The organism is Curtobacterium sp. VKM Ac-1376, assembly GCF_015351025.1.
Taxonomy (GTDB): Bacteria; Actinomycetota; Actinomycetes; order Actinomycetales; family Microbacteriaceae; genus Curtobacterium.
In genome coordinates, this window is sequence record NZ_JADKRV010000019.1 from 1 (window position 1) to 51,978 (window position 51,978).

At 70.6% G+C, this 51,978-nt stretch carries 42 protein-coding genes; 29 read left to right on the forward strand and 13 right to left on the reverse strand.

What is annotated here, in order from left to right; translation table 11 throughout:
- Positions 1–366 precede the first annotated feature (366 nt).
- Positions 367–2,310 (forward strand): FAD-binding monooxygenase, encoded by a 1,944-nt coding sequence (locus tag ITJ56_RS15710; RefSeq protein ID WP_194631568.1) that lies wholly within the window; start codon positions 367–369, stop codon positions 2,308–2,310.
- 141 nt (positions 2,311–2,451) lie between these two features.
- Complete coding sequence (locus tag ITJ56_RS15715; RefSeq protein ID WP_194631569.1) at positions 2,452–3,546, forward strand: LacI family DNA-binding transcriptional regulator; 1,095 nt, start codon at positions 2,452–2,454, stop codon at positions 3,544–3,546.
- A 37-nt stretch (positions 3,547–3,583) separates the two neighbouring features.
- Here ITJ56_RS15715 and ITJ56_RS15720 read toward each other — a convergent pair whose 3' ends face one another.
- Both ITJ56_RS15720 and ITJ56_RS15725 read right to left on the reverse strand, forming a co-directional pair.
- Positions 3,584–5,056 carry an APC family permease gene (locus tag ITJ56_RS15720; RefSeq protein WP_194631570.1) on the reverse strand — a complete coding sequence of 491 codons (1,473 nt, stop codon included), beginning with the start codon at positions 5,054–5,056 and terminating at the stop codon, positions 3,584–3,586.
- A gap of 60 nt (positions 5,057–5,116) precedes the next feature.
- Positions 5,117–6,151 (reverse strand): SIS domain-containing protein, encoded by a 1,035-nt coding sequence (locus ITJ56_RS15725; RefSeq protein ID WP_194631571.1) that lies wholly within the window; start codon positions 6,149–6,151, stop codon positions 5,117–5,119.
- Positions 6,152–6,260: 109 nt separating this feature from the next.
- Here ITJ56_RS15725 and ITJ56_RS15730 point away from each other — a divergent pair, with 109 nt between their 5' ends.
- Positions 6,261–7,223, forward strand: coding sequence for an ROK family protein (locus tag ITJ56_RS15730; RefSeq protein WP_194631572.1), 963 nt, complete (start codon positions 6,261–6,263; stop codon positions 7,221–7,223).
- The gene (locus tag ITJ56_RS15735) at positions 7,220–7,975 is read left to right on the forward strand and encodes a DeoR/GlpR family DNA-binding transcription regulator (RefSeq protein ID WP_194631573.1); all 756 of its coding nucleotides are present in this window, start codon (positions 7,220–7,222) and stop codon (positions 7,973–7,975) included. Before ITJ56_RS15730 ends, ITJ56_RS15735 begins: the two co-directional genes overlap by 4 nt.
- Here the strand turns inward: ITJ56_RS15735 and ITJ56_RS15740 are convergent.
- Positions 7,965–8,615, reverse strand: a complete 651-nt coding sequence (locus tag ITJ56_RS15740) for an HAD family hydrolase (protein WP_194631574.1) — start codon at positions 8,613–8,615, stop codon at positions 7,965–7,967. The two genes, ITJ56_RS15735 and ITJ56_RS15740, sit on opposite strands and share 11 nt — an antisense overlap.
- A gap of 102 nt (positions 8,616–8,717) precedes the next feature.
- On the opposite strand from ITJ56_RS15740, the gene ITJ56_RS15745 reads away from it, so the two are divergent.
- Both ITJ56_RS15745 and ITJ56_RS15750 read left to right on the forward strand, forming a co-directional pair.
- Positions 8,718–10,769 (forward strand): primary-amine oxidase, encoded by a 2,052-nt coding sequence (locus ITJ56_RS15745; protein WP_194631575.1) that lies wholly within the window; start codon positions 8,718–8,720, stop codon positions 10,767–10,769.
- A gap of 299 nt (positions 10,770–11,068) precedes the next feature.
- Entirely contained in the window at positions 11,069–11,314 is a 246-nt protein-coding gene (locus ITJ56_RS15750) for a hypothetical protein (protein ID WP_194631576.1), read from the forward strand.
- Here the strand turns inward: ITJ56_RS15750 and ITJ56_RS15755 are convergent.
- Positions 11,286–11,903, reverse strand: a complete 618-nt coding sequence (locus ITJ56_RS15755; RefSeq protein ID WP_194631577.1) for a TetR/AcrR family transcriptional regulator — start codon at positions 11,901–11,903, stop codon at positions 11,286–11,288. The two genes, ITJ56_RS15750 and ITJ56_RS15755, sit on opposite strands and share 29 nt — an antisense overlap.
- 484 nt (positions 11,904–12,387) lie before the next feature.
- Positions 12,388–13,566, reverse strand: a complete 1,179-nt coding sequence (locus ITJ56_RS15760) for an ROK family protein (protein ID WP_194631578.1) — start codon at positions 13,564–13,566, stop codon at positions 12,388–12,390.
- Positions 13,567–13,647: 81 nt separating this feature from the next.
- Here ITJ56_RS15760 and ITJ56_RS15765 point away from each other — a divergent pair, with 81 nt between their 5' ends.
- The 3 genes from ITJ56_RS15765 to ITJ56_RS15775 are packed head-to-tail and all read left to right on the forward strand — an operon-like array spanning position 13,648 to position 16,622.
- Complete coding sequence (locus ITJ56_RS15765; protein WP_194631579.1) at positions 13,648–14,688, forward strand: SIS domain-containing protein; 1,041 nt, start codon at positions 13,648–13,650, stop codon at positions 14,686–14,688.
- The gene (locus ITJ56_RS15770; RefSeq protein WP_194631580.1) at positions 14,685–15,626 is read left to right on the forward strand and encodes an N-acetylglucosamine kinase; all 942 of its coding nucleotides are present in this window, start codon (positions 14,685–14,687) and stop codon (positions 15,624–15,626) included. Before ITJ56_RS15765 ends, ITJ56_RS15770 begins: the two co-directional genes overlap by 4 nt.
- A 48-nt stretch (positions 15,627–15,674) precedes the next feature.
- On the forward strand, positions 15,675–16,622 hold the full coding sequence (locus ITJ56_RS15775) for a helix-turn-helix domain-containing protein (protein WP_323749843.1): 948 nt from the start codon (positions 15,675–15,677) through the stop codon (positions 16,620–16,622).
- On the opposite strand, the gene ITJ56_RS15780 is transcribed toward ITJ56_RS15775, so the two are convergent.
- Entirely contained in the window at positions 16,580–18,205 is a 1,626-nt protein-coding gene (locus ITJ56_RS15780) for an APC family permease (RefSeq protein WP_228518051.1), read from the reverse strand. The two genes, ITJ56_RS15775 and ITJ56_RS15780, sit on opposite strands and share 43 nt — an antisense overlap.
- A gap of 177 nt (positions 18,206–18,382) precedes the next feature.
- Between ITJ56_RS15780 and ITJ56_RS15785 the strand changes: the two genes are divergently transcribed.
- Positions 18,383–19,795, forward strand: coding sequence for an aldehyde dehydrogenase family protein (locus ITJ56_RS15785; protein ID WP_194631581.1), 1,413 nt, complete (start codon positions 18,383–18,385; stop codon positions 19,793–19,795).
- Between the two features lie 63 nt (positions 19,796–19,858).
- On the opposite strand, the gene ITJ56_RS15790 is transcribed toward ITJ56_RS15785, so the two are convergent.
- A complete protein-coding gene (locus tag ITJ56_RS15790) occupies positions 19,859–21,298 on the reverse strand; it encodes a helix-turn-helix domain-containing protein (protein WP_323749844.1) in 1,440 nt (479 codons plus the stop codon).
- Positions 21,299–21,426: 128 nt separating this feature from the next.
- On the opposite strand from ITJ56_RS15790, the gene ITJ56_RS15795 reads away from it, so the two are divergent.
- From ITJ56_RS15795 to ITJ56_RS15805, 3 genes are all read left to right on the forward strand, one after another.
- Positions 21,427–23,391, forward strand: coding sequence for a phosphoenolpyruvate carboxykinase (GTP) (locus ITJ56_RS15795; RefSeq protein ID WP_194631582.1), 1,965 nt, complete (start codon positions 21,427–21,429; stop codon positions 23,389–23,391).
- A gap of 38 nt (positions 23,392–23,429) precedes the next feature.
- Positions 23,430–24,101 (forward strand): IclR family transcriptional regulator, encoded by a 672-nt coding sequence (locus tag ITJ56_RS15800; RefSeq protein ID WP_194631583.1) that lies wholly within the window; start codon positions 23,430–23,432, stop codon positions 24,099–24,101.
- Positions 24,102–24,194: 93 nt separating this feature from the next.
- The gene (locus ITJ56_RS15805) at positions 24,195–25,553 is read left to right on the forward strand and encodes an MFS transporter (protein ID WP_194631608.1); all 1,359 of its coding nucleotides are present in this window, start codon (positions 24,195–24,197) and stop codon (positions 25,551–25,553) included.
- 16 nt (positions 25,554–25,569) lie between these two features.
- Here the strand turns inward: ITJ56_RS15805 and ITJ56_RS15810 are convergent, their stop codons facing one another.
- The gene (locus tag ITJ56_RS15810) at positions 25,570–26,226 is read right to left on the reverse strand and encodes a GntR family transcriptional regulator (protein ID WP_194631584.1); all 657 of its coding nucleotides are present in this window, start codon (positions 26,224–26,226) and stop codon (positions 25,570–25,572) included.
- Positions 26,227–26,327: 101 nt separating this feature from the next.
- Here ITJ56_RS15810 and ITJ56_RS15815 point away from each other — a divergent pair, with 101 nt between their 5' ends.
- The 9 genes from ITJ56_RS15815 to ITJ56_RS15855 all read left to right on the forward strand — a co-directional run bounded on the left by ITJ56_RS15815 (position 26,328) and on the right by ITJ56_RS15855 (position 38,010).
- Positions 26,328–27,854 (forward strand): fumarylacetoacetate hydrolase family protein, encoded by a 1,527-nt coding sequence (locus ITJ56_RS15815; protein WP_194631585.1) that lies wholly within the window; start codon positions 26,328–26,330, stop codon positions 27,852–27,854.
- 25 nt (positions 27,855–27,879) lie between these two features.
- On the forward strand, positions 27,880–28,851 hold the full coding sequence (dapA, locus tag ITJ56_RS15820) for a 4-hydroxy-tetrahydrodipicolinate synthase (protein ID WP_194631586.1): 972 nt from the start codon (positions 27,880–27,882) through the stop codon (positions 28,849–28,851).
- Position 28,852: 1 nt separating this feature from the next.
- Positions 28,853–30,397 carry a 5-carboxymethyl-2-hydroxymuconate semialdehyde dehydrogenase gene (hpaE, locus tag ITJ56_RS15825; RefSeq protein WP_194631587.1) on the forward strand — a complete coding sequence of 515 codons (1,545 nt, stop codon included), beginning with the start codon at positions 28,853–28,855 and terminating at the stop codon, positions 30,395–30,397.
- A 28-nt stretch (positions 30,398–30,425) separates the two neighbouring features.
- On the forward strand, positions 30,426–31,490 hold the full coding sequence (gene hpaD / locus ITJ56_RS15830; protein ID WP_194631588.1) for a 3,4-dihydroxyphenylacetate 2,3-dioxygenase: 1,065 nt from the start codon (positions 30,426–30,428) through the stop codon (positions 31,488–31,490).
- A 5-nt stretch (positions 31,491–31,495) separates the two neighbouring features.
- Positions 31,496–32,968 carry an NAD-dependent succinate-semialdehyde dehydrogenase gene (locus ITJ56_RS15835; protein WP_194631609.1) on the forward strand — a complete coding sequence of 491 codons (1,473 nt, stop codon included), beginning with the start codon at positions 31,496–31,498 and terminating at the stop codon, positions 32,966–32,968.
- Positions 32,969–33,133: 165 nt separating this feature from the next.
- A complete protein-coding gene (locus ITJ56_RS15840) occupies positions 33,134–34,147 on the forward strand; it encodes an SIS domain-containing protein (RefSeq protein WP_194631589.1) in 1,014 nt (337 codons plus the stop codon).
- Positions 34,148–34,184: 37 nt separating this feature from the next.
- Complete coding sequence (locus ITJ56_RS15845; protein WP_194631590.1) at positions 34,185–35,039, forward strand: PfkB family carbohydrate kinase; 855 nt, start codon at positions 34,185–34,187, stop codon at positions 35,037–35,039.
- Positions 35,040–35,056: 17 nt separating this feature from the next.
- On the forward strand, positions 35,057–36,508 hold the full coding sequence (locus ITJ56_RS15850) for a Na+/H+ antiporter NhaC family protein (RefSeq protein WP_228518052.1): 1,452 nt from the start codon (positions 35,057–35,059) through the stop codon (positions 36,506–36,508).
- The gene (locus ITJ56_RS15855) at positions 36,505–38,010 is read left to right on the forward strand and encodes an amidohydrolase family protein (protein WP_194631592.1); all 1,506 of its coding nucleotides are present in this window, start codon (positions 36,505–36,507) and stop codon (positions 38,008–38,010) included. The genes ITJ56_RS15850 and ITJ56_RS15855 overlap by 4 nt, the downstream gene beginning before the upstream one ends.
- A gap of 61 nt (positions 38,011–38,071) precedes the next feature.
- Here the strand turns inward: ITJ56_RS15855 and ITJ56_RS15860 are convergent, their stop codons facing one another.
- Positions 38,072–39,622 (reverse strand): APC family permease, encoded by a 1,551-nt coding sequence (locus ITJ56_RS15860; RefSeq protein ID WP_194631593.1) that lies wholly within the window; start codon positions 39,620–39,622, stop codon positions 38,072–38,074.
- Positions 39,623–39,855: 233 nt separating this feature from the next.
- On the opposite strand from ITJ56_RS15860, the gene ITJ56_RS15865 reads away from it, so the two are divergent.
- From ITJ56_RS15865 to ITJ56_RS15880, 4 genes are read left to right on the forward strand one after another with little or no spacing between them, the layout of a single operon-like run.
- Entirely contained in the window at positions 39,856–40,191 is a 336-nt protein-coding gene (locus ITJ56_RS15865) for a cupin domain-containing protein (protein ID WP_194631594.1), read from the forward strand.
- Positions 40,188–41,159 (forward strand): helix-turn-helix domain-containing protein, encoded by a 972-nt coding sequence (locus ITJ56_RS15870; RefSeq protein ID WP_194631595.1) that lies wholly within the window; start codon positions 40,188–40,190, stop codon positions 41,157–41,159. The genes ITJ56_RS15865 and ITJ56_RS15870 overlap by 4 nt, the downstream gene beginning before the upstream one ends.
- A 23-nt stretch (positions 41,160–41,182) precedes the next feature.
- Positions 41,183–42,370, forward strand: coding sequence for an FAD-dependent oxidoreductase (locus ITJ56_RS15875; protein WP_194631596.1), 1,188 nt, complete (start codon positions 41,183–41,185; stop codon positions 42,368–42,370).
- Positions 42,367–43,569, forward strand: a complete 1,203-nt coding sequence (locus ITJ56_RS15880; RefSeq protein WP_194631597.1) for an MFS transporter — start codon at positions 42,367–42,369, stop codon at positions 43,567–43,569. The genes ITJ56_RS15875 and ITJ56_RS15880 overlap by 4 nt, the downstream gene beginning before the upstream one ends.
- A 115-nt stretch (positions 43,570–43,684) precedes the next feature.
- Here the strand turns inward: ITJ56_RS15880 and ITJ56_RS15885 are convergent, their stop codons facing one another.
- Complete coding sequence (locus ITJ56_RS15885) at positions 43,685–44,260, reverse strand: TetR/AcrR family transcriptional regulator (RefSeq protein ID WP_194631598.1); 576 nt, start codon at positions 44,258–44,260, stop codon at positions 43,685–43,687.
- A gap of 135 nt (positions 44,261–44,395) precedes the next feature.
- Here ITJ56_RS15885 and ITJ56_RS15890 point away from each other — a divergent pair, with 135 nt between their 5' ends.
- From ITJ56_RS15890 to ITJ56_RS15900, 3 genes are all read left to right on the forward strand, one after another.
- The gene (locus ITJ56_RS15890) at positions 44,396–45,148 is read left to right on the forward strand and encodes a glucose 1-dehydrogenase (RefSeq protein ID WP_323749845.1); all 753 of its coding nucleotides are present in this window, start codon (positions 44,396–44,398) and stop codon (positions 45,146–45,148) included.
- A 141-nt stretch (positions 45,149–45,289) separates the two neighbouring features.
- Complete coding sequence (locus ITJ56_RS15895; RefSeq protein WP_194631600.1) at positions 45,290–46,510, forward strand: Bcr/CflA family efflux MFS transporter; 1,221 nt, start codon at positions 45,290–45,292, stop codon at positions 46,508–46,510.
- Positions 46,511–46,519: 9 nt separating this feature from the next.
- The gene (locus ITJ56_RS15900) at positions 46,520–47,113 is read left to right on the forward strand and encodes a TetR/AcrR family transcriptional regulator (RefSeq protein WP_194631601.1); all 594 of its coding nucleotides are present in this window, start codon (positions 46,520–46,522) and stop codon (positions 47,111–47,113) included.
- 156 nt (positions 47,114–47,269) lie between these two features.
- Here ITJ56_RS15900 and ITJ56_RS15905 read toward each other — a convergent pair whose 3' ends face one another.
- From ITJ56_RS15905 to ITJ56_RS15915, 3 genes are all read right to left on the reverse strand, one after another.
- A complete protein-coding gene (locus ITJ56_RS15905; protein WP_194631602.1) occupies positions 47,270–48,772 on the reverse strand; it encodes a glyceraldehyde-3-phosphate dehydrogenase in 1,503 nt (500 codons plus the stop codon).
- Positions 48,769–50,136, reverse strand: coding sequence for a hypothetical protein (locus ITJ56_RS15910; protein ID WP_194631603.1), 1,368 nt, complete (start codon positions 50,134–50,136; stop codon positions 48,769–48,771). The genes ITJ56_RS15905 and ITJ56_RS15910 overlap by 4 nt, the downstream gene beginning before the upstream one ends.
- A 121-nt stretch (positions 50,137–50,257) precedes the next feature.
- Entirely contained in the window at positions 50,258–51,703 is a 1,446-nt protein-coding gene (locus tag ITJ56_RS15915; RefSeq protein ID WP_194631604.1) for a helix-turn-helix domain-containing protein, read from the reverse strand.
- Between the last annotated feature and the right edge of the window lie 275 nt (positions 51,704–51,978).

The following is a 51,978-nucleotide window of genomic DNA, read 5'->3' on the forward strand; positions in this document are numbered from 1 at the left end:
TCAGGTCGGAGAAATATCGAGTACGTCGCCACAGCACACCATCCATCAGGTGTTGCAACCACCGCAAGAACCCAAGGATCAGCTACCGGGCAGACCGCTTGATACTGCTCAGCCATCACGCAACACCGGACGAGCTTCAGGGCGGTACTCTTCGTCAGGAGTGTGAGTCGTCGAGGCCGGCGGCGGTCCACGCCTTCGAGCCGAGGATGATCGCGACATCACGCCCACAGTCCTGACAGGACGCTAGATCGCCCGAGGCCGCCCGTCCCCGCGGTTGCCTCGCCACCGGTCCTCTCGTACTGTTGCGCTCAATAGACGAACATCGTGTTCGTATAAAGAACGTCAGCACGGCGAAGTGAGGACATTGTGCAGTTTCATCACGAGGGGTACGTCTCCGGCGACCCGCGACGGCAGCCGGCGGCCGGGGCTGGGGTCGGCCGACCTGGCGAACTCCCGGACGCCGTCGATGTCCTCATCGTCGGCGCCGGTCCCGCCGGCATGATCGCCGCCGCGCAGTTGTCGCAGTTCCCGTCGGTCGTCACGCGGATCGTCGATCGGCGTCCGGGTCGTCTCGAGATCGGGCAGGCGGACGGCATCCAGGCCCGGAGCGTCGAGACCTTCCAGGCGTTCGGCTTCGCCACCCGCATCACCGAGGAGGCCTACCGGATCACCGAGATGGCCTTCTGGAAGCCGGACCCGGAGGATTCCTCCCGGATCGTACGCACCGCCCGTGTGCCCGACGATCCGCACGGGATCAGCGAGTTCCCGCACCTCATCGTGAACCAGGCGCGCGTCCTCGACTACTTCGCGGAGTACATGGAGAACGCTCCGACACGGATGCGTCCTGACCACCGGTACGAGTTCGTCGGACTCGAGGTGCACGACGACGATGAGTACCCGGTCACGGTGACACTCCGTGAGACCGAGACCGAGACCGAGACCGAAACTCCGACTTATACCGCGACCGGAACCACGACCACCCCGACCGGGGCGGAACGTGTGGTCCGCGCCAAGTACGTCCTCGGTGCGGACGGCGCCAGGAGCGGTGTCCGCGCTGCGATCGGCTGCACGCTCGCGGGGGACCAGGCGCAGCACGCCTGGGGTGTAATGGACGTACTCGCGGTCACGGACTTCCCGGACATCCGTACCAAGTGCGCGATCCAGTCGGGGTCCGGGGGTAACATCCTGCTCATCCCGCGAGAGGGCGGGCAGCTCTTCCGCATGTACGTGGACCTCGGGGACGTCGCAGCGGACGACGCGGGAGCGGTGCGTCGGACCTCGGTGGAGCAGATCGTGGCGCAGGCGAACGCGATCCTCGCGCCCTACACGCTCGACGTGAAGGACGTGGCCTGGCACAGCGTGTACGAGGTGGGACACCGCCTGACCGACCGGTTCGACGACGTCCGGCCGGAGGAGGGCAGTCGGGTGCCGCGAGTGTTCATCGCCGGCGACGCCTGTCACACGCACAGCGCCAAAGCCGGCCAGGGCATGAACGTGTCGATGCAGGACGGGTTCAACCTCGGGTGGAAGCTGGGCCACGTCCTCACCGGCCGGGCGCCCGAGTCGCTGCTGTCGACGTACTCCGCCGAGCGGCAGGTCATCGCACGCGACCTCATCCAGTTCGACAAGCAGTGGTCGTCGATGATGGCCAAGCGGCCGGAGGACTTCGACGACCCGAGTGAGCTCGAGGACTTCTACACCCGCACCGCGGAGTTCCCCGCCGGGTTCATGACGCAGTACGCGCCATCGATCATCACCGGCACGGACGAGCACCGGAGCCTGGCCGAGGGCTTCCCGATCGGCAAACGCTTCCGCTCGCCTGCAGTCGTCCGGGTCGCCGACGGCAACCCCGTCCAGCTCGGTCACCACCATCGCGCGGACGGCCGGTGGCGCATCTACGCCTTCGCGGACGCCGGTGGCACCGCGCTCCGGGAGTGGGCCGAGTGGCTGGAGCGCTCTCCGGAGTCCCCGCTGGTGCGGTACACGCCGGGGGACCATGACCCGGACAGCGTGTTCGACGTGAAGGTGGTCCTGCAGGAGGAGCACGGGGAGGTCGACCTCAGTGCCGTCCCTGAAGTGTTCCGGCCCCGCACCGGTCCGTTCGGCGTGGTCGACCACGAGAAGGTCTACGCAGCGGACCCGACGGACGACGTATTCGACGCGCGGGGGGTCGGCCGGAACGGTGCCGTCGTGGTGGTCCGACCGGACCAGTACGTCGCCCACGTGCTCCCGCTCACCGCGCGCGACGAGCTCGCCGCATTCTTCGCGCCGGTGCTGGTGCCCGTCGCGGAGCCGGTGACGAACGGCTGAGCCCGGAGCGGACCGCGACGCGTCCGTGTGCGGACGGGAGCCTCGGAGCCGGACCGGCACCGGGCCTCCCGTCCATCAGCTGGGCGCGTCTGCGCCGGTGGCGTGCCGGGGGACCGCACGGCGGTCAGTACAGTCGTCCTGATGGACAAGACGCCTGCAACTCCCGGTCGCCGCCCGACGATCTCCGAGGTGGCGAGAGCAGCCGGAGTGGCTCGCGCGACCGCTGCTCGTGCTCTCGGCGACTACGGCTACGTGAGCGACGAGGCGAAGGAGCGTGTGCTCGCAGCGGCGGCGAAGTTGTCCTACCGTCCGAACGAGCTCGCGCGCAGCGTCGCGTCGAAGCGGTCGCGCACGCTCGGGGTCATCGTTGCGGATGCTGCTGAGCCGTTCTTCGGTGAACTGGTCCGCGGCGTGTCTCAGGCGGCGCGGCTCGCCTCGTTCGACGTTGTGGTGGTGGACACGGGTGGCGATCTCGCGCTCGAGCGTTCGGGGGTGCGAGCTCTGCTCGACAAGCGCGTGGACGCGCTCGTGGTGGCGTCCGCCGAACCGCTCGACGGTCGGGCGCCGCACCTGCACGACGCGGTGCGTGACGGCGTCCCGATCGTCCTCGTCGACCGGGAGGTCCGTGGCGTGCCGGCGGACGTCATCGTCACGGACAGTCGCCGGGCGATCGCCGACGCCGTCGGGGAGCTCGCAGAGCTCGGCCATGAGCGGATCGCGCTCATCTGGGGGCCGGAACTCGCCGCGCCACCGCACACCACCGATGACCTCGTGGCGGCGATGCGCGGGGTGGTGTCGACGGGCGCGGACCGTGTGCTCGGGTACCTCGACGGTCATGCCGACCACAGCCTCCCGGTCGACCTGGACCTGGTGGCCCTGGTACCGGAGGACCGCGCTGCGGGCGAGGCCGCGATCATCGGCATGCTCGGCGGAACGCAGCGGCCGAGCGCGATCGTGGCCACCGACTCGAACGCGACCCTCGCCGCACTCGCGGCGACGAGGGCGGCGGGACTCCGCGTGCCGGGCGACATCGCGATCGTAGGGTTCGACGAGACGCCGTGGGCAGCGTTCACGGATCCGCCGCTGACGATGCTCGACCAGTCCGGCGAGACCGTCGGACGCGCTGCCATGGCGGCCGCCTTGCGCCGGATCGACGGAGACGAGGGCCCGCACTCGCGGAGCCTCGTCTCGATGACCATCGTTCGCCGAGGGTCCGTCGGCCCCCGCGAGGTGTGATTGGCTCGATCCGGTCGCGGAGCCTCGGTGGCCTGGTTCAGTCGCGTGCCGTGCTCACTTCGGCGAGCACGCGTGCCCGTTCTTCCCGCGCGACGACCCAGTACGGCGAGGCGCGGACCCGCCGGACGAGCGGACCTGCGAGGAGCGCGAACAGTACCGCGGCGGCCAGGAAGCACCCGGCGATCACCGGGAGTCGTCCGAGTGTGCCGGGTTGGAACGGGTAGACGCTCGAGAACAGCGTGTAGCCGGTCACCGCGGCACCGAGGAGGGCCACGAGGGTCGTCCCCCATTCGCGGAGCCGAGCGAACCAGACGATCGACGCCGCCGAGACGATCAGGTAGATCAGCGTCGTTCCGAACGCAGTGGTGGTCGTCACGTACGCGAACGCCGTCGCGTCGTCGAGTCCCGAGAACGCAAGCGGGACCCAGGCGACCAGGCACATCGCTGTGCCGAAGAGCACCAGCTTGGTCGGCACGTGGGTGCGGCGGCTCAGCGCGGCCCACGATCGAGGTGCGAGGCCGTCCCGGATCATCGCGAAGGCCACGCGGGCACCGCCGCCGAGGCAGGCGCTGACCGCGGCGAGGCCAGCGATCATGACCGTGCAGTTCATCAGGAAGGCGACGACGGTGCCGAAGTGCGCGGTCGCGAGCGTGAGCATCGGGACTCCCTGCGCGGCGAGCTTCTCGACGCTGCCGAAACCGACGAACTGGAACCAACTGGCGAACGTGTACGTGCAGCCTGACAGCAGCAGGGCGGTCCACATCCCACGCGGGATCACGCGTTTGTTGTTCTTCGTCTCTTCACTGAGCACGAGTCCGCCTTCGAATCCACCGAAGGACGAGAACGCCACGACGACGCCGAGGAACACCTGCGACGGCTGGTACCCGGTGAGCGAGAAGGCGGCCCAGACGTCTTGCCCGTGCATTGCCGCTGACGTCAGCACGACGACCCCGAGTGTGATGAGCGAGATGAACCCCAGCGTCTCGATGATCGCGATCACACTGGTGAACCACTTGACCGGGCCGAGAGCGAGCACCGTGGCGAGCACCGTTGCCAGGGCGGTGAACACCGGCCATGGCACGTCGACGCCGGTCAGGGTGTTGGCGGCGTTCGCCGCGAGCCCGCCGAAGTTCACTGCGATGCCCCCGCTCGAGAGCAGGAGCGTGAAGCAGTAGAGGAGTCCAACGACCACGGCGGTCCGCACGCCGGCGATCACGCCGGCCAGGAAGTAGGATCCGCCGGCCGATTCGAAGCGGCGGGCGAGGCGGACGAAGACATGGACCAGCAGCGCACCGGCCGCGATCCCGAGTGCGAAGGACACCGGGCCAGGGGTACGTGTCACGCTCGCCATGACTGCGGCCATGACGGCCGTCCCGGCGGTGGGGCCGGACACGGCGATCGGCTGTGCCAGGTTCCGGACGAAACCGATGCTGTTCGCGGCGAGTCGGAGCCCGTGCTCGTCCTGGTGCGCCGGGCTGGTGGAGGTCGGGGGTTGCGTCTTCGTCGACATGGTTCCTCGGGTCAGTGCGTACTTGGGTGGGGGGAGTGGAACGGGAGTGGGCGTCGTCCGTCAGCGCACGGTCGTGACCTGGCTGATGTGGCGGAGGCGTCCGGGTTCGATGCCGCGACGGCCGGCCGCGGCGACGCTGACGAGCTGCATCAGGGTGAACTCGAGGAGCGGCCTTGCCGCCGCCGGGACCTCGGGGAGGGTCAGGTTCTGACCGGGGCCGTCGACGTGGTCGATCCACGTCACGGCTCCGCCCCGGTCGAGGACGTCCTGGGCCAGCCGGGCGTTGAGCACACGGTCCTCGCCGATGCCGGCGAGGACGAACGTCCGCAGTGCCCCGTCGGCCAGCTCCAGGGGACCGTGTCGGAACTCGGCGCTGCCCATCGCCTCGATGGGTGTCTTCGCGGACTCCTTCACCACGAGGGCACCACCGCGAGCGGCGGTCAGCGAGGCACCGCGGGCGAGCGCGAAGAGGACGGTGCGGTCGAGATGCGCCTCGCGTAGCTCGCCCAGCAGCGCGGGCGACCGGTCAAGCAGGTCGGTCATGGCGTCGGGCGACGAGGCGAGCTCCGCTGTCACCGATCCGCCGAGCAGGGCGTCGCCGAGCCGGTGCAGGACGAGCGCGCCGTTCGCGAACCCCCCGGTCCCGGTGAACGCGGTGTTGGGCGTGCCGCACCACAGGGGCGCGACGATGTCCGCGGCCCGTGCGAGCGGTGACTGCTCGTCGTTCACGACCGCGACGAGTCGGGCACCGGTGGAGGGGACTCGCTCGAGCAGCTCGAGCACCTCGCCCGAGGCGCCCGAGTGCGAGACGACCACGAGCAGGGTGCCCGGACGGACCACCGGCCAGCCGTGCCCGAGCAGTTCGGACATCTCGAAGTGCCACGATTCGACCCCCCTCGCGGCGAAGCGCAGGTGCAGCGGCCAACCGGAGTGGTTGGATCCGCCCATCCCGGTGAGCACCACCCGGTCGATCGCGCCGAGGAGCCGCCGGGCGGCCGCGGTCGCGAACGGATCGGGGGCGTCGAGCGCATGGCGCAGCAGCGTCGGTTGGAGTCGGATTGCGTCGAGGTACGAGTCGGGGGCGTCGTGGTGCATGGTTGGAACGCTAACCGTGATGTTTGAAACGAACAAGCAGAAGCGAGTTACAAGTGTGTTTCAAACACCCACTGTTCGATCTGCACGCTCTTGTGGCACACTGCTCGGCATGACACACGGTGACTGGTGGATGGGCATCGATCTGGGCGGCACCAACCTGCGAGTCTCGGCCGTTGGGGCAGGCGGAGCCGTCCTGGCTTCCCGAGCGGAGGACGTCCTCCACCACACCGCCGACGCGGCCGGGTCGTTCGGGCAGGTGCTGGCCGCGGCAGCCAAGTGTGTCGCCGAGCTCGGCTCCGCACCTGTCGCTGCGGGCATCGGCGCGACGGGTCCTGTCGACGTCGGGGCGCGCTCGATCGACAACGACTTCACGCTGCCGCCGTCCCTCAACGGTCCGGTCGGGGCGGTGCTCGAGCGCGCACTCGGGATCGCTGTCGCCGCGATCAATGACGCCGACGCCGCGGCGCTCGCAGAGGCTTGGTGTGGGGTCGCGGCCGGCGCGCAGAGCTGCGTCTCGGTCACGCTCGGCACCGGTATCGGCGTCGGGCAGGTCCGGGATGGCCGCGTCGTCGAGGGCCGTGACCGCCGCCACGCGGAGGCCGGACACCACACCATCGACCACCGCGGACTCCGCTGCGCGTGCGGCGGGCGCGGTTGCTGGGAGCTGTCCGCGTCCGGGACGTCGATCGGGGTCGCCATGGAGCGGCTGACCGGTCGTCGTTGGCGGGGTGCGGACGTCGCCGCCGCCGCCCGCGCGGGCGATGCCGATGCGCTCGTCGTGTTCGACGAGTACGCAACCGCTGTCGCCGCCGGCCTCGGGAACGTGATCGCGTTCACCGAACCCGACGTCGTCGTGCTCGGCGGGGGCGTCACGGAGGACGCCGCGCTCTTCCTGCCGGCCGTCCGGGAGCGGCTGTCCGCGTGGTGGATCCATGACCCCGGCGCGGTCCGGATCGAGGTCGGCGCGCTCGGCTGGCGCGCCGGCTCCGTCGGTGCAGCGCGGGCGGCGATGCTCGTGTCCGGTGCGGGAGCACGCACCGCGACCGCGCTGACCGCTAGGAATGACCTGTGAAGCAGCGCGACCGGCACGAACGCATCCAGTCCGTCCTCGCCGAGCGCGGCAGCGTCCACGTCGGGGAACTCGCCGGTGATCTGGGCGTGTCCGAGATGACCGTCAGGCGCGACTTCGAGCGGCTGGAGTCGGACGGCGTCCTGCTGCGGGTGCACGGGGGAGCGGTGCCGGCGGTGTCCCGCAGCGCCGGCTCCCGGTTCGCCACGCGCCTCGGCGAGGACGAGAACGCCAAGCGGCGCATCGGTGCGGTCGCGGCGGGGCTCATCGGTGACGGCGAGACCGTTGTTCTGGACGGGGGGACGACGACGCTCCACGTCGCCCGGGCATTGGCGGCTGGCGGAGCGCGTCGCGTCATCACCACGGACCTGCACCTCGTCGAGGTACTCGCGGACAGTGCCGTCACGCTCGAGCTGCCGCCGGGGATCCTCCGGCCGCAGGAGCACGGGCTGTACGGCTCCGAGACCGAGGCGTACCTGGCGCGCTTCTACACCGACGTGTTCGTCCTCAGCGCCGCCGGCGTCGACGTCCGGGCCGGCGTCACCGAGCCCGACCCGGACGACAGTGCCGTGAAACGTGCCGCGATGCGCAACGCACGCCGGACCGTGCTGGTTGCAGACGTGTCGAAGATCGGTCGGATCGCCTACTCGACGGTATGCGCGCTCGCGGACGTGGATGTCCTCGTCACCAACGCCGAGACGGAACTGACACTCGCCGCCCGCGAGCTCGGTGTCGAGGTGCACGTCACGGCATGAACCCCGGATCGTCGAGGAGCGCTGCGACGTCCCGCAGGTCCGCGACCACTCCGTGCGCCTCCGCGAGCTGCGCCGTCGGCGTGATGCCTCCGGCATACCCGATCACGACCATCCCGGCTGCCCGCGCCGCGGCGATGCCGCTCCGACTGTCCTCGACGACGACCGTGCCGCCAGGTGGGTGGCCGACGGTCGCGGCGGCGTGCAGGTAGACGTCCGGCGCTGGTTTGCCGTGCTCGACGTCGTCGGCGCTGAAGACGTTGCCTCCGAAACGGGGGAGCAGACCGGTGAGTGCCAGGTTCCGTTCCAGGCGGGGCCGCGGTGCATTCGACGCGACCGCCACCGGCAGGGTCAGGGCATCGAGGAGCTCCTCGATGCCGTCGACGCTGCGCAGGTCGCGCTCGAACGCGGTCCGGAAGCGGTCCTCGAACTGCGTCTCCCACCCGGCGGGCAGGTGCAGTCGGGACGCGATCTCACTGCGGTAGTGCTCATCTGTCGTCCCGAGGAACCGGTCGAGGAACTCCTCGGGAGTGATGTCCCACCCGAGTTCGCGGAGGATCTGGACGTCGATGTCGACCGCGATCCGCTCACTGTCCACCAGGACGCCGTCGCAGTCGAAGACGATGAGTTCAGGGCGGCGCATACGGACCTTCCGGAGAGATGAAACACGATTGTAACGCGCCTGTATCCTTTTTCGAACAAGCGCTCAATAAAGTAGCCGCATCGACGAGGATCGGAACCGAGCATGACCATCGACACACCCGCCACTCCGACGGTGGACACCGCCCTGACGGCGCTCCACCCCCTCCGCCCCCTCGCTGCAGCGGAGATCGACGCCGCGCGCAGCGTGCTCTCCGACGCGGGGCTGGTGTCGGCATCGACACGCTTCTCCTACGTGATGCTCCGTGAACCCGACAAGCGAGACGTGCTCGCCTTCGAGGCTGCGCTCGCGAACGGCACGACGCCCGAACCGCTGGTTCGTGAGGTGGGCGCGCTGCTCACCGACCTCGACACCCTCCGTCTCACGCAGGTCGTCGTCGACCTCGCCGCCGCCGCGGTGTCCGTCCGGAAGGAGCTCGACAGCGCTGTCGACGGATTCGGGCCGACCTTGGACGAGGACTTCGTGATCGCGGATGAGATCGTCAAGTCGGACCGGGTATGGATCGAGGCGATCGGGCGGCGCGGCGTGGTCGACCTCGACACGGTGCGGACAGTGCCGCTGTCGGCCGGTGTCTTCGGGTACGAGGACGAGGTGGGCCGCCGCGTGTACCGGGTGCTCGCGTTCCAGCAGCTGTACCCGACCGACTCGGCGTGGGCACACCCGATCGACGGCGTCGTCGCACACATCGACATCGACGCGCGCAGGGTCCTGCGTGTCGTCGAGACGCCGATCGAGCACGTGCCGCAGGAATCCGGCGATTACCTCGACCCCCAGGTGAGCGGGCCGGAGCGGACGACTCTGAAGCCGATCGAGATCACCCAGCCGGACGGAGTGAGCTTCACCCTGAAGGACGGCGTTCTCGCATGGGAGGGCTGGAAGGTCCGCGTCGGCTTCAACGGCCGCGAGGGACTGACCCTGCACCAGCTCTCCGTCACTCAGGGTGAGGAGACGCGGCCCGTGATGTACCGCGGGTCGGTGTCCGAGATGGTCGTCAACTACGGCGACCCCACCCCGACGCACGCCTGGCAGAACTACTTCGACGTCGGCGAGTACCAGTTCGGGCGCCTCGCGAACTCGCTGGAACTCGGGTGCGACTGCCTGGGCGAGATCACCTACGTCGACGCGGTGGTCGTCGACGACCACGGCCAGCCGAAGACCATCCCGAACGCGATCTGCATCCACGAGGAGGACTACGGCGTCCTCTGGAAGCACCGCGACGACTTCGCCGGGACCTCCGAGACCCGGCGGCAGCGGCGACTCGTGGTGTCGTTCTTCGTCACGGTCGGCAATTACGACTACGGCTTCTACTGGTACCTGTACCTGGACGGCACGATCCAGCTCGAAGGCAAGGCGACGGGGATCGTGTTCACCTCCGGTCACGACGGGGAGAACGAGTACGCGACGCCGCTCGCCCCCGGCCTCGGTGCACCGGTGCACCAGCACCTGTTCTGCGCACGGCTGGACATGACCGTCGACGGCACGAAGAACCACGTCGACGAGATCGACGTGGCACGGGTGCCGGTCTCCGCCACCAACCCCTGGGGCAACGCGATCACCAGGACGCGTACCCGCCTCAGGACGGAACGGCAGGCCACGCGAGACGCGGATGGCGGGCTCGGTCGTGTCTGGTCCATCGAGTCGGACGAGCGCACGAACCGGGTGGGTGAGCCCACGGCGTTCGTGCTCTACCCCGAGGGCAAGCCCACGCTCCTCACCGCCGACGACTCGTCATCGCGGAAGCGCGCCGGTTTCGCCGGACACCACCTCTGGGTGACGAAGTACGACCGCGACGAACTGTGGGCAGCCGGATACACGGTCAACCAGCACCCCGGCGGCAACGGCCTTCCGGCATACGTGGCAGGCGACCGCAGTGTCGACGGCGAGGACATCGTCCTGTGGCACACCTTCGGGTTGACGCACTTCCCGCGGCTCGAGGACTGGCCGATCATGCCGGTCGACTACGCGGGTTTCACGATGAAGCCGCACGGCTTCTTCGACCGGAACCCCACGTTGGACGTTCCGGCCTCGTTGTCCTCCCACGGTTCCTGCCACGCGGACGGGCACCACGACGCGCAGGTCCAGGAGCCCGGCGGACACGGTGCGCCGACCGCTGGCCACGGCGACCACCAGCACTGATCGTGGGCGTCGAACTGGCGATGCTCGCCCCGCCGGCGCTCTCGTTCTGCTGCGCCGCCGGTGTGCGTCCATCGTGGCGCTCCGTACTACCGGCACTCGTCATGGTGCTCGCCATGGCTGCCAGTGCGGTGGCGGGCATGTCCGTCCGCTTCGGTGTGCCTCCTCGCGGCGGCGGTCACCCTGCTGTCCGCGCCGGTCGCGCTGCGCCGTCGCCAGGGGGCGGTCCACGCGATGGACCTGCACCGTGCGCTCTCCGCTGTCGTTATGGGGGCCTGCTCGTCGGTGCGAGCGGCGACCAGATGGCGGCAGTGGGCGGACACCTGGGGAGCCTCCAGACCGTCGTCGTCGCCGGCATCGCCGGCTACCTCGTCTTCTCGGCAGTGTTGGTCGTGCGGACCATCGGTCACGGTCGAAACGACCTGGAGGCACCGATCGCGTCGGGCGGATCGGCGCCGGTCCGCCGGCGGGTCTCCTCGGTGATGCTGCTCAGCGTTGTCGAAGTGACCGCGATGGCGGTCAGCGTTGCGTGGATGGCGTCGATGTGACCCTCGTTCGCCAGGGGAGGAGCACCGTGTCGACGACGGCACCGTGCTCCTCCGACGTCGTGGAACCCGCACCGAGCACCTCGGCGACCTGCTGACCGGACGTCACCGACGCCAGGAGATGCACGATCCGTTCCGTGGGGGTGGCGGGGTCGAGTTCGCCGTCCTCCACCGCCTCGTCGAGGGCGAGCCGGATGCGGTCCCACCACACGGTCTCGCCGCCCATCCGTGCGGTGAGGAGCGGGCGGGTGGCCGCCCGACCCCAGAAACCGACGATGACCGCGGCTTCGTCCCGGGTCTCCTTGTCGAACGGCAAGACCTCGTGGACGACCGCATCGAAGAGTGCGAGCCCGCGGAGGCCGCTGCTGGCACGCTCGATCCGAGCCGTGGTGTTGTCGATCGTCCTGATCGCGGCCGCCTCGACGACCCTGTCGAAGTTCCGGAAGTAGTGCCAGATCGCACCGGACGCGACGCCGAGCTCGTCCGCCAGCGCCCTCGTCGTCGCCGCCTCGTAGCCGTCACGCGCGACGATCCGCAGGAAGCCGTCGACGATCTCGGCGCGGCGCTGGTCATGGTCGACGATTTTCGGCACGTTCCGATCCTCCCAGCCCCGCGGGGGCCCGTCGCGCCCCTCGCTCGTCCCATCGAAGTCGAAACGGAGAGCTTACAGAGACCACACGTCTTCCGAACACATGCTCAACAACGTCGAGGCACCCAACAGGCGAGGAGCCGGCACATCCCACACCGCCGTCGACACCACTCCAGCGACCACCAATCAGCATTCCGCTCGCAACGGCGGCGGTGTCCCCTTCGACCACGTCGCCGCGGGTGTCATCGTGCTGCTCTTCGCCGTCGGGTCCACGGCCATGACTCACCACGTCAAGGACGCTGGTGCGTTGTGTCGTCCATCGGCGCGGCTCTGGGGAAGGCGACCGGCACCGCTGCGGCCTTGGCTGCCCGCTTCACGTACGTCGCCATCCAATCCGCAATCGCGTGTGTGCTGACCTTCCGTAACGTGGTCGCTCGGTCCGGCCACTACCGAACCCGTCTGATCAGATCGAGGCGGTGTTCGGACTTCAGCGTTCAGCCCTCGCGGTGAGCTCGGGCGAGGCGCTTCCCGCGGCACCCTCAGCTGGCCCGGTCGACGGGGACTCGGACAACGCGCGCCGTGCGGTCCGCAGCGCGAGGGTCGCCGCGCCCTCGGCGCCGGCCCGTCCTCCGACGGCCGCGGTCGCCAGGGTCGTGTACCCGTTCAGCTCGTCGAGACGCTCGGCGGCGGCGGCGAGGAACGCGTCCCGACGCCCGACGGAGCCGCCGAGGACCACGAGGCCCGGGTCGACGACGGCCGCGACGAGGGCGGCGAGGTCGCCGAGCGACGAGCCGATGCGCCGGACCGCCATCCGGGCGTCGTCGTCGACGGCGGAGGCCGCGAGCAGGTCGTCGAGGCCGAGCGGGCCGCCGTGCGCCAGGAGTCCGGCTGCCCCGAGGCGTCGCTCGAGACCGAGAGGCTCCGGGTCCGTGTCCGGGCTCCAGGGGTGCGGCGCGAAAGCGATCTCGCCCGCCGCGCCGTTGACGCCCCGGACCAGCGCACCGGCGAGCACGAGCGCGGCGCCGATGTGTCGCCCGACGTGCAGGTACGCGTACGTGTCCACGCCGGCGGCGCTCCCCGTCTCGCCCTCGGCGACGGCTGCGCAGTTGACGTCGTTCTCGATCGCCCAGGCGCCGTCAGCCGCGATCAAGGGGGTCATGCCGGCGGTCAGCCCCTCGACGTCGAACCTGTCCGGGTCAACCGGAACGCCCGGGCGCCGGGCCGTCCCGGTGGCGAACGACGGGACGGCGGCGACCACCGCGCGGAGAGGACCGTGCGCATGCAACCGGGCGACGAGGTCGCGGGCCGTCCCGATCGCCGTCAGCACCGTGGCCGGGGCATCACGACGACCGTGGTCGCGGGCGTGACGGTCGGCAGCGAGGACCGATCCCGCGAGGTCCCGTGCGACGACGGCGACATGGCCTGCCCCGACGTCGATGCCCAGCACCCAACCGGCGTCGGGTGCGACGCCGAAGATGGTCGCAGCGCGTCCGACCGTGCCGCCGACGACCCGTAGCGGCACGACCAAGCCGAGCGCCTCGAGCTCGAGGAGCGCCGTGCGGACGGAGGGGCGGGTGACCCCGGTCGCGGTGCTGAGCTCCGGACGTGTCGCCTCGACGGCGGTGAAGAGCGCGCGGAGGACGAGGCGGGCGAGCGGGGACGGCACGCGTTCATCGTGCCACCTCCGGGCTTGCGGCGAAGCCTTTGGAAAAGGTAATTTGCTTTTTCAACCTCTTGGAAGGCAAACATGATCGAGTTGCAGCCCTTCTCCCGCACGCCCTTCGCTGACGTGGTCCGCGCCGAGCCGACGATCCTCGCCGAGGTCGTCCAGACGTTCCCGGAGACGCTCCGCGCCGCGCCGCTCGACGATCTCGTCCGTGCGCGAGACGTCCTGTTCGCCGGGATCGGAGCGAGTCATGCCGCACTCGCCGCCGCGGTGCACGTGCTGCGCACCGCCGGGGTCCGGGTGCACCGGAGCACCTGTGCTGACCTCCCGGCCGGGTCAGCCCTCGCCGACGCGGTGCTCGTGGTGTCGCAGAGCGGCCGCAGCACCGAGACGCTCGCCGCGCTCAGGGCCGCGCCGGCCGGACATCGCTGGGCGCTCACCAATGCGTCGGTGTCACCGGTCGGCAACGCGGCCGACGTCGCACTGTCGCTCGGCGGGCAGCCCGACAGCCTGGTCTCGAGTGCCGGCTACACGGGGACGGTCGCAGCACTCGGGCAGCTGGTCGACCGCTGGACCACCGGGTCCGTCGCCGGCTCTTGGGGTGCCCTGCCGGAAGTCATCGTGGAAGCCGTCGACCGGTCGCGCGCGGTTGTCGAGGCGTTCGCCGACCACGTGGCATCGGTCGCCGCGGTCGACGTCGTCGCTTCGTCGGCACTCGTCGGCGCGGCGGAGAACGCCGCGCTCCTGCTGCGGGAAGGGCTCGGCATCCCCGCCACGGGCACCGAGACCCGCATGTACCTGCACGGGCCGCTCGTACCCGGTCGGAACGTGGCTCGCGTGCTCATCGGTGACGATCGCGAAGGGCGACTGGTCGGTGAGCTGCCGGACCCCGACACGTCGGTTCTCCTGTTCACCGGGCCGGCGCTCGCGGCGCGAACGCCGTTCCACGTCGTGCTCCCGGACCTCCCTCCGGCGCAGCGTTCGATCGTCGCGACCGTGGTCCTGCAGCACCTCGTCCTGGCGGTCGGGGAGCGGATCGGCCGCGGCGTCCCGACGACCCTCGACGAGTTCCCGACGACCGACGACACGAAGGTGGGCATCAACGTGGAGCTGGGACGGTGATCGGGGCACCGGTCTTGGTCGGCGTCGACCTGGGCGGGACCAAGATCACGGTCTGCGTCGAGACCGCGGCCGGTCGGACCGAGCGGTCCTGGCCCTCGTCGGGTCTCTTCGACGTAGATCTGGGCCAGCGCGGCCGACGTGTCGCCGAGCTGATCGCATCGGTGCTCGTGACCGTCGAGGCCGGCAGCTCGCCGCGCGTCGGCATCGGGGCGCACGGGTGCGACAGCGAGGAGCAGTGCGCCGCTCTGGCGGCGGGCGTGCGCGCCGGGCTCCCTGGCGCCGTCACGACGGTCGTGAACGACGCCGAACTGCTCCCGCTCAGCTCTGACGAACCGGCCGTCGGCGTCGTCTCGGGCACCGGCAGCATCGCGGTCGGACGAAGTGCGGACGGTGAGCCGATCCTCGCGGGCGGCTGGGGGTGGTTGCTCGGGGACGAGGGCGGCGCGAGCGGGATCGTCCGGGAGGCTGTGCGTGCAGTCCTCGAAGCCGTGCAGCAGGACCCGACCGATGTCGATCCGCTCATCGAAGCCGTTCGGACGGCGTTCGACGTCCCATCGGTGGCGGACCTCCCGGAGCGCGTCTCCACGATGCCGCCCGACGAGTGGGCCGATCGGTGCCGGGTGGTCTTCGCCGCCGCGGATGCCGGGTCCGTCCGGGCGCTGCGGGTCATCGACGACGCCGCTGACCACCTCCTGCACCTGGTGCAGACCCTCCGTCGACGTGGAGTCGTCTTCGGCGCGGTCGTCGCGGCCGGGAGTGTCGTGGTCCGGCAACCGCGACTCGAGCGGGCGTTCCGGGAACGGCTTAGGCTGCTGGATGCGCCGGTGCGACTCGTCGTCCTCGATCGGGCCCCGGTGCTCGGTGCGCTCCGCCTGGCGTCCCGCGGGAGATCGAGCAGTCGCTCAATATCTTTGACCGCGGTCGGTGAGGCGGGGTAGCCTCCTCTCCATCGAGCGGGACGACGGAGTCCGCCGAGTGAGGTGCACGTGAAGCAGACGACCAGGACCGCCGACGCGCACGCGGTCTCGACGACCCGAGACCCGGGTCTGTTCGCGCAGGCCGTCACAGCGGCTTTCGTCCCCCTGCGGGTCGAGCGTCCGCAGCACGGCGCGTTCTGGGGGCGGCTCCGGTCCGGGCGCGCGGCCGACCTCAGTGTGACCGAGGTCGTGGCCCAGCCGCACAGGGTGGTCCGGGAACCCGAGGGCGTGCCGAACGAAGTCGACGGCTCGTACAAACTCAGTCTGCTGCTCGCCGGCCGGGCGATCATCGCCCAGGACGGCCGTGAAGCCGTGCTCAGCCCCGGCGACCTGACCCTGTACGAGACGAACCGGCCGTACCTCCTGGAGACGGATGAACCGTTCTCGATGGTGGTCCTGATGTTCCCTCGCCGCGGGCTCGGGCTCCCGCGTCACCGCGTCGACGAGCTGACCGCGGTGCGAATGGGAGGCGAGGCCGGCGTCGCCGACCTCGTCCGTCCCTTCGTCGCCCGGTTGCCGATGCACCTCGCCGACCTGGACGGACCGGCAGGTGTCCGGATCGCCCACAGCACCGTCGAACTCGTGTCGACGCTCGTCGCCGAACGGGCCGGCCCCTCGCCGGATCCCCGTCGCGAGCTCGTCGAACGCTGCAAGCGCTGGATGGAGGACCGGCTGTCGCATCCGGACCTGGCCCCAGGTTCGGTCGCCGCGGCGCACTTCGTCTCCACACGCCAACTGCACGCGCTGTTCCACGAACAGGGGGAGACGGTGTCCGGATGGCTCCGCGGACGACGGCTCGAACGCTGCCGGGCGGACCTGCTCGACCCCGCCCTGTCAAACCAGCCGGTCGCCGCTATCGCGTCCCACTGGGGCTTCGTCGACCCGACGCACTTCAGCAGGCTCTTCCGCGCGACCTACGGCTGTCCGCCGCGGTCCCTCCGCACCCGTCCGGCCTGAGGGCGGATCGCGGCGCTGTCAGCCGTGAGGGTCGCGTCGTCGAGTCCGTCGCCGACGATCGGGACGCTCGCCGTGACACCGTGGCCGATCTGCTGGTACACATCGGGCCGTGCGCGCCGCAGCCACAGACCGTACCCGACCCCGAAGAAGGCCGGGACGACGGCGATCGCCGGCAGGAGGAACGACGCGGCGGTCGGGGGAGCCGCGGGGTCGCTGGTCAGCAACACCGTGAAGTTGACGACGATGAGCACGAAGACGGTGAACAGCGCGACCGCTGAGACGACCGGCGCGACGACCGCTTGCCAGACCCCGACAGGGTGGTCGTGTCGTCGGAAGTACCCGATCACAGCGACGCTCGTCACCGCCATGAGCAGGACCAGACCGAGGGCCCCCGCGTTCGTGAGCCACGAGAACAGCGTCAGCACCGGGAAGAGCGCGGCCGGAGCGCCCTCGGGCGGTGTCCAGGCTGTCCCGGCGATCGCGAAGGCGACGACCACGACCAATGCGAGCACCGTCTGGCAGACCGAAGCGAACCAGGGCGCTCCGCTGGTCGAACGGACCTCGGCGAGCCGGGCCGGGAGCACGCCCTCGCGTCCGAGTGAGTACCCGTAGCGGGCGACCGCGTTGTGGAAGCTGACGAGTGCTGCGAACAGACTCGTCAGGAAGAGCACGTGACCGACATCGCCGACGACCCCTCCGAGGTGTTTCGCCAGGAACGTGAAGACCAGGTCCGGCCCCTGCCTGGCGGACTCGTCGACCACGGCGCCGACGCCGGTCCCGACGATCATCGCCCACGACGACAGCGCGTAGAAGACCGCGATGATGCCGACAGCCACGAAGGTCGCGCGACCGACCGTCCGCTTCGGGTCCTTCGCCTCCTCCCCGTAGATCGCGGCGCTCTCGAAGCCCATGAAGGCCGCGATGCCGAACGCGAGGACGGCGCCGAACCCCTCGACGAAGAGGTCCTGCGGACCGAGCGGTGCGGCCGAGCGACCCTCCGGTGCGACGATAAACCCGCCGACGTCGAACGCGATGACGACGACGAACTCCGCCGCCACGAGCACGCCGAGGACCTTGGCCGACAGGTCGACGCGGTTGACGCCGAGGACGCCGACGACTCCGATGCACACGACGACGCCGACCCACCAGGGCACGTCGAGGCCGAGCCACGTCGCCAGGAGTGACGACACGGTGTACCCGAACATGCCGTAGATGCCGATCTGCATCATGTTGTACGAGATGAGCGCGGTGATCGATGCGCCGACGCCGGCCGGCCGGCCGAGGCCCTGCGCGATGTACGCGTAGAAGGCCCCGGCGTTCACGACGGTGCGGCTCATCGCGGCGTACCCGACCGCGAACAGTGCGAGCACGACGCCCAACAGGACGTAGGCCAGCGGCACGCCCAGTACCCCGGTCACCGCGAACGTCGTGGTCACGCCACCGGCCAGGACGGTCAGCGGGGCCGATGCGGCGATGATCATGAACGTGATGGCGGGGACGCCGAGCTTTCGTCGATCGAGCCCGGTGTTCGTACTCGTACTCGTACTCGTACTCGTACTCGTTGCACGTGTGATGTCGTCCATCCTGGTCCTCCTCGTCGAGTCGGGACGGTGTCCTGGTCATCCTCCCGGCGGCGACGCCGGGCACGTTCGGCTCACCGCGCACGGTCCTTGACCACGCGCGCACGCCGACCGATGCCCGCGTGACGCGTGGTGGCCAGCGACGGAAGATTGCGTCGACACTGCAACGAGGAGGTTGTCATGACGACGACGACGTCGACCATCCTGGAGTCGATCACGGTCCCCGCGGACCACGGGAGGGCGATCCCCGACGCGGCAACCCGGGAGACCATCGGGCACGCCCCGGTCCACGACCCCGCGCACCTGGACACCCTCGTCCGGCGGGCGCGCAGCGCTCAGCCTGCCTGGGCCGCGCTCGGGCACGAGGAACGCTCGCGCGTCCTGAACGCGATAGCCACGGAGATCGAGGCGAGCGCCGAGGAGCTCGCGGTGATCCTGTCCCGCGAGCAGGGCAAGCCGCTCGACGGTCCGAACGCCCGGTTCGAGATCGGTGCCGCGGCCGTGTGGACCCGGAGCGCGGCCGACATCCCGCTCGAGCCCGAGGTCGTCGTCGACGACGGTGGGCAGCGCGCCGAGGTGCACCACGACCCGCTCGGGGTCGTCGCTGCCATCGGACCCTGGAACTGGCCCGTGATGATCGCGGTCTGGCAGATCGCCCCGGCACTGCGCATGGGCAACACCGTCGTCCTCAAACCGTCCGAGTACACGCCGCTCTCGGTGCTCGCACTGGCCGAGGTCTACAACCGTCACCTGCCAGAGGGCGTGCTCTCGGTGATCGTCGCCGACCGGGGCATCGGATCGGCCCTGACGAAGCACCCGGACGTCGACAAGATCATGTTCACGGGGTCGACGGCGACGGGGCGTCGCATCGTCGAGGCCTCCGCCAGCAACCTCGCACGACTCACGCTCGAGCTCGGCGGCAACGACGCCGGCATCGTGCTCCCCGGAGCGGACGTTGCCGCGATCGCAGACGACCTCTTCTGGGGGATCTTCATCAACACCGGCCAGACCTGCGCCGCACTGAAGCGCCTGTACGTCCACGACTCGGTGTACGACGAGGTGGTCGACGCACTCGCCGAGCGTGCGCGGACGATGCCGATGGGCAACGGTCTCGTCCCAGGGAACGTGCTCGGCCCGTTGCAGAACCAGCAGCAGTTCGACATCGTGTCGCGGCTCGTCGAGGACGCCCGTGCTGCGGGCGGTCGCGTCGTGGCCGGTGGTGAACCTGCACCGGAACTCGGCCCCCTGTTCTACCGCGCCACCGTCGTCGCCGACGTCGAGGACGGGACATCCCTGGTGGATGAGGAACAGTTCGGGCCAGCGATCCCCGTGCTGCGCTACCACGAGGTCGACGACGCAGTCCGCCGGGCGAACGCGTCCGAACAAGGTCTCGGTGCCTCGGTCTGGAGTGCAGACCGCGACGAGGCGCTCGCGGTCGCGAAGCGCCTGGCCGCCGGCACCGTGTGGATCAACAAGCACGGCACGCTCGACCCGCGCGTGCCGTTCGGTGGGACGAAGGCGTCGGGCTACGGGCAAGAGTTCGGCGTGGCCGGACTGAAGGCCGTCGCCGCACCGAAGGTCATCGCGTACTGAGGATCCGGCAGTGCCCGGCACCGGCGACGGTGCCGGGCACTGCCGCGTACTGGGGCGTCGCGGTCACAGCTCCGCGTGCGCCTCGAGGAAGCGGTAGACCTCGGCGTCGTCGACGCCGGGGAACCGGCCGGTCGGCAGCGGCGCGAGGACGTGTTCCCCGAGCCTGGCGCTCGGCCACACTCGGTCGTGCCACCGCGCCTCGAGCGCAGCGGCGGGACGACGGCAGCAGGACGGGTCCGGGCAGGTCGACCGTTCCCGGTTCGTCGTCTCACGACCACGGAACCATTTGGCGTGCGCGAACGGGGTCCCGAGAGTGATCGAGAACTCATCGTCGTCCGTGCCGGTCTGCGCGCTGCACCAGAAGGTCCCGCGTGGAGTGTCGGTGTACTGGTAGTGCTCGCGGGTCCGGTTGCGGTGGGCGAAGGCCGTCCTGGCGGCCGACCTCGCGCAGATGACCTGCCCGACGATCCCGCCGCCCGCGTCGGTGGGCAGCTCGATGCCGTCGTTCTCGTAGCCCTTGACGATTGCACCCGATCGCCTGACGCGGAGGAAATGCACGGGGAGGTCGAGGAACCGGGTCGCGAGGCTGGTGAACCGGTGCGCCGCCGTCTCGTGAGTCACACCGAAGGCGTCCCTGAGGTCTTCGAGGGCGATGTCTCTGCGGTCCTTCGCCGCGCGGAGGAACGGCACCGCGGTGTCCCGCGGCACAAGGCACGCCGCAGCGAAGGTCGTGATCTCGATCCGCTGACGCAGGAAGTCGGCGTAGTCGACTGGCTCGCGGTGCTCGAGCAGCCGGTGCGCCAGCGCCTGGAGCGCGAGGCTCCGGAGGCCGTGGCCGCCCGGTGTCGATGCCGGCGGCAGATAGATGCGTCCGTGCTCGAGGTCGGTCACGCTCCTGGCCGCATTCGGCAGGTCGTCGACGAAGACGAGTTCGAAGCCCAGGTGCTGCGCGAGACGGGAGACGGTGTGGTGTGTGAGGGGACCCAGCGGCCGTTCGATGGAGTCCATCAGGTCGGCGGCCCGGTCCTCGATCTCCTCGCGGTAGTTGTCCAGCCGCTGCCCCTCCAGCCGGAGCTCGACCATCGCCCGGCGCGCCGCCTCCGGTGTGGCGAGCGACTCCCGGGTGCGGCGCTCGAGCTCACCGAGCAGAGCGACGATCGTCGCGAGCGCGTCGTCCGGGAGCGATCGCCGCACCTCGATGTGGGGGACGTCGAGCCGGCTCGCGATGGGCGTGCGCTGCAGCCGGTCGAGCTCGAGCTCGAGCCGCGCTCGTTCCGAGGGTGGTTCCGGGCGCAGCAACTCCATCACGGGGACCTCGAGTGCTGCGGCGATCCGCTCGAGCACCGACGGCCTGAGTTCGCGACGACCGTTCTCCACCAGCGAGAGCTGGCTGGCCGCGAGACCGACCCGCTCGGCGAGTCCACGGAGGGTGAGACCCGCCATCGTGCGGAGGTGCCGGATGCGCAGCCCGATCCGGAGTGGAGTGGAGGTGTCGTCGTGCACGTCGGCCCCTTCGCCGATGGTGTTCCGAGAAACGGAAATCCTCGGAATGTTCTTCGCTGGATCGTATACGCCTCGGACTCCGACGGTCGAGACTCTAAACAATCGACGGAAGACGAGGAGGAGCGACGATGTCGACGCTCACGACCACCCCCGCACTACACCAGCACCGTTACCCGCCACTGCCGGTCCCACGGCTTCCCGACGTGCCGGACGGCGTGTGGCACCACGGCGTCGCGAACCGGTCGCTCGCGGAGTGGGTCGCCCGCATCGTCCGCCTGGCCCGTCCCGACGACGTCGTGTGGCTCACCGGTGCGGACGACGAGTGGGAGCGACTGACCACCGGCATGGTGGAGTCCGGCGCGCTCCTCCGACTCGACCCGGCGCTGCGGCCGGACAGCTTCCTCGCGCGGTCCGACCCGGACGACGTCGCTCGAGTCGAGGACCGGACCTTCGTCTGCTCCCGTACCGCACGCGAGGCCGGGCCGACCAACAACTGGTGGGACCCGCGCGAGGCGCACAACGAGCTCGACCGCCGCTTCGCCGAGAGCATGCGCGGCCGGACCATGTACGTGGTGCCCTACTCGATGGGTCCGGTCGGCGGCGCCATCTCCCAGCTCGGCGTGCAGGTGACCGACTCGGCGTACGCCGCGCTCTCGCTGACCGTGATGGCACGCGTCGGCGACGACGCGCTGGCCGAGATCGGACCGGACACTCCATGGGTCGCAGGTGTACACAGTGTCGGATTCCCGCTCCGGAAGGGAGACGGGACCCGGCGTGAGGACGTGCCCTGGCCGAGCAACCCCGTCAAGTACATCGCTCACTTCCCGGAGGAGCGGGCGATCTGGTCCTACGGCTCCGGGTACGGCGGCAACGCGCTCCTGTCGAAGAAGTGCTTCGCGCTGCGGATCGCGAGCGTCCTCGGACGGGATGGCGGATGGCTCGCCGAGCACATGCTGGTGCTCCGGCTCACGTCGCCCGACGGGCGCATCACCCACGTCGCCGCGGCCTTCCCGAGCGCCTGCGGCAAGACCAACCTGGCGATGCTGCAACCGACCCTGCCAGGATGGCGCGTCGAGACGATCGGCGACGACATCGCCTGGCTCCGACCAGGAGCAGACGGCAGACTGTGGGCGATCAACCCCGAGGCCGGTTTTTTCGGGGTCGCCCCCGGCACGAACGAAGCGTCCAACCCGGTGGCGGTCGACACCATCCGGAAGCACACGATCTTCACGAACGTCGCCCTGACCGACGACGGGGACGTGTGGTGGGAGGGCCGCACCCCGGAGCCGCCTGCGCACCTCACCGACTGGCGCGGGCAGGACTGGACGCCGGGCGCCGGACGGCCAGCAGCACACCCGAACGCACGCTTCACAGTCCCGGTCCAGCAGTGCCGCACGCTCGCGGACAGCTGGGCCGAGCCGGACGGTGTGCCGATCGACGCGATCGTCTTCGGCGGCCGACGTGCCACCAACGTCCCCCTCGTGACCGAGGCGCGGGATTGGACCCACGGCGTCTTCGTCGGCGCCACCGTCTCCTCCGAGACGACCGCGGCACAGGAGGGAGCACTTGGCGTGCTCCGGCGCGATCCCTTCGGCATGCTCCCCTTCGTCGGCTACGACATGGGCGACCACTGGCAGCACTGGCTCGACGTCGGGGCACGGCTCGGTGAGCACGCTCCGCGGATCTTCCAGGTCAACTGGTTCCGCAAGGGCGACGACGGCTCCTTCCTGTGGCCGGGGTTCGGCGAGAACGTCCGGGTCCTCGCGTGGATCGCCGACCGCGTGCACGGCGCGGCCGACGCTGAGGAGACCGGGCTCGGCCTGCGTCCTGTGGCCGGGGCCCTGGACCTCGACGGGCTCACACTCGGGGACGACACGCTCGCGGCCTTGTTCGCAGTGGACCCGGAGAGCTGGCTCGACGAGTGCGCACGGACAGACGAGTTCTTCGGCCAACTCGGCGAATCAGTGCCCCCGGAGCTGCACGAGCACCTCGCGGCGCTCCGGTCCCGCCTTTGGCACGACCACGAGGGCACGGCGCCGCACCCGAGCGCGTCCCGCACCACCGTCGGGACAGCCGTCACCCGGGCGGCGTGACCCAGAGTCCCGACGTCACGCCCGGTAGCGTGAGCGCCATGCCGTCCTCCGAACCCCGCGCCCTGGACGCCCCGTCCCAGACCCTGTCGCGCGGCATCGCCGTGCTGGAGGTGCTCGCCGACGTCGGCCCCCTCTCGATCGACGGCCTGGCGAACCGGCTCGGCCTGCACCGCTCCGTCGTGTACCGCCTCGTACGCACCCTTGAAGCGCACGGGCTCGTCGTGCGGGGCGCGGAGGGTCTGCTGCGGCTCGGTCTCCGGCTGGCAGCGCTCGCGCGTGGCATCGACTCCGGTGTCCGGGCCGTGGTCGAGCCGGTCCTGGCCGAGGTCGCCACCGAGCTCGGGATGACCGCTTTCGTGGTGGTCCACGACCACGGCGAGTGCGTGACGCTGGAGAGCATCGAACCACCCCGGGCCGTGGTGAGCGTCGCACAGCACCCCGGTACACGTCACCCGCTCGGCGTGGGTGCGCCGGGCCTCGCGATCGCGCGCGCACTCGACGGCGACACGGCGAAGCCGTCGTGGCAGGCATCATCGGGGGAGGTGATCCCGGGCCTCCGCTCGGTCGCTGTGCCCCTCAGCGTCCCGGGATGGGCTGCTGCGGCGCTCGCCGTGGTCTTCATCGACACGACGGTGGAGGACGCCACCATCGGCGCCCGGCTGGAGCACGCCGTCGAGCGCGTCCAGCGCGCTGCAGCGGCTGCACATTGACGGCACGGAGGCTGCCCGCATCGTGCACGTTGTCATATACGATCGCGATGTCAACGTCGACCGGACAAAGGAGTCCCGGATGTCTCAACCGCTCTGATCCGACGCGCGCAACGCCGCGTCGCCGTCGCCACCGTCGTCGGGACCACCGTCGAGTGGTACGACTTCTTCCTCTACGCCAGCGCTGCAGGTCTCGTGTTCGGCGCCGCCTACTTCGAGCCTGCCGGATCGAGCGTGTCGGTGCTGCTGGCGTTCGCCTCGGTCGGGATCAGTTTCCTGTTCCGACCCCTCGGTGCGTTCATCGCGGGCCACCTCGGTGACCGAGTCGGCCGTCGGACGGTGCTCGTCACGACGCTGTTCATGATGGGCGGTGCGACGACGCTCATCGGCCTGCTGCCGACCTACGCCAGCATCGGTGTCGCCGCCCCGATCGTGCTCGTGCTCCTGCGCATCGTCCAGGGCCTGGCCGCTGGTGGGGAGTGGGGCGGCGCCGTCCTCATGGCCGTCGAGCACGCGGAGCCGCGTGCCCATGGCGCCGTCGGCGCGTTCCCGCAGATGGGCGTGCCCCTCGGGCTCCTTCTCGCCTCCGGGATGCTCGCGATCATGGGTGTCGTGGCGCCGGGTGACGCGTTCCTCGCCTGGGGGTGGCGAGCCCCGTTCCTCCTGAGCGTCGTGCTCGTCGCAGTCGGGTACGTCGTCCGCAGGAGCGTGGAGCAGAGCCCGGTCTTCCGGGCCATCGCCGCACGCCGGGAGCGGGGGAGTGTCCCGATCGTGGCGCTGTTCCGCCGGCACGCCCTGCTCGTCCTGCTCGCCGCGCTGACCTTCGCGGGCAACAGCGCCGCCGGCTACATGACGACCGGCGGGTACATCCAGGCGTACGCCACGAACCCGGACGGCCCGGTTGCCCTCGAGCGCGAGCCAGTCCTGCTCGCGGTCACCGCCTCGGCGGTGCTGTGGGTCGCAACCACGTGGTTCGGCGGGTGGATCTCGGACCGCATCGGTCGGAAGGTCACCTACGCCATCGGCTGGATCGTGCTCCTCGCGATGGTGTTCCCGCTCTTCGCCCTCGTCGACACCGGTGAGATCGGCCTGCTCTTCCTCGGGCTCGCTCTCTTCACCGTCGGCATCGGCCTGACCTACGGGCCCCAGGCGGCGTTCTTCGCCGAGCTGTTCCCGGCGTCGGTTCGGTTCTCCGGTGTGTCGATCTCCTACGCGCTCGGAGCGATCCTCGGCGGCGCGTTCGCCCCGGCCATCGCGACCTCGCTCGTGCAGGCGACCGGAACGACCCGGTCGGTCGCGCTGTACCTGGCCGGCATGGCCGTGATCGCACTCATCGCGACCCTGCTGCTTCGCGACCGCCGGGGAATGCTGCTCGGGCCGGAGCACGAGGAGGAGCAGGCGCACGGCGCGATCACCGGGTCGACCCGGGTCCTGCCACGCGTCGTAGCCCGGTGATCTGGGTCGCGACCGATCAGCCGTGCTGCATCGCCAGCAACGCGTCGAGGGTGGCGAGACGGTGCCGACGCGCTGCGAGCTCGACCTCGAGCGCATCGGCGCGCGACTCGACGAGGTCGAGCAGCCGGTCGTGCTCGGCCACCGACTGCTGAGCGCGGCCCGGGACGAAGCTGAAGGTCGAGTCGCGGAGCATCCGCAGGCGCGACCACCCGCGGTGGACCAGGTCGACGATGTGCTCGTTCGGACAGCGTGCGAAGAGCGCTGCGTGGAACTGCTCGTTCAGCTCGGTGAAGCGGTGCGGGTCGAAGCGGTCGAGCGAGGCCCGCATCTCCTCGTTCACGCGACGCGCCTCGGCGATGTCGGCCGGCGTGGTGAATGGCGTGGAGAAGCCGGTGGCGGCTCCCTCGACCACGGCGAGGGTCTGCATCGTGGTCACGTACTCGTCCTCGTCGACCAGGGCGACCTGCGCGCCGACGTTCTTCTCGAACGTGACGAGTCCCTCGGCCTCGAGCCGACGGATGGCCTCGCGGACGGGCACCACGCTGACGCCGAGCTCGGCGGCGATCTGACTGAGGACGAGACGGTAGCCCGGCGTGAAACGGTGGCCCACGATCCGCTCGTGGATCCACTCGTAGGCAAGCTGGGATTTGCTCGTCGAGACGGTGTCGGTCATGTCGGTCCTCGTCGGTCGGTTGGTCAACGATCCCACACGACGGTGGGGCGCGTGGTCAATCCGGGTTGCTGGCAGATACGAAATCATATACGGTGTTGCTCATGACGAACGACGAAGTCCGTTCCGGAGACGAAGCGCACCCCGACGCGCTGTTCCGCCACCCCCTGGTCGGCCGCCCGGGCAAGATCGTGGCGATCCACCTCAACTACCCATCGCGCATCGCGCAGCGTGGTCGGACCCCGGCCGCCCCGTCGTACTTCCTCAAGCCGGTCACGTCGCTCGGCGTCGGTGACGGGGTCGTCGAGCGGCCCGCGGGCACGGAGTTGCTCGCGTTCGAGGGAGAGATCGCACTCGTGATCGGGCGCACCGCCCATCGCGTCGGCGCGGACGAGGGCTGGTCGTACGTCGCGGCCGTCACCGCGTCGAACGACCTCGGGGTGTACGACCTCCGGGCCGCCGACAAGGGCTCGAACCTGCGGTCGAAGGGCGGCGACGGGTACACGCCGATCGGCCCTCGGCTGATCCCGACCGACGGACTCGACCCCGCCACGCTCCGTGTCCGCACATGGGTCGACGGCGAGGTCGTCCAGGACGACTCGGCCGCCACCGTGGTCTTCCCCTTCGGGCGCCTGGTCTCCGACGTCTCCCAGCTCATCACGCTCGAGCCCGGCGACGTGGTGCTGACCGGGACGCCAGCGGGCTCCAGCGTCGTCGGACCCGGCCAGACCGTGGAGGTCGAGGTCGACGTGCCCGGCACTGATCAGACGTCCGGCCGTCTGCGGACCACCGTCGTACAAGGGTCCGACCCGTTGCCCGTCACGAGCGCGCAGCCGGTTGTCGACGACCATCAACGTGCGGAGGCGTGGGGCAGTCGGGGAGCGGCTGGGCTGCCCGCCGACCCGGAACCGTTCCGCCTGACCGAAGCGCACCTCGACGGACTCCGCAGCGTGAGTGTCGCCACGCTCGCCTCCCAGCTGCGCAAGCACGGCTACGACGACCTGTCGGTCGACGGCGTGCGCACGAACCACCCTGGACAGAAGCTCATCGGACGCGCCCGCACGCTCCGGTTCGTGCCGGCCCGTCCAGACCTCTTCCGGAGCCACGGCGGTGGGTACAACGCCCAGAAGCGGGCCTTCGACGCTCTGCGCCCCGGCGACGTGCTCGTCATCGAGGCCCGCGGCGAACACGGCAGCGGGACGGTGGGGGACATCCTCGCGCTCCGCGCCCAGGTCCTCGGCGCCGCGGGCATCGTCACCGACGGCGGCGTCCGCGACGCGGCCGGGGTCGCCGAGCTCGACATCCCGACGTTCTCCGGCGCCACGCACCCCGCCGTCCTCGGGCGGAAGCACGTTCCCTGGGACACCGACCTCACGATCACTTGCGGCGGCACCACCGTCCAGCCGGGCGACGTCGTCGTCGGCGACGACGACGGAGTGCTCGTCATCCCGCCGGCACTGCTCGACGAGGTGCTCGACGCCGCGCTCGAACAGGAGATCGAGGAGGCCTGGATCGCCGAGCAGGTGGCTCAAGGTGCCCCGGTCGACGGGCTGTACCCGATGACGGGCGAGTGGCGTGAGCGCTACCGGCACCGAGCCTCCAGTCCGACCACCGACACCGCGTCGATCTGAACCGAACACGACGGAAGGAACCACCATGACCACCGCACCAGGCGCCTGGCGCACCCGCCCACAGGAGCTGACCGGCTCCATCGCCCCCGTGGTGACCCCGTTCACCGCGGAAGGCGTCGTCGACCACGTCAGCCTCGCTGGCCTCGTCGACTGGCAGATCTCGCAGGGCTCCGACGGCATCTCCATCGGCGGGTCGACCGGCGAGCCGAGCGCGCAGACCATCGATGAGCGCGCCGATGCCATCCGCACCGTGATCCGAGCCGCCGAAGGCCGTGTACCGGTCGTGCCGGGCACGGGGTCCGCCAAGCTGTCCGAGACGATCGAGCTGACCGGCGCCGCCCACGACGCCGGCGTCGACGCGGCGCTCGTCATCACGCCGTACTACGCCCGTCCCACGCAGGAGGCGCTGTACGTCTGGTACAAGACAGTGGCCGAGGAGTACCCCGACCTGCCGATCATCGCCTATAACGTCCCGAGCCGGACAGCGGTGGGGATCGCCCCCGAGACGGTCGGGCGCCTGTTCCGGGACGTGCCGAACTTCGTCGGGATCAAGGAGACCACGAAGGACTTCGAGCACTTCTCGCGCACCATCCACGCAGCCGGTCGTGACCTGCTCGTGTGGTCCGGGATCGAGCTGCTCTGCCTGCCGTTGCTCACGCTCGGAGGCACGGGCTTCGTCAGTGCCACCGCGAACATCGCCCCCGCGGCGACGAAGCAGATGTACACGGCCTACCGCGAGGGCCGACTGGACGACGCGCTCGACATCCACTACGGCCTGCACCCGCTGGTCGACCTGCTGTTCGTCGAGACCAACCCCGCACCCGTCAAGTGGGTGCTCGAGCAGCGCGGACTAATCGCGTCCTCGTACGTCCGTCCACCGCTCATCACACCGACCGACGCGGGCCTCGTGACGATCCGCGCGCTGCTGGCCGAGGGTGAGCAGTACCTGTCTCCGGTGCCCGAGAAGGCGACCGCAGCGACCACAGGAGGGAACTGACATGACCACCACCCCGACCGAGGACTCGACGACCGCACAGCACGTCCCAGCCGACCTGCCCGCCCGGATCCAGCACTTCATCGACGGCGAGTTCGTCGACAGCCTCGACGGCGACACCTTCGACGTGCTCGACCCGGTGTCGAACCAGACCTACCTGCAGGCCGCTGCGGGCAAGCAGGCGGACATCGACCGTGCCGTCGCCGCCGCCCGTCGCGCGTTCGACGAGGGCCCGTGGCCGCACCTGCTGCCGCGCGAGCGCAACCGGATCCTCAACAGGATCGCCGACATCGTCGAGTCCCGCGATTCCCGGCTCGCCGAGCTCGAGACGTTCGACTCCGGTCTCCCGATCACGCAGGCGCTCGGGCAGGCGCGACGCGCCGCCGAGAACTTCCGGTTCTTCGCGGACCTGATCGTCGCGCAGATCGACGACACCTACAAGGTGCCGGGCAAGCAGGTCAACTACGTCAACCGTAAGCCGAAGGGCGTCGCGGGGCTGATCACACCGTGGAACACGCCGTTCATGCTCGAGAGCTGGAAGCTGGCTCCGGCACTGGCCTCCGGCTGCACCGTCGTCCTCAAGCCGGCCGAGTTCACCCCGCTGTCCGCCAGTCTCTGGGCAGACATCTTCCGCGAAGCCGGTGTGCCCGACGGCGTCTTCAACCTGGTCAACGGCCTGGGGGAGGAAGCGGGCGACGCCCTGGTCAAGCACGACGACGTCCAGCTGATCTCCTTCACGGGGGAGTCCAGCACCGGGCAGCTCATCTTCGCCAATGCCGCCCCGACCCTCAAGGGACTCTCGATGGAGCTCGGGGGCAAGAGTCCGGCGATCGTGTTCGCGGACGCCGACCTCGACGCCGCGATCGACTCGACCGTGTTCGGCGTCTTCTCGCTGAACGGCGAACGCTGCACCGCTGGCAGCCGGATCCTGGTCGAGCGAGCTGTCTACGACGACTTCGTGACCCGGTACGCCGAGCGTGCGGAGAACATCCGTGTCGGCAACCCGCACGACCCCGAGACCGAGGTGGGCGCGCTCGTGCACCCCGAGCACTACGACAAGGTCACGGGCTACATCGAGATCGGAAAGCAGGAGGGCCGACTCGTCGCCGGCGGTGGTCGCCCCGAGGGACTCGAGACCGGCAACTACGTGCGGCCGACCGTGTTCGTGGACGTCCCCCGGACTGCGCGGATCTTCCAGGAGGAGATCTTCGGCCCGGTCGTCGCGATCACTCCGTTCGACAGCGACGAGGAAGCCCTCGAGCTGGCCAACGATGTGAAGTACGGTCTGGCGGCCTACGTCTGGACGTCCGACCTCGAACGCGCCCACACCCTCGCTCAGTCGATCGACGCCGGCATGGTGTGGCTCAACTCGCACAACGTCCGCGACCTGCGCACCCCGTTCGGCGGGGTCAAGGCGTCCGGGCTCGGGCACGAGGGCGGGTACCGCTCCCTCGACTTCTACTCCGACCAGCAGGCCGTCCACATCTCCCTCGCGCCGGTGCACACCCCTAAGTTCGGCGCGTCCAACGCGAGCACCGTCGGCGCCTGAGCGCTCGGCCCACGAAAGGAACGGTTCAATGTCGAACACCGAGACCCTCACCCCGCCGGACATCGTCCGCTGCGCCTACCTCGACCTGGTCGTCACCGATCTGCAGCGCTCACGCGAGTTCTACGTCGACGTCCTCGGCCTCACGGTGACCGAGGAGACCGAGGACGCGATCTACCTGCGCTCGCTCGAGGAGTTCATCCACCACAACCTCGTCCTCCGCAAGGGTCCCGTCGCCGCGGCCGCCGCGTTCGCGTTCCGCGTCCGGACGCCCGAGGACGTCGACCTCGCCGAGGCCTGGTTCCAGGCACGCGGCTGCCGCACCGAGCGCAAGCGCGACGGCTTCGTGAAGGGCATCGGCGACGCCGTCCGCGTCACCGACCCCCTGGGGTTCCCGTACGAGTTCTTCCACGAGGTCGAACACGTCGAACGGCTCGCGTGGCGGTACGACCTGTACACGCCGGGCGCACTCGTCCGTCTCGACCACTTCAACCAGGTCACCCCGGACGTCCCCAGGGGACGGGCCTACCTGGAGGACCTCGGCTTCCGCGTGACGGAGGACATCCAGGACGATGAGGGCACCACGTACGCCGCGTGGCTCCGTCGGAAGGACACCGTGCACGACACCGCGCTGACCGGTGGCGACGGGCCGCGCCTGCACCACATCGCGTTCTCGACCCACGAGAAGCACAACATCCTCGCCATCTGCGACAAGCTCGGTGCGCTCCGTCGCTCGGACGTGATCGAACGCGGCCCCGGCCGCCACGGCGTCTCGAACGCGTTCTACCTCTACATCCGGGACCCCGACGGCCACCGCGTCGAGATCTACACGCAGGACTACTACACGGGTGACCCGGACAACCCGGTCGTCACGTGGGACGTCCACGACAACCAGCGACGCGACTGGTGGGGCAACCCGGTCGTGCCGTCCTGGTACACCGACGCGTCGCTCGTGCTCGACCTCGACGGCAACCCGCAGCCGGTCGAGCAGCGCACCGACGCGAGCGAGATGGCGGTGACGGTCGGCGCGGACGGGTTCTCCTACACGCGGAAGGACGACGTCGACACCGGCTTCAAGCTGGGGGCGTCGTTGTGAACGCCCTGGCCGTCGCGGACGAGCAGGACCTGCTCGGACGCGTCCGGACCGGGCTGTTCATCGGCGGCTCCTGGCAGGACGCCAGCGCCGGCGAGACGTTCTCGGTGCACGACCCGGCGACCGGCGATGTCATCGCCGAGGTCGCGGACGCGAGCGTCGAGGACGGCAGCCGTGCGCTCGACGCGGCGGTCGCCGCGCAGGACGCCTGGGCGCGGACAGCGCCCCGCGTGCGAGCGGAGGTGCTGCGCCGCACGTTCGACCTCGTCCAGCAGCACGCGGAGGACCTCGCGCTCCTCATGACCCTGGAGATGGGCAAGCCCATCCGGGAGGCACGGGGCGAGGTCGCGTACGGCGGCGAGTTCCTGCGGTGGTTCGGTGAGGAGGCCGTCCGGATCGACGGGCGGTACGGCTCCACGCCCGAGGGCACCGGCCGGATGATCGTCTCCCACCGGCCGGTCGGTCCCGCGTTCCTCATCACACCGTGGAACTTCCCCCTCGCGATGGCGACGCGGAAGATCGCCCCCGCCCTCGCCGCCGGCTGCACGGTCGTGATCAAGCCGCCGGCGCTCACCCCCCTGACGACGCTCTTCCTCGTCCAGCTGCTCGAGGAGGCCGGGCTGCCTGACGGCGTCGTGAACGTCGTCGCGACGTCGCACAGTGGAGCGCTCTCGGCACCGATCATCGCGGACCCGCGACTCCGGAAGCTCTCCTTCACCGGCTCCACCGAGGTCGGGGTGCGCCTGCTGCGACAGGCGGCGGGCACGGTGCTCAAGACCAGCATGGAACTCGGCGGGAACGCGCCGTTCCTGGTCTTCGAGGACGCGGACCTGGACCGGGCGGTGGAGGGCGCGCTCGCGGCCAAGTTCCGGAACACCGGACAGGCCTGCACCGCGGCCAACCGCTTCCACGTCCACGAGTCCGTCGCGGACGAGTTCGCTCGGCGTCTCACCGAGCGCGTCTCCGCGTACCGGATCGGCCGCGGTACCGACCAGGCGGTGGACATCGGTCCGCTGATCGACGCCGACGCTGTCTCGAAGGCCGACGTCATGGTCCGGGACGCCGTCAGCCGTGGTGCCGAGGTGCTGACAGGTGGTTCCGTGCTCGAGGGCACCGGTCACTTCTTCGAGCCGACCGTGCTCACCGGCGTGGCCCCCGGCTCCGACGTGCTCCGCGAGGAGATCTTCGGACCTGTCCTGCCGATCGCCACGTTCTCGAACGAGGCCGAGGCGATCCGTCTGGCCAACGCCACGGAGTACGGCTTGGTCGCGTACGCCTACACGGAGGACCCGCGACGGCAGCAGCGACTCATCGACCTGGTCGAGACCGGGATGATGGGCTTGAACGTCGGTGTGGTGTCGAACGCGGCGGCACCCTTCGGCGGCGTGAAGCAGTCCGGCCTCGGGCGCGAGGGGGGTCACGAGGGCATCCACGAGTACCTCGAGACGAAGTACACGCTGACGCCCGACCCCTACGCCTGATCGAACGCTGCCACCCGTTTCCCCCGAAGCCCGCCGGCGCCCCCGGCGGGCTTCGCTGCGCGCCCCAACAGATACCGGTATCAGTTTGGCTTGACAGGCAGCGGCATATCCGATGCAATAAGCGACATCGCCGCTGTGAGAGCGGTATCAGAGCAAAGGAGCATCATGATCAAGTTCGACGCTGACGCCTACCGCGCGGTGCTGACGGGCGCCGTGGCGCAACGTGACCGGATCGAGCAGATCACGGCCGAGATCGCCGACGCCGGGTTCGACAACCTCTTCCTGATCGGCTCCGGTGGGTCCTACGGCGCCATGCTGCCGATGGAGCGGCTCGTGCAGAACCACTCGACCCTGCCCGTCCGAGCCGCCATCGCCGGCGAGCTCGTCCTCACCGACCCGCCGATGCTCGGCGCTCGCAGCGTCGCCGTGTTCTCGTCGCTCTCGGGCACCACGGGCGAGACGATCGCCGCGGTCGAGTACTGCAAGGCCCGCGGGGTCACCACGATCGGGCTCACCGGCGATGCCGACTCGACCCTCGCGGAGCTCGCAGACCACGTGGTCGTGAATCCGGCCGACAACGCCACCGCAGCCGAGTCGATCACGACGCAGCTGCTGCTGCTTACCACGAGCCTGCTGTCCCGTCGCGGCGAGTTCGCGGACTACGAGCGGCTCGCCGACGCGACCCGCGCGCTGCCGGAGGGTCTGCCCGCGGTCGCGATCGCCGCTGACCCCTTCGCCTCCGACTGGGCGGAGCGGCACGCTGCCACCGACTACCACTTCCTGGTCGGTGCCGGCGAGCTCTGGGGCTTCACCTACAACTACTCGATGTGCGTGCTCGAGGAGATGCAGTGGCTGCGCACGACGCGTGTGAGCGGCGCCGAGTTCTTCCACGGGTCGCTCGAGCTCATCGAGCGGGACACCAGCCTGGTCCTGTTCTTCGGCGAGGACGAGTCTCGCCCGCTCATGGAGCGCGTGCGGAAGTTCTCCGACCGCTACTCGGACGACGTCACCGTCATCGACACGCACGACTACGCGGTCGACGGCATCGACGAGGACCTCCGTGGGTACTTCTCGACGATCATCCTCGGCACGGTGACCTACCGCGTCAGCGTGCAGCTCGAGCGGGTCCGCGACCACGACCTCGACCTCCGCCGCTACTACCGCACCGTCGAGTACTGAGCCGGCCCACCCCACCACGAGAGGAGCAACGGAGCTCATGAAGGTCATCGGTTACGGCGACAACATCGTCGACAAGTTCCTGGACCGCAGGACGTTCTACCCGGGCGGCAACAGCGTCAACTACGCCGTCTTCGCCGCGCGGCTGGGCGTCGAGAGCGAGTACCTCGGCGTCTTCGGCACGGACGACCTCGGCGACGCCATGAAGGCCGCACTGGACGCCGAGGGCGTGCAGCGCGACCATGCCCAGGACGTCGAGGGCGAGACCGGCTGGTGCTCGGTCGAACTCCGCGACGGAGACCGGGTGTTCGTCGACTGGAACGAGGGCGGCGTCACCACGTCGTCACCGCTGCAGGTCGACGCCGCGCTGCTCGCCCACCTCGCCGAGGCGGACCTGGTCCACTCCGGCGTGTACGGCGGCACCGCCCTGTCGATGCCGGCGGTGCTCGGCGTCGACGCGCTCGTCACGTACGACTTCTCGGCGGAGCCCGAGTTCCGGACGGACGAGTACCTCGCTCCCTTCGCCGCAGGGCTCGACCTCGCGCTCTTCTCCTGCTCCGAGCAGACCGAGGACGAGATCGTCGCGCTGCTGGAGCGCGTGTCGGCTGCGGGGGTCGGACTGGTGGTCGCGACCCGCGGCCCCGACGGATCGATCGCGTACGACGGCAGCCGGGTGCACCGGCAGGCGTCCGAACGCGTCGAGGACACGCTCGACACGATGGGGTGCGGTGACGCGTACATCGCGTCCCTGACGACCACCCTGCTGGCCGCCGGGTGGGCCAAGGGGGATCACCCCGCGCCGACGCTCGTCGAGACCGCGATGGCCGAGGCGTCCCGCTACGCCGCGGCGCAGTGCCGGACCGAGGGAGCCTTCGGCCACGGGGTGGGGTTCTGATGTCGATCACCGCGACCATGAGCGTCAGCACCGCCGGCGCCACCGGCCTCCGTCGGTACCGCAACGTCCTGGTGTACGCCGGGCTGGCGGTCCTCTTCGTCGTCATCGGCGTCGGCACCCGTCCCCACGCCGACTGGTACGGGGCATGGAGCGTCATCCCCCCGGTCGCCCTCTTCGTCTTCGTGCTCGTCACCCAGCGCGTCGTCGAGGGCTTCATCTGGGGCGCCGTCCTCGCCGTGTTCATGTACGAGCACGGCGACCTGCTCGACGGGTTCGACGCAGCCCTGTTCAAGCAGCTCACGACCGAGGACAACCTCTGGCTCATCATCGTGCTGCTGAGCATCGGCGCCTTCATCGGGGTGCTCGACCGCAGCGGAGCGTCCGCCGCCTTCGGACGGTGGGCAGCCAGGCTCGCCCGGAACTCGACCGCCGCGAAGATCGTCACCCTGGCGATCCCGCTGGCGCTGTCCAACGACGCGTACCTCGCCACGAGCACGTCGGGCGCGGCGATGGCGACCGTGAACGAGCGCTTCCGCACCCCTCGGCTGTTCACGGCGTTCCTCGTCCGTTCTGCCGCGGTCCCCGGATCGGCGTTCAACCCGGTGGCGACCGGCAGCGTGTTCGTCGCCGGTCTGCTGGTGGTCAACCACGTCGCCACGAAGACCGACCAGGTCGCTGCGTACGCCGCGCTCATCCCGTTCATGTTCTTCCCGATGGCGTCGGTCCTCGTCGCGGTCCTCGCCGCGGTGGGCGGCGTCCCCCCGATCGGACCGATGAAGCGGGCGTTCGCCGACCCGTCGGCGAACGTCTTCGTCGAGGACGGGACGGGGGAGCGTACCGCGGAGCCGACCGGACGGGTCTGGAACTTCTTCCTGCCCGTGCTCGTCCTCATCGCGGCGACGATCGCGCTCGGTTCGATCCAGACCGGGCTGCTCATCGCGCTCGCGGCAGCGGGCGTGCTCTACGTCGCCCAGCGGACGGTTTCGCCGGACGACTTCGTCGAGTCCGCGCTCGCGGGCATGCGGGACATGCTGCCACTGGCCGTGATCATGGCGGCGGCGTTCGTCCTGGTGCTCGGCATCGGTGACCTGGGCTTCACCACCTACGTCATCCAGTCGATCGGCACAGGGATCCCGCCGGCGCTGCTGCCGGTCATGCTCTTCGTGCTCTTCGGGATCACCGAGTTCCTCGTCACGCTCAACTGGAGCCTGTACATCCTGGCGCTGCCGATCGTGATCCCGCTCGCGCAGCAGCTCGGCGCGGACCAGGAGATGTCGATCGCCGCGCTGGTGTGCGCCGGCCTGTGGGGAACCACGGTCTGCCTCACGTCGGACGTCGGGCTCCTCAACGCGTTCTCCACGCGCGTCGTCGTGTTCGCGCACTGGCGGAGCAACCTGGTCTACCAGCTGATCGCGTTCGTGCTCGCCGCCGTCGCGTTCCTGGTCGTCGGCCTGGTGGTGGGGTCGTGAGCGGCCGCACCGTGTACACCGCCGAGTCGATGTGGACGGGTCCGGGCGGGCACCTCACCGGCGGCGTCTTCGTCGCGGTCGAGGACGGGACCATCACGGCGAGCGGGCCCGGCGACGGCAGCGCACACCGCGGTACCGGCACCGAGCACGTCGACCTCTGTGGGGCCTTCCTCACGCCTGGGCTCCACGACAATCACACCTTCGTCACGGGCACCGTGCTCGAGGGGCGGGGGACCGACCTGTCCGGTGCCGCGACGACCGACGACGCGCTCGCGCGCTGGGTGACGGAAGACGCCCGAGTAGGCGGCGTCGCGCTCGCCAGGGGCTGGCGCGGTGCTGCCGATGCCGTCGTCGACCGGTCGGCGTTCGAAGCAGCGACCGCCGGCGTGCCGACCGTCTGGTTCGGCGCCGACACCGGCGAGGCATGGCGGAACGCGGCAGCCCGCGCACGGTTCGGCGACGGTGACGGGTTCCCGGACAACGAGTCCCTCGCACCGGTGTTCAGCGCAGCGGCCGAGGACCCCCGCATCGTCGTGGACACCTACCGACGAGCCGGCCGGCGGCTCGCGAGCGCCGGGGTGACCTCGATCAAGGACGTCGTGTTCGACGACTCCCTCGGCGTGCTCCCCGCGCTCGAGGGCAAGGACCTCGGCTTCACGGTGACCGCGGTCGTGCAGCCCGTCCGACGGCGGATCGACATCGACGAGGTCCAGCGGATGCGGGAACGGTACCGCGCACCGGGCCTTCGGGTGCACGGGGTGAAGCTCATGACCGACGGCATCGTGCCGGACGGCACCGCCACGCTGCTGGACGGGACCGTGGACGTCGTCGACTGGCAGACGCTGCTCGACGACGCACGCGCTGTCGACGCCGCCGGCATCCCGCTGACGCTCAACGCGGACGGCGACGGCGCGGTGCGGCATTCGCTCGACGTCTTCGCCGACCTGCTGGCGGACGATCGGGACCGGCCGCGGCGGTGGACGATCTCCGACGCCAGCCTGGTGCATCCGCAGGACGTCGTGCGGATGCGGGCGCTCGGGGTCGGGGTGGAGGTCTACCTGCAGTTCCTGCAGCTCTTCCCGTCGGCAGCGGACGCGTTCATGGACGACCTCCTCGGTGACCGCGCCGAGGGGTTCAACGCCTTCCGGTCCCTCGTCGACGCACGCGTCACCGTGACGGCGGGCACCGACCTGCCCCTGCTGTGGCCGGACCTGCCGGGCTCGATCGTCGCAGCCGTGTACCGGCGGTTCGCCGACCTCGGGCCGGCGGTGGGCTGGCGGAGCGCCCAGGCGCTCACCGTGGACGAGGTCCTCACCGCGTGGACGGTCGCGCCCTCCGCGCTCCTGGGCGACGTGGACCGTCCCGGTCGGCTCGCCGCGGGCGCGCCGGGGGACCTGGTCGCGTTCGACCGCGACCTGGTCGTCTCCGACCTGCAGTCGGTCGCCGCGGCCCGTGTGGTCCGCACGGTGCGCGCGGGGCGAACCGTCCACCGCGGCGGCTGACGTCGTGACGGTCGGGAGGCGCGGTGCGGGTGCCCACACCGTGCCTCCCGGCCGTCGTCCCTCAGGCCACGTCGTCCACGCGGCCGGATCCGCCGGGCCGGGCCATGAGGGCTGCGCGCTCCGCGTGCGCGGCGCGCCAGTACGGTGACTGCGCAATCCGCCGGACACGCCCGCCGGCGGCGAGGACGAACGCCAGGACGAGCAGCAGGTACACCGCGGCGACCAGCGGCAGGATCCCCAGGCCGCCCCCGCCGGTCGGGAACACGGTGGTGACCAGCGTGTAGGTGGAGATCAGGAAGGCGAGCGCCGCGACGGCGACCGTCATGAACTCACGTCGCCGGGTGGACCAGACCACGGCCGCTCCGCTGATCACCGTGTAGATGAGCATCTGGAACAACCCGCCCGTCGTGAGGATGTCGTTGAACGCGTCCGGACCGCTCAGACCGAGCAGCGCGCACGTGGACCACGCCAGCGCGCCCGCCACCGCACCCCCGACGACGAGCCGGTAGGGCGCCTGCGCGACCCGCGACAGGACTGCCCACGAGCGCGGTGCGAGCCCGTCGCGGACCATCGCGTACAGGACCCGGCCGCCGCCACCCATGCACGCGCTCACGGCTGCGGTGCCGGCGAGGATGACGAGGCACACCATGACGTCCGCCACCGGGGCGCCGAAGGAGTCGCGAGCGAGGGAGAACATCGGCTCCGGCGACGACGCGAGCGCGTCGACGCTGCCGAACCCGACGTACTGGAACCAGCACGCGAAGACGTAGCAGGTGCCGGCGAGCAGCAGGGCGGTCCACATGCCGCGCGGCACCGTGGTCTTGTTGTCCTTCGTCTCCTCGCTGAGCAGCAGGCCGGCCTCGAAGCCGCCGAACGACGAGAAGGCGACGACTACGCCGAGGAAGACCTGCGCGGGCGTGATGCCCTGCACCGAGAAGGCCGCCCACACGTCGGCGCCGTTCAGCCCCTCGCGGACGAGCACGGTGACGCCGAGCGTGATGAGGGCGATGAAGCCGATCACCTCGACGACCGTGATCACGGCGGTGAACCGCCGGACGTGGTTCACCGCGAGGACGAGCGCGACGCCGCCGAGGACCACCGCGAAGAATGGCCACGGTAGTTCGGCGCCGGTGATCTCCTGCACAAGGGTCTGGGAGAAGGTGGCGACGTTCACGGTGATGCCACCGCTCGCGCCGAACAGGGACGCCGCGTACAGGAACCCGACGACGACGGCCGTCCTGGTCCCGACGAGGAGACCCGCGAGCAGGTACGTCCCGCCGGCGGACTCGAAGTGCCGGGCGAGCGAGGTGAACACGTGCACGAGCAAAGCGCCCGCGGCGATCCCGAGCAGGAAGGACAGCGGTCCGGGGGTCCCGGTGACACCGGCCATGACGCTGGCCATGATCGCGGTGCCCGCCGTCGGCCCGGCGACCGCGATCGGCTGCGAGACGTTCCTGATGAACCCGATGCTGTCGTGGGCGAGTTGCTGGGGTGCATCGCCGCCACGGCCCGGACCGGACCCGGGATCGGGGTGGTGGCCGGTGATCGTAGAGCGGGTCGCGGACTGACCGGACGACGTCGGAGGGGCGACGGTGGGGATTCGGGATGCCATGGGGTTTCCTTCCGCGGGTGGGAGCTCATGCTTCGTCGGATGGGTCACATGCGGATGACTTGCCGTGACGGTAGCGAGCCGGGGGACCCGCTCCAACGGCCGCGACCGATCCGTCGCTGACGGACAAGACGTCCGTCGCGCACGGCATACCGACAGCCGGGACCGGCCGGGCATCGTGGGTCACGGCAGCGCCGCCACCGGGGCCGGCGCCGTCAGGACGAAGGAGTTCCCTCATGACCGACGTACCCACCACGAGCATCGTCAACGCGGCCACCGCACCCTTCACCGCCGCTCCAGGTCCCGGTGGCTCCGACGCCGGGGAGATCGTCTGGGCTGCCCCCGGTCGGGCCGGGATCTGGCGTGCCGACGCTCGGACCATGAGCACCGTCGCGCCCTACCCGTTCGACCGGGACGAGGTGGTGTACGTGATCGACGGCGCGGTCCGTGTCGAACTCGAGGACGGCACCGCCGCCGACCTGGGCCCTGGCGACCTCGCACACTTCCGGGCCGGGCAGCAGAGCACCTGGCACTTCACGTTCCCATTCGCCAAGGTGAGCGTGCTGCTGTGACGTCGACCATCGCGACGAAAGAGTCGCGCGCGCTGTCCTTCGTCGAGTGGCGGGACCGGGTGCGCGACGAGTACGTCGCGCTCGACATCGAGGCGGACGGCACCGGGGTGTTCCGCGGCGCGCTCGCCACCTTCGAGATGGGCTCGACCAGCCTCGGCGACCTGGCCCACGAAGCGCTGCGGGTGCGGCGGACACCGGACCTGATCGACGCCGCAGACGTCGGCCTCTACAAGGTGTCCGTGCAGTTGGAGGGGTACTCGGCCGTCGAGCAGGACGGCCGCGAGACGGTGGTCGGCCCGGCGGACATCACGGTCTACGACACCACGCGCCCGTTCACCATCACCACGAACGACTCTGCTCGCGCCCTGATCCTCGGGTGCCCGCGCGATCGGTTCGGGCTGTCGGACGAGATCGTCCGCGCGGTCACCGCCACGAGGATCTCCGGTCGGACCGGGCTCGGGAGTGGCACGGCTGCCTACCTCGTCGGCGTCGAACGCGCACTCGATGCAGACGGTGCCCGCACCTCCGCGCAGCTGGAGGCAGCCGTGCTCGGTGTGCTCCGCTCGACCATCACCCTGCACGCGGAGGGACTGGGCGTCTCCGCCGACGACGGTCGGCTCGCAACCCTGCGCAGCTGGGTTGAGGCGCACCTCGCCGACCCCGACCTCGGCGTACAACGCATCGCGAACGCGCACTTCATGTCGGTTCGACAGGTGCAGCGCGTGTTCCGTCAGGGCGGGACGACGGTCACCGACTGGATCCGCAGCCGCCGGCTCGACCACTGCCGCATCGAACTCGAGTGCGCCGCAGACGGCGTCGTCGTGCGTGACGTCGCCGTGCGCTGGGGGATCCAGGACGCGGCGCACTTCTCCCACCTCTTCCGCCAGGTCTTCGGCCGCTCACCGAGCGAGTACCGGCTCGAGCACCTGACGGCCGACGAAACCGGACGCGGACGCAACGACGCGTGACCGTCCCGACGAAAGGAAAGCCCATGCTGGACGCGACCATCGGAGTCATCGGACTCGGCGCGAATGGGAGCCAGATCCTCCGTATCCTCGCGGCCCGAGGAGCGAGCGTGCTCGGGATCGAGCAGAGCACATCGCCCAATGACCGGAGCGGCCACGCCGGGGAGACCCGGCTCATCTCCACCATCGTCCCGGACCCCGGTCCGGACGGCGAGGACCCGATCCTCAGCCGAGTCGGATCGGCCTGGGACCGGTACGAGCGCGACACCGGTCACAGTGTCCTCACCCGGACCGGTGCGCTGAGCATCGACGACGCGGACACGCCGTTCATGCGTGGGCTCGCAGCGAGCGCACGCCGCCGGTACGGAGACGACCGGGCCGTGCTCGAGCGTGCCGACGTCGCGGCACGGTTCCCGCAGTTCCGGCTGGACGACGGCCAGATCGCCGTGTTCGACGAACGCGGCGGCGGCGTCCGGTCCGAGTACGCCGTGTCGGGGGCCGTGCAGGCAGCTCGCCGCGACGGTGCCGCGGTCGTCAGCGGAGTCCGCGTCCTCGGCTGGGCGACGGGAGCGAGCGGCGTCCGCGTGTTCTGCAGCGATCGCGACTACCGGTTCGACCGGATCGTCGTCGTGACGGGGGCCTTCGTCGGTGACCTGCTGCCCGAGCTCGCCGTCCATGCCCGAAAGCTCGTCATGGCCTGGTTCGCCCCCCGGACAGACGCGGTCGAGCGGTTCTCCCGGCCGGACATGCCGGTGTTCTCGATCGGCACGCCCGAGGCCCTCGGCGCGTACGTCTACGGGGCACCGTCCTTCGACCGTCCGTACGTGAAGGTCGGTGGGGACTTCGATTGGGGCTACGCCGAACCCCCCTCGAGCATGGACTTCGCGCTGCAGGAGCGCGACCTCGTCGGACTGCGCACGAAGGCACGGAACCACTTCGACGGGCTGACCGACTCGATCGTGCGCTCCGTCAAGCTCATGGACGGATGGACGCCGGACTCCGAGCCGCTCATCGGATGGCACGACCCCGACGCCCGTGTGGCGCTGGCCACCGGGTTCTCCGGGCACGGGTTCGCGATCTCCCCGGTCATCGGGGAACTCGTCGCCGACCTGGTCACCGACCGGCAGCCCGAGATCGACCTCAGCCGCTTCGACCCGGCGCGGTTCGAGGTGGGCCACAGCTCGGTGCGGTCGCCGGCGCTCCAACTCCGGTGAGCGCCACGGAGACGGCGTCGTCCCCCCGCACGGCGGGGCCCTTCGTCCGCAGCGCGACCACGTGGATCCGGTACAGTCAGCTCGGCCTCGTCGCGTTCGTCATCGACGGCTACGCGCCGACCGTCCGTCTCGTCGCACGTGACCTGCACGTCTCGACCGCCGTGGCGTCCCTCCACGCCACGGCGTTCGGCATCGGGTTCGTCCTCGCAGCACTCGGCTCCGGCGGTGCCGTGCGGCGGTTCGGACGCATCCGCGTCGCCTGGGTCGGGGTCGGGGGACTGTGCGCAGGCGTCGGGCTGTACGTCACCGGCGCGAGCATCATCCTGACGTTGGTCGGCATCGCGGTGGCCGGGCTCGCGGGCACCCTCGTGCAGTCCGCCGCCTACGCCGACCTCGCCGACGTGCACGGGCCGAACTCGCCGCGCGCACTGAGCGAGGGATCCGCGGTCTCGCAGGTGGCCGGCATCATCGCACCCGTCGCCGTGGGCGCGGCGAGCGTCACCGTGCTGGGCTGGCGCGCCGGACTCGCCGTCGTGATCGTCCTCGCCGGTGCGGTCTCGCTCGCCGCTGCCGTCCGGCATTGTGCGTACCCGGTCAGCAGCTCAGGCAGGCGGCGCGAGGGACACGGCCCCCGCGGTCGCATGTCCCGCCGCTTCTGGGGCGTGTGGGCTTCGTTCGTGCTCGTGCTCGGCATCGAGTTCTGCTTGTCGGTGTGGGCGCCGGTGGAGCTCTCGGCCAGAGGGGACGTTGGTGACGCCGTCGCGACCGCGAGTCCCGCGGTCATGCTCGCTGGCATGACGGTCGGCCGGGTCGCCGTCGGTGCGCTCACCCGGCACGTCAGCGTGGACGTCCTCCTGTTGACGTCGATCGCCGTGTGCGTCGTCGGCTTCACGGTGTTCTGGATCGCACCGTCCGGACCGGTGGCGATCGCCGCGCTCGCGGTGGTGGGCCTCGGCATCGCCGGACAGTTCCCGCTCTCCCTCGCCCGGCTCATCGCGGTGTCGGGCGGGCGTCCCGACGACGCGTCGGCGTGGGGTTCCCTGGCGCTCGGCGTGGCGATCGCCGGCGCCCCAGTCCTGCTCGGGTTCCTGGGGAACGTCGTGGGGGTGCGCGGCGGGCTGCTGCTCGTACCCGCGCTGTGCGTGGTCTCGGGCGCGTTGGTCGCCGTCTTCCGGTCCGGCCGGCAGCACCCGGCCTGACCGTGGCGCCACGGTCCGGCCGGCAGGGCCTGGCCTGAGCGTCGCGCCACGATCTGGCCGGCAGCGCCTGGCCTGAACGTCGCGCCGCTGTCCGGCCGAGAGGACGTCGCGGACGTCAGCGCTCGTCGGTGGCCAGCAGTGGCGGATCGAAGTGGTCGAGGTACCGCGCGAATGCGATCGTGGGGTCCGCACCCTCGTCGACCGCGGCCGTCAGGGCGAGACGTGATGCGGCGACGAGGGCCACCGCGGTCACTTCGGCGTCGATCGCGGTGTTCCCCTCCGCCGCATCCCCGCCGCGTCCTCCGAGCGCCTCGGCGAACACGGCTTCGCCGTCCTGCACGACCTCGAGGAACACCGACCAGTACTCCGGGTCTGCTCGGATGAGGCGGAAGAGTTCCAGGCTGCGTGCCGGGTCCTCCCCGAGGACCACTTGCTCCCACGCGTGCACCCACGCGTCGCGCGACCGGAGCTCCTCGGCGATCGTCAGGTCGCTGAAGGTCGCCGTCATCGCCGCGTAGTGCGGTCGGATAGCGCGCGCCTTATAGGGGAAGTACCGGTGGAACGTCCGCTTCGAGATTCCGGCGGCGGTGCGGAGCTGCTCGACGGACAGTGCGGTCGAGCCGGCGGCGAGGATCGCGTCGATGCATCGTTCGGCAGCGGCGAGCTGACGGTCGTCTCGCAACTGATTCATGGTTGCACGGTAGCGGATCGATGAGTGGCACTTTGTGCCATTCGGCGTATCGTGGGAAGCACGTCGGCACGCAACCGCGCGCCGACACTCGACGAAGAGGGGAACCCAGTGGCAACCCCGTAAGGATACGAGAAGATCGACCTCACCGACAAGAGCCTCATCCTCACCGGAGGCGGCAGCGGCATGGGACGAGAGGCAGCGCTGCTCACGGCGGCTCGCGGCGCGAAGGTCACGGTCGTCGACCTCGCCGAGGCGAAAGGTCAGGCGACGGTGCAGACCATCATCTCCGCCGGGGGCACCGCGCAGTTCGTCCGTGCCGACGTCACGAACGAGGACGACACCGCTGGGATGGTCGATGCTGCGGTCCGGAACCACGGCGGCCTGCACGGCGCGTTCAACAACGCCGGCATCATCGGTGCCGGTGGCAAGATCAGCGACTACTCGCTCGCCGACTGGAACAAGGTCATCTCGATCAACCTCACCGGCGTGTTCGTGTCGATGCGGGCCGAGCTCCGCTACCTCGAGGCGCAGGGGGCCGGATCAATCGTCAACACCGCATCGACGGCCGGTCTGATCGCGTACCCGAACCTCCCCGCCGACGTCGCGAGCAAGCACGGCGTCGTCGGGCTCACGAAGCAGGTCGCCGTGGACTACGCACCGAAGGGCATCCGTGTCAACGCCATCTTGCCGGGTTCCACGATGACGCCGCTCGCGGCCGAGTCGTTCGGCGATCCCGAGCTCAGGGCAAAAGCTGAGTCGGCGCAGCCGATCGGGCGCCTCGGTCAGCCGGAGGAGATCGCCGAGATGGCGGCATGGCTGCTCTCCGATGGGTCCTCGTTCGTCGTCGGGGGTGCGTTCACGGTCGACGGCGGAGTGACCGCGGCTTGACCGGTCCGGTCCGGTCCAGGGCCAGGATTTGCCGACCACAGGTGCGGGAGGCGCGGTGTGCCCACACCGCGCCTCCCGTTCGTTTCTCCCGCGACGCGATAGTTGTACACTTGCACCAGTATTGAACCGAGTGGAGCGATCGTGCAGCAGCAGCAGCCCAGGGGTGTCAGCGCCGGCGTCGTGACGGCAATCGGTGCGTTGGCCGTCCTCGGCCCGTTCGCCGTCGACATGTTCATCCCATCCCTGCCGGACCTCGCATCCGATCTCCGGGTCGGTGCCGGGACCGCGCAGCTCACCCTGACCGTGTACCTCATCGCGCTCGGGGTCGCGCAACTGGTCGCCGGGCCGGTCGCGGACGCGTTCGGTCGCCGGCGTCCGCTGCTCATCGGGCTGGGTGCATTCGTGCTGGGAGCGGTCGGCGCGGCGATCGCCCCCACTCTCGGCGTCCTGCTCCTCGGCCGCGTCCTGCAGGGCATCGGCGCAGCCCTCGCACTCGTGATCGCGAACGCGAGCGTCCGCGACCGTGCCGCAGGTGCCCAGGCCGGCCGGCTGTTCGCGGTGATCATGACCATCGGTGGGTTCGGTCCCGTCGCGGCGCCCGCGATCGGTGGTCTCGTCGACGGCGTCGGTGGCTGGCGCGGCGTGTTCGTGCTCATGGCCGTCATCGGCCTGCTCACCGCCGCGCTCGCATGGTCGGCCCTCGGCGAGTCCCTCGCGGTGGCGGAGCGCCTGCCCTTCCGAGCGCGAGCGATCGGCACGGCCGCACTGACCGCCGTACGGTCGACGTCGTTCATCGTCCCGGCACTCGCGCTCTCGACCGCGTTCATGTTCCTGTTCGTGTACATCGGCGGCGCGTCCTTCGTCTACCAGGACGTGTTCGGGTTGGAGCCCGCTGCGTTCGGCATCGCGTTCGCGGCCACCGGCCTCGCCGTGGTGGTCGGGGCGAGCGCGGCCGGGTGGTGGATGCGCACGGCCGGAGCGGGGACCGTCGCCGCTGCCGGCAGCAGCGTGATGCTCGCCGGTGTCGTCCTGGCCGGCGTGCTCACCGGGGCCGGGCTCGAGCTCGCAGGTGTGATGACCGGGATGGCGGTCGCGATGCTCGGTCTCGGCGCCGCTGAGCCAGCGCTGATGACCCTGGTGATGGGTGGTGGCGACCACGCCCTCGGCATGCGCGCCGCCGTGCTCGGGGCGTTGCAGTACCTCCTCGCCGCGGCCGCGACCCCGATCGTCGGCACACTCCTCGGACCGGACGCGACGCCGTGGCTGATCGCGATGACCGTGACGGCCGCGCTCGCGCCACTCGTCCTCGGGGTCGCCGCGATCACGCCTCGGGCGCGACGTGCTCGTCGGCCCGCGCAGTAGGTTCGACGGGTGAACGCAAGGGACACCCGGCAGGACCGCGGAGCGGAGCGTCAGTCGTCGATCCTGCGTGCTGCGGTCGAGCTCCTGCTCACCGACCGGATGAGCGCGGCCACCCACCGGTCGGTCGCGGAACGCGCCGGTGTGCCCGCTGCGTCGATCCGCTACTACTACGCCACCCGTGAGGACCTCTTGGTCGCGGCCCTGGCCGAGATCGATGCGCGCCGCCACCGGGTCGCCGAGCGCGTCGTCGCGGAGCAGGCCGGTGGCGCCGACCGGCCGTCGCTGGTCGAGCGCGTCGTCAGTGCGTACCTCGGGCCGGCGCTCGACGACCTGACGCTGCGGTCGACCGTCGGGTGGATCGCTGACGCTCCCCGCGAGAGCCCTCGTCTCGCGGACACCCTCGCTCGGATGTGGCCGGGCATAGAGTGGGACGTCGCCGCGGTCCTCACCGCCTGCGGTGCTCCGCCGGAGCGGGCTGCGCTCTGTACGCGCGTGATCGACGGAGCGCTGCTCGTCGCGGTGGCCGGCGGTGGTTCCAGGCTGCGGCGGACGGTGGTCGCCGCCCTCGACGAGGTACTCGTGGTCGTGAACCGGCCGACGTGACAGGTGACCGACCCGGGTCGGCGCCGGAGTCGACCGGCCTCCGCGATACTGGGGGGATGGTCCCGCGAACGGCCGGAGCAGCCGATGTCCGGCGGCGCAACGCCGTGCCCGTCTTCGAGTACCTCCTGACGAGCGGTCCACGTTAAACGGGCCGCGCTACCGCTGGGCCACCGCGAGCGGGGCGATCGACCGGCCGGCTGCGTCGACGCGGTCCCGGGGGAAGGCGGGGAGCCGGACCCCGGTCATGGACTCGAGCACGCGGACCACCTGGCGGGAGTACCCGTGTTCGTTGTCGTACCAGACGTAGACGACCGCGGAGCCGTCGCCGTCGGCGATGGTCGCGAGACCGTCCACCACGCCCGCCTTGCGGGACCCGAGCACGTCACTGGAGGCAAACTCCGGCGAGTCGACGTAGTCGACCTGCCGGCGCAGCGACGACACGAGCGAGACGTCGCGGAGGAAGGCGTTCAGCTCGCCGCGGTCGGGTGACCCGTCGAGCTGGAGCGAGAGCACGGCCAGCGACCCGTTCGACACCGGTACCCGGATCGCGTTGCCGCTCAGCCGGCCGGCGAGCTCCGGGTACGCCGCGCCGACGGCCTTCGCCGCACCGGTCTCGGTGATCACCATGTTGAGCGTCGCCGCACGGCCACGACGATCGGCGCTGTGGTGGTTGTCCGTGAGGTTCTGGTCGTTCGTGAACGCGTGCACGGTCTCGACGTGTCCGTGGCGGACGCCGTAGCGTTCGTGCAGCGCGGCGAGCACCGGGGTCACGGCGTTCGTGGTGCAGCTCGCTGCCGCGAGGACGCGTTCGTCGCCGATCTCGCCGTCGTTCACGCCGTGGACGATGTTCGGTACGTCGCCCTTCGCCGCAGTGGTGAGGAGGACGCGTCCGGCGCCGGGCGCGGCCAGGTGCCGTTCGAGGCCGGCACGGTCGCGCCAGCTGCCGGTCGAGTCCACGACGACGGCGTCGTCGATCCCGTGCGCACGGTAGTCGACCTGGTCGGGTGCCTGGGCGCGGATCACCTGGATGACGGTGCCGTTCGCGGTGATCGTCCGCGCGTCCTCGTCGACGGTGATGGTCCCGTCGAAGGGGCCGTGGATGGAGTCCCGACGGAGCAGGCTGGCACGCTTCGTGAGGTCCCCGCGGGCACCCGGGCGCAGGACGACCGCCCGGAGGCGGAGCCCGCTCGCGCCACCCGCGCGGGCGAGGAGGATCCGGGTGACGAGCCTTCCGATGCGGCCGAAGCCGTACAGGACGACGTCGGTGGGCGGCAGGGCTCGGTCCCCGTGTCCCACGACGTCGGCGAGTTCGGCACGCAGGAACCCGGTGAGGTCCGTCGAGCCGCCGTCCGCACGTTCGTGCTTGCGGAACTGGCGGAGCAGGGCAGCGACGTCGATCACCGCAGGCCCGAGGTTGAGGGAGGCCAGGGCGCCGAGGACCGGGAAGGTGTCGGACGGGTGCAGTTCGACGCCGTCGAGGTGCCGGGCGAACCGGTGCGCCTTCAGCACCTGGTTCGCCGAGAGCCCCACGAGGCGCCGGCCGTGGACGGTCGTGACGACGTTCTGCCGGCGGTACAGGCTGCCGACGATCGGGATGGCCGCCTCGGCGAGGGACTCCTCGTCGATCCATGCGGCGAAGACGTGCTCGTCGTGGGTCACGCGGCGACCTCCTCGTCCAGCATTGCGGCGGAGCCGGTTGCCTCGTCGTGCACCACGTCGAGCGCTGCGCCGAGCTCGGCCGGGCCACCCCACTCGGTCACGCTGGTCGGCATGGCCGCACCGAGCGAGGCCGCGAGCAGATCGACGTTGACCGCACCGGCCGGGTCGGTGACGACGAACGCGTCGACACGGACGTCGGCTCCGTCGGCTCGGTGCAGCCGGACGGCCACGAGGGCGTCCGTGGCACCGGCCGTCGCAGGATCGGCGCCACTCAGCACGTAGTGCCCCCGGTGGTCGATGAGGTGCAGCCCGGCCACGTCGTCCGCACCCGGCCACCACACGTCGCCGTCCTCGGTGAGTGCGGTGTCGACGAAGACGGTGTCGGCGGCGACGCCAGAACGTCTGGTCAGCGTCCGGACCGGGATGACCGTGCCGATGGTCAGCGGGCGGGCAACCACGTCGTCGTGCGCGCCGCGCTCCAGGACGACCGGGCCGGCAGCCAGCACGTCCACCCGACGCCCGGCGGGAGTCACTCCCTCCACCGCACGACCGACCTCGCCGACGACCGCGACGACGGAGGCCCGAGCTGCGTCGTGCACCCGGAGCAACGTGAGGTCGGCTGCCTGACGCTCCGTGTGGGCGCGGAGAGCGTCGACCACGCCCGCACCGTCGTCGGAGCCGAGCACCCAGACGGTGTCACCGCGCTCGTCGTGCAGCACTGTGCGTTCCGAAGGGGACACCGGGGCGCCCGTCGTCCGGCGACCGTGGACGTCACGGGTGGCGAGGAGCGTGGCGTGCACGGTGCGAACGACCCGGGCGTCGGGACCGATCGCGTCGAGGGCATCGGCGCCGACGCTGGTGAGCGCACGGAGGGTCGCGACGCTTGCGGGGGAGTCCGTGACGTGGACGCCCAGGGTGGAAGGGACGTCGGTGGAGCCGAGCAGGAACGGGACGACGTACATGGTGCGGCCGCGCATGCCCTCGGCGACGCGTTGGAGCACAGCGCGGCGCTCTGCGCGGCCAGCGGCGGGCACGGCGGTCCGGGTCACTGCGCCGGTGCTGCCGCTGGCTGGGGCGGTGCTGCGGGCGCGGGACCGCACGAGCAGGCTGCCCGGACGGGCGCCGGGGTCGAGTCGCACGACGTCGTCCTCGAGCGTGAACCGGGTCACGAGGTCCCGCCACTGCTCGTCCGAGCCGTCGACCCAGACGACCTCGTCGGGCCGCGTCAGCAGCGCGGTGCGGGCCACCCACCGCGCGATGCCGGCGTGGGCCAGGTCGTGGTTCCAGGCGCCGTCCGGTACCTCGGGCAGGGGCAGGACCCCCGCCGGTGGGAAGGTGTGGCGGTGCTGTGCGGTCCGGGGCATGGTGGGCCTCCTCGTCGAGTTCCGTGCTGGTGTCTGACCACCCTCGGTCTCACGTGCACGGTCGAGACCGCGAGGCCCGCGTGAAATGCGTCGGATTTTGCGGAAACGGAGAACATGGCCCCTACGCGTACGCGGTGTGCCGTTCCAGGAACTCGAACACCTCGGTGTCGTCGACGCCGGGGAACCGGCCCGACGGCAGGGATGCGAGCACGCGGGTGTGCATCCGTGCGCTCGGCCACGCGGCGTCCGACCAGCGGGATGCGAGCGGCGACGGTGGTCGGCGGCAGCAGGACTCGTCGGGGCACGTGGACACCTGGCGCTCAGTGGTCTCCCGACCTCGGAACCACTTGGCATCGTCGAACCGGACGCCGAACGTGATGCTGAAGCCGCCCTCCGGGCCGGAACCGGTCTGGGTCGACGACCAGTAGGTGCCGGCGGTGTTGTCGGTGTACTGGTGCGCCTCGGACGTCCGGGCGCTGCGGTCACCGGCCCGACGGGCGACCCACTTCCGGCAGACGACCTGGCCCTCCACCGCGCCGGTGACGTCGGTGGGCAGCGGCAGGTCGTCGTTCTCGTACGCCTTGTAGATCGCGCCGTCCTCGCCGACCCGCAGGAAGTGCACGCGGATCCCCAGGTGCTCGGTGAGCAGGTTCGTCATGCGCAGAGCGGCCGACTCGTGCGTGACGCCGAACGCATCGCGGAAGTCCTCGACCGCCAGGTCGCGCGCCGACTTCGCCTCGGTCAGGAACCCGACCGCCTGCTTCCGCGGCATGAGGCAGGCCGCGGCGAAGTAGTTGATCTCGAGACGCTGCTGCAGGAACTCGGCGTACGACGACGGTGGCTGGTGCCCGAGGAGTCGGTGCGCCATCGCCTGCAGCGCCATCGAACGGAGCCCGTGGCCGCCTGGGATGGACGCCGGCGGCAGGTAGATCCTGCCGTTGGCGAGGTCCGTGATGCTCCTGGTGGAGTGCGGCAGGTCGTCGACGTAGAGCAGGTCGAACCCGAGGTGCTCCGCCATCCGGCTGACCTCCCGGTGGGTCAGCGCACCGACCTCGTGCCCGACGGCACCGACCACCTCCTCCGCGAGGGCGTCGATCTCCGGCATCGCGTTGTTGCGCCCACGCATCCGTTCGCGCAGCTCGGTGTTGGCCCGGCGCGCCTCCTCCGGCGTCGCCGAGGCCTCCCGCGCCTTGCGGTCGAGTTCCTGCAGGGTGCGCACCAGCGCCGCCAGCGCGTCCTGGGGCAGCGATTTCGAGACCCGGACGGGAGGCACGCCCAGCGCCGCGTACTGCGGGCCGCCCTGCAGACGCCGCAACTCCAGTTCGAGTGCGGACCGCGGGTCCGGCGCCTCGGTCTGCAGCAGGTCGAGCACCTCGACACGGAGCGCGGCGGCGAGGCCGGGGAGCTCGGCCGCGCGGACCGGGCGCTTGCCGTTCTCGATGAGCGAGAGCGTCGAGGCCGTGGTGGCGAGCTCGGTCGCGAGCGCGGTGAGGGTCCAGCCGGCGTGGGTCCGGAAGTGCCGGATGCGTGCGCCGAGGATGCCTGCGTTGTCGTCGTCGACCTGCATGAAACGGACCGTATCCGAAAAATCGAGAAAGTTCGAGGGTGGTGATCGTGCTCAGCGCCGGACGCACACCGCACCGTTGTGGAAACGCCCCACCGCGGACACGTTCGCGGTGATTCAACGACGAAAGGCGAAGTGATGACCATCATCGACGAACGAACGGCCGTGGCGCCGGACGTCCTGCCCCTGCGCGCCGTTCGCCTAGTTGTACTGCCCAGGGACGTTGGTTGAGCTGCGACGACTCGCTGTAGTCGTTGGGATGTGAGAAGGACCTCCTG

What these genes read in the sequence shown, in the direction of transcription:
- ITJ56_RS15865 (WP_194631594.1), top strand. Translation starts at nt 39,856, where the DNA reads ATGACCGACGTACCCACCACGAGCATCGTCAACGCGGCCACCGCACCC.
- ITJ56_RS15750 (WP_194631576.1), top strand. Translation starts at nt 11,069, where the DNA reads ATGGCGGCAGTGGGCGGACACCTGGGGAGCCTCCAGACCGTCGTCGTC.
- ITJ56_RS15875 (WP_194631596.1), top strand. Translation starts at nt 41,183, where the DNA reads ATGCTGGACGCGACCATCGGAGTCATCGGACTCGGCGCGAATGGGAGC.
- ITJ56_RS15730 (WP_194631572.1), top strand. Translation starts at nt 6,261, where the DNA reads ATGACACACGGTGACTGGTGGATGGGCATCGATCTGGGCGGCACCAAC.
- ITJ56_RS15725 (WP_194631571.1), bottom strand. Translation starts at nt 6,151, where the DNA reads ATGCACCACGACGCCCCCGACTCGTACCTCGACGCAATCCGACTCCAA.
- ITJ56_RS15845 (WP_194631590.1), top strand. Translation starts at nt 34,185, where the DNA reads ATGAAGGTCATCGGTTACGGCGACAACATCGTCGACAAGTTCCTGGAC.
- ITJ56_RS15885 (WP_194631598.1), bottom strand. Translation starts at nt 44,260, where the DNA reads ATGAATCAGTTGCGAGACGACCGTCAGCTCGCCGCTGCCGAACGATGC.
- ITJ56_RS15840 (WP_194631589.1), top strand. Translation starts at nt 33,134, where the DNA reads ATGATCAAGTTCGACGCTGACGCCTACCGCGCGGTGCTGACGGGCGCC.
- ITJ56_RS15815 (WP_194631585.1), top strand. Translation starts at nt 26,328, where the DNA reads ATGACGAACGACGAAGTCCGTTCCGGAGACGAAGCGCACCCCGACGCG.
- ITJ56_RS15795 (WP_194631582.1), top strand. Translation starts at nt 21,427, where the DNA reads ATGTCGACGCTCACGACCACCCCCGCACTACACCAGCACCGTTACCCG.
- ITJ56_RS15800 (WP_194631583.1), top strand. Translation starts at nt 23,430, where the DNA reads ATGCCGTCCTCCGAACCCCGCGCCCTGGACGCCCCGTCCCAGACCCTG.
- ITJ56_RS15720 (WP_194631570.1), bottom strand. Translation starts at nt 5,056, where the DNA reads ATGTCGACGAAGACGCAACCCCCGACCTCCACCAGCCCGGCGCACCAG.
- dapA (WP_194631586.1), top strand. Translation starts at nt 27,880, where the DNA reads ATGACCACCGCACCAGGCGCCTGGCGCACCCGCCCACAGGAGCTGACC.
- ITJ56_RS15810 (WP_194631584.1), bottom strand. Translation starts at nt 26,226, where the DNA reads ATGACCGACACCGTCTCGACGAGCAAATCCCAGCTTGCCTACGAGTGG.
- ITJ56_RS15765 (WP_194631579.1), top strand. Translation starts at nt 13,648, where the DNA reads ATGATCGAGTTGCAGCCCTTCTCCCGCACGCCCTTCGCTGACGTGGTC.
- ITJ56_RS15745 (WP_194631575.1), top strand. Translation starts at nt 8,718, where the DNA reads ATGACCATCGACACACCCGCCACTCCGACGGTGGACACCGCCCTGACG.
- hpaE (WP_194631587.1), top strand. Translation starts at nt 28,853, where the DNA reads ATGACCACCACCCCGACCGAGGACTCGACGACCGCACAGCACGTCCCA.
- ITJ56_RS15740 (WP_194631574.1), bottom strand. Translation starts at nt 8,615, where the DNA reads ATGCGCCGCCCTGAACTCATCGTCTTCGACTGCGACGGCGTCCTGGTG.
- ITJ56_RS15910 (WP_194631603.1), bottom strand. Translation starts at nt 50,136, where the DNA reads ATGCCCCGGACCGCACAGCACCGCCACACCTTCCCACCGGCGGGGGTC.
- ITJ56_RS15780 (WP_228518051.1), bottom strand. Translation starts at nt 18,205, where the DNA reads ATGGACGACATCACACGTGCAACGAGTACGAGTACGAGTACGAGTACG.
- ITJ56_RS15785 (WP_194631581.1), top strand. Translation starts at nt 18,383, where the DNA reads ATGACGACGACGACGTCGACCATCCTGGAGTCGATCACGGTCCCCGCG.
- ITJ56_RS15715 (WP_194631569.1), top strand. Translation starts at nt 2,452, where the DNA reads ATGGACAAGACGCCTGCAACTCCCGGTCGCCGCCCGACGATCTCCGAG.
- hpaD (WP_194631588.1), top strand. Translation starts at nt 30,426, where the DNA reads ATGTCGAACACCGAGACCCTCACCCCGCCGGACATCGTCCGCTGCGCC.
- ITJ56_RS15850 (WP_228518052.1), top strand. Translation starts at nt 35,057, where the DNA reads ATGAGCGTCAGCACCGCCGGCGCCACCGGCCTCCGTCGGTACCGCAAC.
- ITJ56_RS15915 (WP_194631604.1), bottom strand. Translation starts at nt 51,703, where the DNA reads ATGCAGGTCGACGACGACAACGCAGGCATCCTCGGCGCACGCATCCGG.
- ITJ56_RS15860 (WP_194631593.1), bottom strand. Translation starts at nt 39,622, where the DNA reads ATGGCATCCCGAATCCCCACCGTCGCCCCTCCGACGTCGTCCGGTCAG.